The organism is Haloferax sp. Atlit-12N, assembly GCF_003383095.1.
Taxonomy (GTDB): Archaea; Halobacteriota; Halobacteria; order Halobacteriales; family Haloferacaceae; genus Haloferax.
Genome location: NZ_PSYW01000001.1, coordinates 1209458 through 1262092, shown reverse-complemented (window position 1 = coordinate 1262092; position 52635 = coordinate 1209458). Strand labels below are relative to the sequence as shown.

The 52635-nt window shown below is 63.6% G+C and carries 66 protein-coding genes (2 of these 66 only partly in view); 18 read left to right on the top strand and 48 right to left on the bottom strand.

Features of this window, described 5'->3' with window-relative positions; genetic code table 11:
• Nucleotides 1–416 carry the 5' end (the start) of a transcription initiation factor IIB family protein gene (locus C5B90_RS06700; protein ID WP_115880072.1) on the bottom strand. Its footprint begins 451 nt before the window's first position, so only the first 416 of its 867 coding nucleotides appear in the window; it begins with the start codon at nucleotides 414–416; the stop codon falls past the left edge of the window.
• 162 nt (nucleotides 417–578) lie between these two features.
• Between C5B90_RS06700 and C5B90_RS06695 the strand changes: the two genes are divergently transcribed.
• Entirely contained in the window at nucleotides 579–1100 is a 522-nt protein-coding gene (locus C5B90_RS06695) for a hypothetical protein (RefSeq protein ID WP_008091324.1), read from the top strand.
• A 102-nt stretch (nucleotides 1101–1202) separates the two neighbouring features.
• Here the strand turns inward: C5B90_RS06695 and C5B90_RS06690 are convergent, their stop codons facing one another.
• The 9 genes from C5B90_RS06690 to C5B90_RS06650 form a co-directional block, all read right to left on the bottom strand.
• On the bottom strand, nucleotides 1203–1949 hold the full coding sequence (locus C5B90_RS06690; RefSeq protein WP_115880070.1) for a ParA family protein: 747 nt from the start codon (nucleotides 1947–1949) through the stop codon (nucleotides 1203–1205).
• Nucleotides 1950–2057: 108 nt separating this feature from the next.
• Nucleotides 2058–2873: a hypothetical protein gene (locus C5B90_RS06685; RefSeq protein ID WP_115880068.1), complete on the bottom strand. Its 816-nt coding sequence runs from the start codon at nucleotides 2871–2873 to the stop codon at nucleotides 2058–2060.
• An 86-nt stretch (nucleotides 2874–2959) separates the two neighbouring features.
• Entirely contained in the window at nucleotides 2960–3376 is a 417-nt protein-coding gene (locus C5B90_RS06680) for an HIT family protein (RefSeq protein WP_058826809.1), read from the bottom strand.
• Nucleotides 3377–3436: 60 nt separating this feature from the next.
• On the bottom strand, nucleotides 3437–3661 hold the full coding sequence (locus C5B90_RS06675; protein WP_115880066.1) for a hypothetical protein: 225 nt from the start codon (nucleotides 3659–3661) through the stop codon (nucleotides 3437–3439).
• 117 nt (nucleotides 3662–3778) lie between these two features.
• A complete protein-coding gene (locus C5B90_RS06670) occupies nucleotides 3779–4408 on the bottom strand; it encodes a uracil-DNA glycosylase family protein (protein WP_115880064.1) in 630 nt (209 codons plus the stop codon).
• Nucleotides 4409–4639, bottom strand: coding sequence for a hypothetical protein (locus tag C5B90_RS06665; protein WP_004973761.1), 231 nt, complete (start codon nucleotides 4637–4639; stop codon nucleotides 4409–4411).
• 54 nt (nucleotides 4640–4693) lie between these two features.
• Nucleotides 4694–5545: a ribose-phosphate diphosphokinase gene (locus tag C5B90_RS06660; protein ID WP_115880062.1), complete on the bottom strand. Its 852-nt coding sequence runs from the start codon at nucleotides 5543–5545 to the stop codon at nucleotides 4694–4696.
• A gap of 60 nt (nucleotides 5546–5605) precedes the next feature.
• Complete coding sequence (locus C5B90_RS06655; RefSeq protein WP_115880060.1) at nucleotides 5606–6433, bottom strand: hypothetical protein; 828 nt, start codon at nucleotides 6431–6433, stop codon at nucleotides 5606–5608.
• A gap of 96 nt (nucleotides 6434–6529) precedes the next feature.
• Nucleotides 6530–6874, bottom strand: a complete 345-nt coding sequence (locus C5B90_RS06650) for an SWIM zinc finger family protein (RefSeq protein ID WP_004968975.1) — start codon at nucleotides 6872–6874, stop codon at nucleotides 6530–6532.
• 133 nt (nucleotides 6875–7007) lie between these two features.
• Here C5B90_RS06650 and C5B90_RS06645 point away from each other — a divergent pair, with 133 nt between their 5' ends.
• The 3 genes from C5B90_RS06645 to C5B90_RS06635 all read left to right on the top strand — a co-directional run bounded on the left by C5B90_RS06645 (nucleotide 7008) and on the right by C5B90_RS06635 (nucleotide 10545).
• On the top strand, nucleotides 7008–8138 hold the full coding sequence (locus tag C5B90_RS06645) for a tRNA (guanine(26)-N(2))-dimethyltransferase (protein ID WP_115880058.1): 1131 nt from the start codon (nucleotides 7008–7010) through the stop codon (nucleotides 8136–8138).
• A gap of 111 nt (nucleotides 8139–8249) precedes the next feature.
• Nucleotides 8250–9587 (top strand): YihY/virulence factor BrkB family protein, encoded by a 1338-nt coding sequence (locus tag C5B90_RS06640; RefSeq protein WP_115880056.1) that lies wholly within the window; start codon nucleotides 8250–8252, stop codon nucleotides 9585–9587.
• Between the two features lies 1 nt (nucleotide 9588).
• A complete protein-coding gene (locus C5B90_RS06635) occupies nucleotides 9589–10545 on the top strand; it encodes a phosphatase PAP2 family protein (RefSeq protein WP_115880054.1) in 957 nt (318 codons plus the stop codon).
• A gap of 77 nt (nucleotides 10546–10622) precedes the next feature.
• On the opposite strand, the gene C5B90_RS06630 is transcribed toward C5B90_RS06635, so the two are convergent.
• A complete protein-coding gene (locus C5B90_RS06630; protein ID WP_115880052.1) occupies nucleotides 10623–10817 on the bottom strand; it encodes a hypothetical protein in 195 nt (64 codons plus the stop codon).
• A 175-nt stretch (nucleotides 10818–10992) separates the two neighbouring features.
• The gene (glnA, locus tag C5B90_RS06625; protein ID WP_058826799.1) at nucleotides 10993–12363 is read right to left on the bottom strand and encodes a type I glutamate--ammonia ligase; all 1371 of its coding nucleotides are present in this window, start codon (nucleotides 12361–12363) and stop codon (nucleotides 10993–10995) included.
• Nucleotides 12364–12489: 126 nt separating this feature from the next.
• Between glnA and lrp the strand changes: the two genes are divergently transcribed.
• The gene (gene lrp / locus C5B90_RS06620; protein WP_004973746.1) at nucleotides 12490–12948 is read left to right on the top strand and encodes an HTH-type transcriptional regulator Lrp; all 459 of its coding nucleotides are present in this window, start codon (nucleotides 12490–12492) and stop codon (nucleotides 12946–12948) included.
• A gap of 440 nt (nucleotides 12949–13388) precedes the next feature.
• Here lrp and C5B90_RS06615 read toward each other — a convergent pair whose 3' ends face one another.
• The gene (locus tag C5B90_RS06615; protein WP_115880050.1) at nucleotides 13389–14471 is read right to left on the bottom strand and encodes an aminopeptidase; all 1083 of its coding nucleotides are present in this window, start codon (nucleotides 14469–14471) and stop codon (nucleotides 13389–13391) included.
• A gap of 117 nt (nucleotides 14472–14588) precedes the next feature.
• Between C5B90_RS06615 and C5B90_RS06610 the strand changes: the two genes are divergently transcribed.
• Complete coding sequence (locus C5B90_RS06610; protein ID WP_115880048.1) at nucleotides 14589–15614, top strand: low specificity L-threonine aldolase; 1026 nt, start codon at nucleotides 14589–14591, stop codon at nucleotides 15612–15614.
• 6 nt (nucleotides 15615–15620) lie between these two features.
• Here C5B90_RS06610 and C5B90_RS06605 read toward each other — a convergent pair whose 3' ends face one another.
• Nucleotides 15621–15839 (bottom strand): hypothetical protein, encoded by a 219-nt coding sequence (locus tag C5B90_RS06605; RefSeq protein ID WP_115880046.1) that lies wholly within the window; start codon nucleotides 15837–15839, stop codon nucleotides 15621–15623.
• A complete protein-coding gene (locus C5B90_RS06600; RefSeq protein WP_115880609.1) occupies nucleotides 15840–16784 on the bottom strand; it encodes a cation diffusion facilitator family transporter in 945 nt (314 codons plus the stop codon).
• Nucleotides 16785–16916: 132 nt separating this feature from the next.
• Here C5B90_RS06600 and C5B90_RS06595 point away from each other — a divergent pair, with 132 nt between their 5' ends.
• Nucleotides 16917–17435, top strand: a complete 519-nt coding sequence (locus tag C5B90_RS06595) for a metallophosphoesterase (RefSeq protein WP_115880044.1) — start codon at nucleotides 16917–16919, stop codon at nucleotides 17433–17435.
• A 207-nt stretch (nucleotides 17436–17642) separates the two neighbouring features.
• Here the strand turns inward: C5B90_RS06595 and C5B90_RS06590 are convergent, their stop codons facing one another.
• On the bottom strand, nucleotides 17643–18587 hold the full coding sequence (locus C5B90_RS06590) for a winged helix-turn-helix domain-containing protein (protein WP_115880042.1): 945 nt from the start codon (nucleotides 18585–18587) through the stop codon (nucleotides 17643–17645).
• A gap of 96 nt (nucleotides 18588–18683) precedes the next feature.
• On the opposite strand from C5B90_RS06590, the gene C5B90_RS20770 reads away from it, so the two are divergent.
• Genes C5B90_RS20770 through C5B90_RS06575 form a run of 3 tightly spaced genes read left to right on the top strand, consistent with a single transcriptional unit; the run spans nucleotide 18684 to nucleotide 20369 of the window.
• A complete protein-coding gene (locus tag C5B90_RS20770; protein ID WP_167321013.1) occupies nucleotides 18684–18851 on the top strand; it encodes a hypothetical protein in 168 nt (55 codons plus the stop codon).
• A gap of 46 nt (nucleotides 18852–18897) precedes the next feature.
• Entirely contained in the window at nucleotides 18898–20097 is a 1200-nt protein-coding gene (locus C5B90_RS06580) for an inorganic phosphate transporter (RefSeq protein WP_115880040.1), read from the top strand.
• Nucleotides 20094–20369 carry a hypothetical protein gene (locus C5B90_RS06575; RefSeq protein WP_115880038.1) on the top strand — a complete coding sequence of 92 codons (276 nt, stop codon included), beginning with the start codon at nucleotides 20094–20096 and terminating at the stop codon, nucleotides 20367–20369. The genes C5B90_RS06580 and C5B90_RS06575 overlap by 4 nt, the downstream gene beginning before the upstream one ends.
• A 129-nt stretch (nucleotides 20370–20498) precedes the next feature.
• On the opposite strand, the gene C5B90_RS06570 is transcribed toward C5B90_RS06575, so the two are convergent.
• Nucleotides 20499–21905: a hemolysin family protein gene (locus C5B90_RS06570; protein ID WP_115880036.1), complete on the bottom strand. Its 1407-nt coding sequence runs from the start codon at nucleotides 21903–21905 to the stop codon at nucleotides 20499–20501.
• A gap of 235 nt (nucleotides 21906–22140) precedes the next feature.
• On the opposite strand from C5B90_RS06570, the gene C5B90_RS06565 reads away from it, so the two are divergent.
• From C5B90_RS06565 to C5B90_RS06555, 3 genes are all read left to right on the top strand, one after another.
• Nucleotides 22141–22404: a glutathione S-transferase N-terminal domain-containing protein gene (locus tag C5B90_RS06565; protein WP_115880034.1), complete on the top strand. Its 264-nt coding sequence runs from the start codon at nucleotides 22141–22143 to the stop codon at nucleotides 22402–22404.
• Nucleotides 22404–22910, top strand: a complete 507-nt coding sequence (locus C5B90_RS06560) for a redoxin domain-containing protein (RefSeq protein ID WP_115880032.1) — start codon at nucleotides 22404–22406, stop codon at nucleotides 22908–22910. The genes C5B90_RS06565 and C5B90_RS06560 overlap by 1 nt, the downstream gene beginning before the upstream one ends.
• A gap of 106 nt (nucleotides 22911–23016) precedes the next feature.
• Nucleotides 23017–23619 carry an L-threonylcarbamoyladenylate synthase gene (locus tag C5B90_RS06555; RefSeq protein ID WP_115880030.1) on the top strand — a complete coding sequence of 201 codons (603 nt, stop codon included), beginning with the start codon at nucleotides 23017–23019 and terminating at the stop codon, nucleotides 23617–23619.
• Nucleotides 23620–23702: 83 nt separating this feature from the next.
• Here the strand turns inward: C5B90_RS06555 and C5B90_RS06550 are convergent, their stop codons facing one another.
• Entirely contained in the window at nucleotides 23703–24392 is a 690-nt protein-coding gene (locus tag C5B90_RS06550) for a hypothetical protein (protein WP_115880028.1), read from the bottom strand.
• A 138-nt stretch (nucleotides 24393–24530) separates the two neighbouring features.
• Here C5B90_RS06550 and C5B90_RS06545 point away from each other — a divergent pair, with 138 nt between their 5' ends.
• Both C5B90_RS06545 and C5B90_RS06540 read left to right on the top strand, forming a co-directional pair.
• Nucleotides 24531–26150, top strand: a complete 1620-nt coding sequence (locus tag C5B90_RS06545; RefSeq protein ID WP_115880026.1) for a spermidine synthase — start codon at nucleotides 24531–24533, stop codon at nucleotides 26148–26150.
• Between the two features lie 50 nt (nucleotides 26151–26200).
• A complete protein-coding gene (locus C5B90_RS06540; protein WP_115880024.1) occupies nucleotides 26201–27013 on the top strand; it encodes a heme-copper oxidase subunit III in 813 nt (270 codons plus the stop codon).
• Between the two features lie 68 nt (nucleotides 27014–27081).
• Here C5B90_RS06540 and C5B90_RS06535 read toward each other — a convergent pair whose 3' ends face one another.
• Complete coding sequence (locus C5B90_RS06535) at nucleotides 27082–27594, bottom strand: hypothetical protein (RefSeq protein ID WP_115880022.1); 513 nt, start codon at nucleotides 27592–27594, stop codon at nucleotides 27082–27084.
• Nucleotides 27591–29867 carry a DUF6789 family protein gene (locus tag C5B90_RS06530; RefSeq protein WP_115880020.1) on the bottom strand — a complete coding sequence of 759 codons (2277 nt, stop codon included), beginning with the start codon at nucleotides 29865–29867 and terminating at the stop codon, nucleotides 27591–27593. Before C5B90_RS06530 ends, C5B90_RS06535 begins: the two co-directional genes overlap by 4 nt.
• Before the next feature lie 188 nt (nucleotides 29868–30055).
• Here C5B90_RS06530 and coxB point away from each other — a divergent pair, with 188 nt between their 5' ends.
• Nucleotides 30056–30880 carry a cytochrome c oxidase subunit II gene (coxB, locus tag C5B90_RS06525; RefSeq protein WP_115880018.1) on the top strand — a complete coding sequence of 275 codons (825 nt, stop codon included), beginning with the start codon at nucleotides 30056–30058 and terminating at the stop codon, nucleotides 30878–30880.
• 18 nt (nucleotides 30881–30898) lie between these two features.
• Here coxB and C5B90_RS06520 read toward each other — a convergent pair whose 3' ends face one another.
• The 11 genes from C5B90_RS06520 to C5B90_RS06475 form a co-directional block, all read right to left on the bottom strand.
• Nucleotides 30899–31090: a hypothetical protein gene (locus C5B90_RS06520; protein WP_115880016.1), complete on the bottom strand. Its 192-nt coding sequence runs from the start codon at nucleotides 31088–31090 to the stop codon at nucleotides 30899–30901.
• A gap of 476 nt (nucleotides 31091–31566) precedes the next feature.
• Nucleotides 31567–32592, bottom strand: a complete 1026-nt coding sequence (locus tag C5B90_RS06515; RefSeq protein ID WP_115880014.1) for a site-specific integrase — start codon at nucleotides 32590–32592, stop codon at nucleotides 31567–31569.
• Nucleotides 32589–32897, bottom strand: a complete 309-nt coding sequence (locus C5B90_RS06510; protein WP_115880012.1) for a hypothetical protein — start codon at nucleotides 32895–32897, stop codon at nucleotides 32589–32591. Before C5B90_RS06510 ends, C5B90_RS06515 begins: the two co-directional genes overlap by 4 nt.
• A complete protein-coding gene (locus C5B90_RS06505; RefSeq protein WP_115880010.1) occupies nucleotides 32894–33079 on the bottom strand; it encodes a hypothetical protein in 186 nt (61 codons plus the stop codon). Before C5B90_RS06505 ends, C5B90_RS06510 begins: the two co-directional genes overlap by 4 nt.
• A gap of 111 nt (nucleotides 33080–33190) precedes the next feature.
• Complete coding sequence (locus C5B90_RS20280) at nucleotides 33191–33400, bottom strand: hypothetical protein (RefSeq protein WP_148708205.1); 210 nt, start codon at nucleotides 33398–33400, stop codon at nucleotides 33191–33193.
• Nucleotides 33393–33956 (bottom strand): hypothetical protein, encoded by a 564-nt coding sequence (locus C5B90_RS21020; RefSeq protein ID WP_233511912.1) that lies wholly within the window; start codon nucleotides 33954–33956, stop codon nucleotides 33393–33395. The genes C5B90_RS20280 and C5B90_RS21020 overlap by 8 nt, the downstream gene beginning before the upstream one ends.
• Nucleotides 33949–35502, bottom strand: coding sequence for a DNA cytosine methyltransferase (locus C5B90_RS06495; protein ID WP_115880008.1), 1554 nt, complete (start codon nucleotides 35500–35502; stop codon nucleotides 33949–33951). The genes C5B90_RS21020 and C5B90_RS06495 overlap by 8 nt, the downstream gene beginning before the upstream one ends.
• Nucleotides 35499–35687 carry a hypothetical protein gene (locus C5B90_RS06490; RefSeq protein ID WP_115880006.1) on the bottom strand — a complete coding sequence of 63 codons (189 nt, stop codon included), beginning with the start codon at nucleotides 35685–35687 and terminating at the stop codon, nucleotides 35499–35501. The genes C5B90_RS06495 and C5B90_RS06490 overlap by 4 nt, the downstream gene beginning before the upstream one ends.
• Entirely contained in the window at nucleotides 35684–35914 is a 231-nt protein-coding gene (locus C5B90_RS06485) for a hypothetical protein (protein ID WP_115880004.1), read from the bottom strand. The genes C5B90_RS06490 and C5B90_RS06485 overlap by 4 nt, the downstream gene beginning before the upstream one ends.
• The gene (locus C5B90_RS06480; RefSeq protein ID WP_199517444.1) at nucleotides 35911–37107 is read right to left on the bottom strand and encodes a hypothetical protein; all 1197 of its coding nucleotides are present in this window, start codon (nucleotides 37105–37107) and stop codon (nucleotides 35911–35913) included. Before C5B90_RS06480 ends, C5B90_RS06485 begins: the two co-directional genes overlap by 4 nt.
• Complete coding sequence (locus C5B90_RS06475; protein ID WP_115880002.1) at nucleotides 37104–37745, bottom strand: helix-turn-helix transcriptional regulator; 642 nt, start codon at nucleotides 37743–37745, stop codon at nucleotides 37104–37106. Before C5B90_RS06475 ends, C5B90_RS06480 begins: the two co-directional genes overlap by 4 nt.
• A gap of 393 nt (nucleotides 37746–38138) precedes the next feature.
• On the opposite strand from C5B90_RS06475, the gene C5B90_RS06465 reads away from it, so the two are divergent.
• Nucleotides 38139–38417 carry a MarR family transcriptional regulator gene (locus C5B90_RS06465; RefSeq protein ID WP_233511909.1) on the top strand — a complete coding sequence of 93 codons (279 nt, stop codon included), beginning with the start codon at nucleotides 38139–38141 and terminating at the stop codon, nucleotides 38415–38417.
• A 2-nt stretch (nucleotides 38418–38419) separates the two neighbouring features.
• Here C5B90_RS06465 and C5B90_RS06460 read toward each other — a convergent pair whose 3' ends face one another.
• From C5B90_RS06460 to C5B90_RS06450, 3 genes are all read right to left on the bottom strand, one after another.
• The gene (locus C5B90_RS06460) at nucleotides 38420–38692 is read right to left on the bottom strand and encodes a hypothetical protein (protein WP_115880000.1); all 273 of its coding nucleotides are present in this window, start codon (nucleotides 38690–38692) and stop codon (nucleotides 38420–38422) included.
• Between the two features lie 180 nt (nucleotides 38693–38872).
• Nucleotides 38873–39877, bottom strand: a complete 1005-nt coding sequence (locus C5B90_RS06455) for a Cdc6/Cdc18 family protein (protein ID WP_115879998.1) — start codon at nucleotides 39875–39877, stop codon at nucleotides 38873–38875.
• Nucleotides 39878–39939: 62 nt separating this feature from the next.
• Nucleotides 39940–40203, bottom strand: coding sequence for a hypothetical protein (locus tag C5B90_RS06450; RefSeq protein WP_115879996.1), 264 nt, complete (start codon nucleotides 40201–40203; stop codon nucleotides 39940–39942).
• Between the two features lie 170 nt (nucleotides 40204–40373).
• Here C5B90_RS06450 and C5B90_RS06445 point away from each other — a divergent pair, with 170 nt between their 5' ends.
• A complete protein-coding gene (locus C5B90_RS06445) occupies nucleotides 40374–41270 on the top strand; it encodes a sulfatase-like hydrolase/transferase (protein ID WP_115879994.1) in 897 nt (298 codons plus the stop codon).
• A gap of 9 nt (nucleotides 41271–41279) precedes the next feature.
• On the opposite strand, the gene C5B90_RS06440 is transcribed toward C5B90_RS06445, so the two are convergent.
• The 14 genes from C5B90_RS06440 to C5B90_RS06375 form a co-directional block, all read right to left on the bottom strand.
• Nucleotides 41280–43130 (bottom strand): hypothetical protein, encoded by a 1851-nt coding sequence (locus C5B90_RS06440; RefSeq protein WP_115879992.1) that lies wholly within the window; start codon nucleotides 43128–43130, stop codon nucleotides 41280–41282.
• Nucleotides 43130–44113 (bottom strand): hypothetical protein, encoded by a 984-nt coding sequence (locus C5B90_RS06435; protein ID WP_115879989.1) that lies wholly within the window; start codon nucleotides 44111–44113, stop codon nucleotides 43130–43132. Before C5B90_RS06435 ends, C5B90_RS06440 begins: the two co-directional genes overlap by 1 nt.
• Before the next feature lie 114 nt (nucleotides 44114–44227).
• A complete protein-coding gene (locus C5B90_RS06430) occupies nucleotides 44228–44659 on the bottom strand; it encodes a hypothetical protein (RefSeq protein WP_115879987.1) in 432 nt (143 codons plus the stop codon).
• A gap of 4 nt (nucleotides 44660–44663) precedes the next feature.
• Entirely contained in the window at nucleotides 44664–45143 is a 480-nt protein-coding gene (locus C5B90_RS06425) for a hypothetical protein (protein ID WP_115879985.1), read from the bottom strand.
• Complete coding sequence (locus C5B90_RS06420) at nucleotides 45140–45520, bottom strand: hypothetical protein (RefSeq protein WP_115879983.1); 381 nt, start codon at nucleotides 45518–45520, stop codon at nucleotides 45140–45142. Before C5B90_RS06420 ends, C5B90_RS06425 begins: the two co-directional genes overlap by 4 nt.
• Complete coding sequence (locus C5B90_RS20275) at nucleotides 45520–47550, bottom strand: hypothetical protein (RefSeq protein ID WP_148708204.1); 2031 nt, start codon at nucleotides 47548–47550, stop codon at nucleotides 45520–45522. Before C5B90_RS20275 ends, C5B90_RS06420 begins: the two co-directional genes overlap by 1 nt.
• Before the next feature lie 214 nt (nucleotides 47551–47764).
• A complete protein-coding gene (locus C5B90_RS06405; RefSeq protein ID WP_115879977.1) occupies nucleotides 47765–47965 on the bottom strand; it encodes a hypothetical protein in 201 nt (66 codons plus the stop codon).
• A 2-nt stretch (nucleotides 47966–47967) separates the two neighbouring features.
• A complete protein-coding gene (locus C5B90_RS06400) occupies nucleotides 47968–48159 on the bottom strand; it encodes a hypothetical protein (RefSeq protein WP_115879975.1) in 192 nt (63 codons plus the stop codon).
• A complete protein-coding gene (locus C5B90_RS06395; RefSeq protein ID WP_148708203.1) occupies nucleotides 48159–50822 on the bottom strand; it encodes a hypothetical protein in 2664 nt (887 codons plus the stop codon). Before C5B90_RS06395 ends, C5B90_RS06400 begins: the two co-directional genes overlap by 1 nt.
• Entirely contained in the window at nucleotides 50822–51430 is a 609-nt protein-coding gene (locus C5B90_RS20270) for a hypothetical protein (protein WP_148708202.1), read from the bottom strand. The genes C5B90_RS06395 and C5B90_RS20270 overlap by 1 nt, the downstream gene beginning before the upstream one ends.
• A complete protein-coding gene (locus tag C5B90_RS20525) occupies nucleotides 51417–51563 on the bottom strand; it encodes a hypothetical protein (RefSeq protein WP_158547216.1) in 147 nt (48 codons plus the stop codon). Before C5B90_RS20525 ends, C5B90_RS20270 begins: the two co-directional genes overlap by 14 nt.
• A 36-nt stretch (nucleotides 51564–51599) precedes the next feature.
• Nucleotides 51600–52151 (bottom strand): hypothetical protein, encoded by a 552-nt coding sequence (locus C5B90_RS06385; RefSeq protein ID WP_148708201.1) that lies wholly within the window; start codon nucleotides 52149–52151, stop codon nucleotides 51600–51602.
• The gene (locus tag C5B90_RS06380) at nucleotides 52144–52350 is read right to left on the bottom strand and encodes a hypothetical protein (protein ID WP_115879967.1); all 207 of its coding nucleotides are present in this window, start codon (nucleotides 52348–52350) and stop codon (nucleotides 52144–52146) included. The genes C5B90_RS06385 and C5B90_RS06380 overlap by 8 nt, the downstream gene beginning before the upstream one ends.
• Nucleotides 52347–52635: the 3' end of a hypothetical protein gene (locus C5B90_RS06375; protein WP_148708200.1), read on the bottom strand. The gene runs 335 nt beyond the window's last position; the window shows 289 of its 624 coding nt (coding positions 336–624); the start codon falls outside the window, past its right edge — the gene reads right to left on this strand; it ends in the stop codon at nucleotides 52347–52349. The genes C5B90_RS06380 and C5B90_RS06375 overlap by 4 nt, the downstream gene beginning before the upstream one ends.

Below are 52635 nucleotides of genomic sequence, written 5' to 3'. Positions count from 1 at the left end.
GCGGACTCGAACAGCGAACACGCCTGGTCGCGGATGTGGTTCGGAAGCGACAGCGCGCTCGTCACGCGGCGAATCTCGGTGAAGGCGTACACCTGATTGCGCTCGCGCTTGGTCGAGATGCGGGCGCGGTTGTGTTGACGGCGCATGCGGGCGAACTGCCGACGCTTGCGGCCCTTGATACGCGTCGAGCGGCCGATTTCGGTCGACAGCCCGCGGTCGTGGCGCGAGCGGGTGAGCGGCGCGCCGGTGCGGGCGGGGTTCCGGTCGTCGTCGGCGAACGAGCGCCACTCGGGGCCGTGGTCGATGCGGTACTCCGAGACGACGAGGCCGCAGTCGGTACAGACCGTCTCGCCGGCTTCGAAACCGAGGTGTCCGTCGCATTCTGGGCAACCCTGGGGGGAACGTGCTTCGCTCATCACAATTGAAAATCGGTCGCGAACGGGTATTTAAACACGGGTTGAAACGGGGGTAGAACCTCGATTGCTGCCGCTAGAACCTACCGGTAACCGGTAGGTTACAGACTCAATTTTGATACTGATTAGGAACGTTTTTACTCAGTAGGCGCGGACCACCGAGCGATGGGACTGTCGGATATCGCCGCCGCATTAGAGACGACGACGACTGAACAGCGTTCGCGCTGCGTTCCGACTGTCGACGACACCGGTGTTTCCCTCCGCGAGCGCTTCGAGGCGCACGCAGACGCGCTCCCCTGTGCGCCTGCGGCTGCGGAGCGGGTTGTCGAAGCACACGGGTCGGGCACGTCAGTCGGCGAGAGCGCGAGCGACGCAGGCGTCGCTCCGGTCACGGCGGCGAAAGTCTTGCATCGTTGCGGCGAAGCGGGCGTGATTCCCCTCGCACCCGAGGCGCGACGCATCGTCCGCGATTGGATCGACGGACGAATCTCGCGCGCCGACGCGCTCGCGCTCACCGGCGCCGAGCCGTCGGAGTTCGCACTCGCGACGTACGTCGAGACGCACGACCCCATCGACCCCCTCGTCGAAGCCGTCGAGGGCGCGCTGACCGACCGCACCGACGCGGCCGTCGCGAAGCGCGATTCACTGGCCGAGACCATGAGCTCGGTCACTGACATGCAGTTCTGACGCGGGATACGCCTCCCCACCTCCCGTTTTCACGCTCGCGAGCGGCGGCGCTCGCCAGCCGTCTGTCCGTTCTCTCGAAACTCGCTCGTCGCGTCGTGCGATTCAGCGACGGACGTACTCGCCGACCGAGGTGAGCACGCCACCGGCGGCCGTCACCGAATCGAGTTCCACGTCGAGGAGGACCTCCGCGACCGCGGCGACGCCCGCCGCGAGGTCGACGTCGTCGCGGCACGCCGGCGCGTCGGCGATGTCATTCGCGTCGGTTTCGGGAACGACCACGTCCGCGTCGCCGAGCGCGCCGAACGTGGAGACGACCGCGTCGATGTCAGCGCCGATGTCGGCGGCCCGAGCGCTGAGCCGACCGACGGCGTCGGCACCGCGGTCCGTGGCGGGCGCGACGAGCGCGACGCGGTCGCACGCCGCGGCGGCGGCGACGGTCTGATTCGACGCGAGAAGCGGCGCGTCGACGAGCACGTGGTCGAAGCTGTCGGCGGCCTCGGCGATGCGACCCTCGAACGCCCGCGCGGCGTCAGGAGTCATCGCCCGCGCGAGTCGCTCGAACGGGGCCGCGGCGGGGCAGACGGCGACGCGTCCCTCGGTGTCGGTTTCGAAGTCTACCAGCCCCGACTCCAGCGGCACGTCCGCCGCGTCGGTGACGAGCGACGTCGCGTCGGGGTCGAGCGCTCCCGAGACGTAGTCCGAGAGCCCCTGCGTGGCGAACGCCGCGTCGAGGACCGCCACGTCGCGGTCGTCGGTCGCGAGCGCCGCGGCGAGTTCGAGCGTCAGTCGGGTCGTCCCCGCACCGCCGGCGACGCCGACGAGCGCGGTGGTTCTGGGGGGAATCGGCATACCGCGACTGGTCGGCTTCTCGAATTAATAGCTTCGGTCGGCCGGAATTGGTGTCGTCGGATGATACTATTCAGCTCGCGGAGATGATTTTGACGGCCGGCGGTGGGGCTAGACCGACCACTCCTCGTCGGCCGCGTCAGGGTCAGACCCCGGCACGGCGTCCGTACAGGCTCGATAGAAGCAGACCTTGTACGTTCGGCCGACGAGCGTCGAGACCGCCGCGCTGACGGCCACGACGGCGATATCGACCGCCGACATCGGTGTTTGAACCGCCGTCATCGCGCCGGCGATACTGGTCGCCCCGTCGAGGGTGACGAGCCAGACGACCGGCAGGTCGACGACCGAGGCCACGGCGGTCGCCACGACCGCGTAGCCGACGACGCTCCGAAGGTTGCCGAAGACGAAGTCGACGCTACGGCTGAGCGACCCACCGGCGGTCTTGCCGTCGAGGACGACGGCGGTGTCGAAGAAGGTGAAGACGTAGACGACGGCCATCAGGACCACGACCGCCACCCCGGTCGCGGCGAGTTCGGCGAGCGTGAGGCTCGCGGAGCCGGTCAGCACCGCATTGAGCCGGTCGGTGCCGATGTAGCCGAGGAGGCTCCCGCCGACGACCATCGCGACGACGACCACGACGAGCGCGGCGAGGAGTGTCGCGCCGAACAGGCTGACGTAGTAGCGCTGTGCCGCGGTGGACGCGCGCAGGTCGGTGTCGGTACCGGGGCGTGCGCCGTCGGCGGCGGTGTAGAACGCGCCGATGAGCGCCGGCACAGCGAGGAGTTGGAGGAGCGAGCCGACGGCTCCAGTTGGTCCGGAGGCGGTGTTCAACGCGCCGATGAGCCCGAACGCGAGGGCGAACGCGACGAGCACCGGCGTCTCGGTGACGATTCGGAGGGCCGTTCGAAACGATTGGAGGACTGTCACGACAGCCGGTACTCGCGGCGGCCTCATGTGTGTTTATATCGACACGTTCGGCGGGAGAAGCGGAACCCGCCGGAGGGAGACCCGCTTCAGCCCGAGATAGCCGCCTCGATGTCGGCCAGCTCCTCGTCGGAGAGGTCGGGGCGCTCGCCCGCGACGGCGTGGATGGGACTGCCGCCGTCGCCCTCGAACCGCGGGACGATGTGGACGTGGACGTGGTCGACTTCCTGGCCGGCGGCGGGGCCGTTGTTGATGCCGATGTTCGTCGCGTCGGCGTCGACGCCCGCCTCGACGCGCGGGACGAGGTCGTTGACGGCGGCGAAGAGGTCGGCGGCCGCGTCGGCCGGCACCTCGTCGAGTCGGGCGTGGTGCTCCTTCGGGACGACGAGCGTGTGGCCGGGCGCGAGCGGGTTGGCGTCGAGGAACGCAAGCGAGTGGTCGGTCTCGTGGACGATTCGGCCGGGGATGTCGCCGTCGACGATGGCGCAGAAGATGCAGTCGGACATACGTGGCACGTCGATTGGCGAGGAAAAGAAAGTTCGGACCGGTTCGACGACAGGGTCGCGTCAGTACCGCTCCGCGGACCGTTCGCGGTCGCCGGCGTCGCTGTAGATTCGGTCCCTCCCGTCGCCTTCGTCGCCTCGGGTTCCATCGTCAGCGCGCTCACCGCCGAACCGCGCTCGAAGGCGCGTCAGTCGCTTCTTGACGCCGGCGACGAACAGGTCCATCGCCTTCAGGACGGGGCGGAAGACGACTTCGAGAATCAGGTCCGCGATGAGGTCGCCGAGCATCGGTGTGGGCGAACCATGTCAACCCTCAGCCATGAATATGCGGGGTGTCGAGCGGCGCGGTCGGTACGGTCGGTGCAGTCGGCGGGCGTCGCGGTCCGCGTCGGCGACGTGATGGTCTCAGGGGAGTCGCGATTCCAAGTCGGCCAGATACTCGTCCAACTCGTAGCCGAGTCGGGAGAGCCACACGTCGCGGTAGGAGGGGTGTAAAAGCGGGACCACGGTGTAGCCGAACCGCTCGCTCTCGACGGGTTCGAGGACCGTATCGAGGAAGCCGTCGAGCGAGGTGTCGTCGAGCGCGAGGACGCTTTCGGTCGCGTGGCGGCCGGTCGGGACCACCACGTCAGGGTCGACGGCTTCGAGTTCGGCGACGAGGTGGTCGCGGCAGTTTTCCTTCTCGGCGGCCGTGGGCGCGCGGTTCGACCCCTCGCCGTCCGAGGGGAAGCACTTGACCGCGTTCGTGTAGAAGACGCCCGACTCGTAGCCGACGGCGGCCATCGTCTCGCGGATGCGGCGGCCCGAGTGCCGGGCCGTGTAGGACATCCCGGTCCAGTTGCCGCCCCGCCAGCGGTCGGCGTCGGGGTTGCCCGCCCCCGGCGCTTCGCCGACGACCATCACGGTCGCGTCGTCGGGGCCGACGCCCCACGAGATGCGGTTTCGGCACTCGACGAGCGCCGGACAGCGCGCGCAGTCGGGTTCGAGGACGAGCGTCTCGTCGTCGTCGGGAAACCGGGGGTCAGCGTCGACCATCTACTCCGTCAGGGGGAGCACGATGCCGAAGATAATCGGCGAGAACAGGACCAGCGCGATGCCGAGCCACTCGGCGTCGAAAAACAGCGTGCGCTCCCAGCCCGGAAGTGCGCCGCCGTTCATCGCGAGGGCGACTTTCGCGCCGACAGCGCCGAACAGGAACAGCGCGAGCCCCAGTCCGAGGCCGGTCTTCGTCATCCGCGGGTAGTCGATGTCTCCGTAGCGTCCCATGTTACTCCGAGATGCGGGGACTGGCAAAACCGTTTCGAGAGGCTGTGTGACTCGTTACCGTTCGAGCTCGTCGGCGAGGACGGGCGCGACGGACACCTCGCTCACGTCGCGTTCGATGGTGTCGGTCCCGACGACGCGCTCGATACCGGCGCGAGCGAGTTTCGTGCGGGCGTTACGAGCCAGAAGCGGGTGGACGGTCGCACAGAAGACGCGTTTCGCGCCGCCGTCGGCGAGGACGCCGACTGCCTCGCTCATGGTCGACCCGGTGGCGATGATGTCGTCGGTGATGACCACGTCGCGGCCCGCGAAGTCGGCGTCGCTCGGCGTGATTTCCACGTCGGTCCCGGAGTGGCGCACCTTCTCGAAGTAGTCGGTCTCGCCTTCGCCGTAGGCGTCGCGGACGGTCTCTGCGATGCCGATGGCCCCCGAGTCGGGCGACAGAAACAGCGCGTCGTCGAGTTCGGGGAGCGGTTCGGCGAGTCGTCCGGCGGCGTCGACGATGTCGACTGGCACGTCGAAGAAGTCGGCGACGGCGTCCTCGTGGGGGTTGACGAGCACGACGCGGTCAGTCGTCGTGCTGACGGCGCGGGCGACCGCGCGGGCCGAAATCGGGTGGCCGGCCTCGAACGCCTTGTCCTGTCGGGCGTAGCCCATGTACGGGATGACCGTCGTGACCTCGGAGGCGCCGGCCTCGCGGACGGCGTCCTGCAGTTGGAGGAGTTCGACGTAGGCGTCGTTGCTGGCGGTGCTGGCGACGATGGTGGCGGCGTCGGCGTCGAAACCGGGGACCGCGGCCAGCGTCTCGCCGTCGGGGAAGCGGTCGTACTCGACGGCCGCGAGCGACTCGCCGAGTTCGGCGGCGAGCGCGGCCGCGAGTGCCTGGGAGGATGCGCCGGGTACGAGCATACCCGTTCGTCTCTCGTGGGGGGTAAAACCGCTTTTCGTTGTGTTCAGCCCCGTCGCGTGTCAGCGAACCGCGACGCCGACCGTGTCTAACCCGAGCACCTGCGTCCGCCAGTCGCCTCCGGTCAGCCGAACGCAGAAGCTTCCCGCGTCGGTGACGGCGTAGGCGGCCCGAGCGTCGTGGGCGAGCGCGACGACCGTCTCGTCCAGCGGAATCGGTGCGTCGTCCCACGCGCCCGCCTCGTCGTCGCGCGCGACGACGCCGTCAGGCCCGACCGCGTGGGCGCGGCCGTCCGGCATCGACGCGACCGCCGAAAACGCCCCGTCGAGCGCGTCCATCCAGCCGTTGCCGAGCGCGTACAGCCCCGAGTCGGTCGCGGCGAGCGGGGTTCCCGAGTCGCCGCCGAGGCGGCCCGCGGGGTCGGACACGTCGTTCACGTCGTCGAGGCCGACGTGCGAGAGGCCGTCGTCGCCGACGCGGTAGACGCCGTCTTCGGCCGCGACGAGGCTCCCGTCGAGGGCGCGGACCGCTCCGACCTCGCCGAGGTCGGTCCACCCGGACTCGTCGAAGCGGGCGACGCGACCCGACTCGTCGGCGGCGACGACGCGATTGCGGTGGAAGCCGACGGCCGTCGCGGGGCCGAAGTCGAGTTCGTGGTAGTCGTCGCTCTGTACGAGTAGCACGTCCTCGTCGGTAGCGACGGCGACTTCTCCGGGCGACCCGGCGGCGTCCCGCGCGGTACACCGGTGGTCGATGCGGAAGCCGCCGACGAGGTCGTCGGACACGTCGACGGTCACGACCCCGACGCCGGCGGCGACGTACGCCGTCTGCTTGCCGGACTTGTCCGCGTACACCCGCTTTTCGTCGATAGAGAGGTCGAAATCAGCCATCCGTTGGCCCGAGATTCGCGGCGGGGTTCGGAAAGGATTGTGGTCGTTCCCGCGGCGCGGCGACGGGCCGAACGGAGGCGCGGCCGAGACGTGTGATTACAGGAATTCCCGCACGTCGGAGTACCACATGTCGTGGTGGTCCAGTTCGCCGAGCGCCTCGGCCACGTCGACCGCGAGGACGTGCCAACAGCGCTCGCCCTCGTCGGGGTCGAGGTTGTACTGGGAGTCCTTGCAGGTACAGCCGCGGTCTTCGACCACGTACTCGTCGTCGTAGCCGACGACCACGTCGAAGTCGCGGTAGCGCTTCACCCGTCGCTCGGAGACGGCCTCGATGGCCGTGACGCCCCGGTCGCCGTGGGCGTCGACGATGGCCTGCACGATGGTCGGCGAGAGCCGCCCGGTCTCCGCGAGCGCCGCTCGCCAGTCGTCGGCCGGGTCCACGCCCCCGAGTTCGTCGGTGGCGGTGAAAACGCATTCGATGCCGCGGGGTGGACCGACCGCCGCAACCGCATCGCGCAATCGCATCGCACAATCGCATCGCAACCGGTTTCCGCCCGCGCGGGCGACTGCGGGTATGCACGTGAGCGAGGGAGGCGTCGAAATCGAGGTTCCCGACGCCCGCGACGGGGCGTCAGCGGGGACCGGCGACGATGTCTTCTACAACCCCACACAGGAGTTGAACCGGGACATCACCGCGGCCGTCCTCCGCGCCTTCCGCGAGCGCGAACCCCGCGCCGAGAGCTATCTCGACGCGATGGCCGCCTCGGGCATCCGGGGCGTCCGCGCCGCCGCCGAGGGCTACGACGTGACCTGCGCCGACCTCGACACCGACGCCGTCGAACTCGCCCAGTCGAACCTCGACCGCGCCGGCAACGGCGGCGAGGCGGTCCACCGCAACGCCAACGCCCTCATGTACGACTCCGTCTTCGACGTGGTCGACCTCGACCCCTTCGGCACGCCGATGCCCTTCGCGGACCCCGCCTTCGCCAACACCCGCGACCTCGTCTGCGTCACCGCCACCGACACCGCCCCGCTGTGCGGCGCACACCAGAAAAGCGGCATCCGGAAGTACGGCTGTCTCCCGCAGAACACCGACTACCACCCCGAGATGGGGCTTCGGACGCTCCTCGGCGCGATGGTTCGCACCGCCGCCCGCTACGACAAGGCCGCCGTCCCGATTCTCTCGCACGCGACGCGCCACTACGCGCGGGCGTATCTCGAACTCGACGAGCGGGCGACGAAGGCCGACGAACTCCTCGAATCGACCGGCTTCGTCTACCACTGCGAGGACTGCCTCCACCGCGAGGCCGAGCACTCGCTCATCGCCCACCCGCCCGAGGCGTGCGCCAACTGCGACTCGACCCGGATTCTCGAAGCCGGCCCCATCTGGCTCGGTCCCGTCTCCGAACCGGCGTTCGCCGAGGCCGTCCGCGACGAGGTGACAGAGGACTTCGGCACCGCGAAACGCGCTCGCAAACTCCTCGACACGCTCGCGGTCGAACTCGACACGCCGACCCACTTCGACCAGCACCGCCTCTGTAAGCTCTGGGGACGCTCGGCCTCGAAGATGGAGACGTTCCTCGAAACGCTCCGCGACGCCGGCTACGACGCCACCCCCGCGCACTACCACGGCACCGCGTTCAAGACCGACGCGACGGTCGCGGAGATTCGCGAGGCGACCGCCGCGCTCGACCCCGAGGCCTGAGAGCGACCCCGCGGCCCGAGCGGCCCGGGCCTGAGCGGCCGCCCCCGGAACCACTTCAGGCCGCCGCGTCGGCGAGTAGCTTCTTTGTCTCCCGTGTCGTTTTCGTGATACGTGAGCGCCAAGATTCGAACCGTCGTTCCCGTCGCGCGGACCGTCGTCGACACGATTCGGGAGAAAGAAATCTCGTTTCTCGCGGCTAGTATCTCGTACTACGCGCTCGTCTCGCTGATTCCGCTTCTCGTGCTCGGCGTCGTCGTCGCCACCGCGGTCGGCGGCGCGGAGTTGCAGGCGCAACTCCAAACGCTCGTCGAACAGTACCTCGTCCCGACCGGACAGGACCTCGTCGAGGAGGCCCTCACGGACCGAACCGGACAGGGAAGCGTCGGAGCGGTGAGCCTCGCGTTGACGGTCTGGGGCGCGCTGAAGCTCTTTCGCGGCCTCGATATCGCCTTCTCGCGCATCTACGGGTCCGAGGCGGGCGGCCTCCTCGACCAGCTTCGAGACGGCACCATCGCCCTCGCCAGCATCGGCGTCGGCACCATCGGCGTCGCGGTGGTGACCGCGCTCCTCGGCCTCCTCGACGTGCCGTTCCTCCAACTGCTCTCGCCGCTCCTGTTGCTGCTCACGCTCTGTGCGGCGTTCTTCCCGCTGTACTACGTCTTCCCCGACGCCGACCTCTCGCCGCGGGAGGTCGTCCCCGGAACCATCCTCGCGGCCGTCGGCTGGACCGTCCTCGGTGTCGGCTTCGGTATCTACGCGTCTGTGGCCGGCGCGTCGGTCGCGGGCGCGCTCGGGACGCTCCTGTTGCTCGTGACGTGGTTCTACTTCTCGGGGCTCATCCTGCTTTCGGGCGCGGTCGTCAACGCGGTTCTCGCGGGGGTCGGCGGCGACGCCCTGCCCGCGGAACCGCGTGACCCGCCGGGGGGACCGCCCGGAGTGGACCGGCAGGTACAACATACGGGAGGCCGACATGACGCTCGTACGGATATGAGCGACGACCGAGGTGACACCGATGGGCCGCGGACGGAGGACACCGGCGACGCGGAGACCGGCGCGTCCGTCTCCCCGCGCGGCGCTCCCGACATCGAGGAGCTGGAATCGCAGGTCGAGGAACTCCGCGCCGACCTCGACGCGTTCGAGGACGACGTGACGGACCGGACGGTCGAAAAGCCCAAGCTCGAAGCCGAGTTGAAGCGCTACGTCCGCCGGCGGATGCGCCGCGGCAAGGCCCGCGGCTGGGGTCCTTACCTCGTGCTCGGCTACGGCGTCGTCCTCACGCTCGGCGCGTTCTACTACCTCCAGTCGGACCTCATCGCGGTCGTCGCCATGCTCATCATCTTCCTGTCGACGCTCGGGCTCTACGTCCTGTTCGTCATCTTCGGCATCGGCCTGAACGCGCTCGGCCTCCCCGGCCGCGCCGTCGACGCGGTCCGCGAACGCCGCGGCTGAGATGTTCCGGTTCGCACTCTCCCTCCAGACTCGCGGGTTCGGCGAGCTAGCGCTCACGGACGTGCCGGACGCGCTCGTCTTCCTGTTCGGGCTCGTCACCCAACTCGGCGACCAGTGGTTCTTCTTCCTCGCGTTCACGTCGCTGTACTGGCTCTGTCGCCCCCGAATCACGGCACGCCCGCGGCGGACCGCGGCCTCCTTCGTCGGCCTTGCGTTTATCTCCCTGTCGCTGGTGACGGCGCTCAAAGTCGGCTTCGCGCTCCCCCGCCCGCCGACGGCCGACATCGCTTCGGCACCGAACTGGCCTGCCCCGCTCGCGGACCTGTTCGTCTCGTTTACGACTGACGATGGGTTCGGGTTCCCAAGCGGGCACGCACTCGGGACCACGGTCGTCTACGGGGCCGCCGCGCTGCTGCTCGACGTGTGGGACCGACGGCGACGCGTCCTCGCCGCCGCGGCTATCGTCGCAACAGTCGCACTCTCCCGCGTCGTCATCGGGGTTCACTACGGTGTCGACGTCGTCGTCGGCGTGCTCCTCGGTCTCGTCGTGTTGAAGACCGTCTTCACCGTCGCTGCCGCAGACGACGCCCCCGGCCACCTCGACCCGACGCGACTGTTCGCACTCGCAGTCGGGCTCAGTGTCGTGGCCCTCGCAGTGGTCGTCGCGAGTGGGGCGTCGCACCACACGGCAAACGCGTCTGCTGCCCTCGGTGGGTCGCTCGGCGGCCTCGTCGGTTGGTCCCGGCTTTCTGACCACGAGTCGCTGCCGACACTGTCGCTTCCGGCTGCACTCGTGTCGCTCCTCGTTGCGGGCGCGCTCTGGGTCGCTGCCGACGCGCTTCAGGTTGTTCCAATCGCGATTCTCGCGACCGGAACTGCCGTCGCGTTCATCCTCGTCGCGCCGTGGATACTGGGCCGACTCGGGCTCGGCGACGGGACGACTCAGCGCGCCGACTGATTGACTGACTGATTCGTTGGCTGTCGCCGACGGTGCGACTGACACCTCTCTGTTCCGACTGCGACGATTCTGCCCGCTCACAACCCGGCGAGTTTCGCGAGTCCGACGGCGACGAAAATACCGCCGAGAAATTTGAAGGCGACGCCGCCGGTCTCGGACGACCGCGCCCCGTCCGTCACCGGGCCGAACCGCCGGGCGAACCGCATATCCTCAGAGAAAACGAACAGGACGAGCCCGAACGCGACGAACGCGAGGTCAGAGACAAGCGACATTCGCGCGTCGCTATGGGACGAGGGCACGTAGACCCTCGGCCGTGAGTTGGTCGCGGTTCGGCTACTGCCGGAGGCGGATGACTCTCGTTTGGTCTCTGTGTGTCGCTGTCGTCGTCGCCGTTGCTCTCCGGCGAGCGAGCGCGAAAGAAAAATCGGTGTTAGGTGTGCGCGACGGTTAGAACGTCTCGAGGTACCGGTCGAGTTCCCACTGGGAGACGTCGACGAGGTAGTCCTTGAACTCGGAGCGCTTGGCTTCGACGAACTTCTCGTAGACGTGGTCGCCCAGAGCGTCCTGGATGACTTCGTCCTCTTCGAGGGCGTCGACAGCGCCGCCGAGGTCCTTCGGGAGCGTCTCGATGCCGTACTCTTCGCGCTTCTCCTCGTCGAACTCGTAGATGTTCTCGCGGACCGGGTCGGGGCAGTCGAGGTCCTTCTCGACGCCGTCGAGACCGGCGTGGATGAGCGCGGCGAACGCGAGGTACGGGTTACAGGACGGGTCGGGGAAGCGGGCCTCGATGCGCGAGGCGGCCGGCGTGCGGGCGGCCGGCTTGCGGATGAGCGCCGAGCGGTTGCGGTCGGACCACGCGATGTAGACCGGCGCTTCGTAGCCGGGGACGAGGCGCTTGTAGGAGTTGACCGTCGGGTCGGCGACGGCCGTGATGGCGGGCGCGTGTTCGAGGATGCCCGCGACGAAGCTCTTGGCCGTGCCGCTCAGGTCGAACTCGTCGTCACCGTCGTGGAACGCGTTCTCGCCGTCCTGGAACAGCGAGATGTGCGTGTGCATGCCGGAGCCGTTGATGCGCGGGATGGGCTTGGGCATGAACGTCGCGTGGAGGTCGTGTTCGGCCGCGATGGCGCGAACGACGGACCGGAAGGTAGCGACGTTGTCGGCCGTCGAGAGGGCGTCGTCGTACGTGAAGTTAATCTCGTGCTGGCCCTCGGCGACCTCGTGGTGCGAGGCTTCGATGTCGAAGCCCATGCTCTCGAGGCCGTAGATGATGTCGCGGCGCACGTCGGACGCGAGGTCCTTCGGGGCGAGGTCGAAGTAGCCGCCGGCGTCGTTCGTGACGGTCGTCGCGCGGCCGTTCTCGTCTTCTTCGAACAGGAAGAACTCCGGTTCGGGTGCGACGTTCACGTCATAGCCGAGTTCCTCGGCGCGGGCGATGGCGCGCTTGAGGACGCCACGCGGGTCGCCGCTGAAGGGCTCGCCGGTGGACGTGTTGAACACGTCACAGATGAGGCGACCTGCGGCGCTGTTTTCCTTCTTCCGCCACGGGAGGACGGCGAACGTCGACGGGTCGGGCTCGAGGCGCATGTCGGACTCCTGAATGCGCACGAAGCCGTCGATGGAGGAACCGTCGAAGTAGATGCCCTCAGTGAACGCCTTTTCGGCCTGCGAGGCCGGGATGGAGACGTTTTTGACCGTTCCGAGAATGTCGGTGAACTGGAGTCGGAGGAAGTCGACATTCTTCTCTTCGATCTCGTCGATGACTGCCTGTGCCTCGTCGCTCAGGCCGCCGTCGGTGAGTGCGTTGTCTTCCGTCATTTTCCTGAACACGCGATTCGAACACCCGCACTATAAAGACCTTTCCGCTTAATGCAATTCCCCGCACCTCGCCACAGAATTGGATATTCGTAAAATTCTAATGCCCCGGGACGGTGTGTAGATGTAATGACGTACGAAAACCTCGACGCGAAGCTCATCAACGCACTCCTCGGCGACGGCCGAGCGAGCCTGCGAAGCCTCGCCGAAGAACTCGACGTGTCGGTCACGACCGTCTCGAATCACCTGCGAGATCTCGAAGACGAAGGCGTCATCGAGGGATACACGCCCCGCGTCAACTACGACGCGCTCGGCTACGACGTAACCGCCGTCATTCAGCTCAAAGTCGAGGGCTCCGCACTCCCCGATATCACCGAGCGCCTCCGCGCCGAAAAGCAGATGATTTCGGTGTACGAGGTCACCGGCGACTACGACATCATCGCCATCGGCAAGTTCCGCGACACCGACGGCATGAACACGCAAATCAAGAAACTGCTCACCGACGCGGACATCCGCGAGTCCAACACCTCGGTCGTGCTCAACTCCGTCACCGAAAACGAGCAGTTCGAACTCGACCTCGACCAGTAACGCCGTCAGACAATTCGCGTTTTCACGTCTCGCATCTCCGACTTGCAGTAGGGACACCGATACCTCGTGTCGAACCCGTCGGGTGTCGTTTTCGTCGTGGTCTCTATCTCGTGGACCGCCACGTCTCGTCCACACTCCCGGCACTGAACCGCTGGCATCGGTTCGTGTTCATGGACTATTCGAAATAAACCTACTGGGGTGCGCGTACTATTGTCACACAACTGTCTATAGACGGAAGGGCACCGCTTCGACTGGAGAACCCGCGGATTTCGGTCGAGACGGACCGAATTATCCCCGCGTCTTGGTGCCGATTTCGGCGACCGCTCGAAGGCTCTTGTTTCGACTGGAGAATCCGACGACACAAAGCGATTCTCCGGGAGATAAACTGGAGTCGAAATGTTGCGAGTTGTCCGCGAACAGGAAGGGCGCGACCCTCCCGGTCAGAACTCGTCTTCGAAGACGAACGTGCCGTCCCGCTGGACGACCTCGCCGTCGACCTCGATGACCGAGTCCTCGGACATGTCGACGATCATGTCGACGTGCTCGGCGCTCTCGTTGAGTTCGTTCTCTTCACCGACCGTCTCGGGGTACGCCGAGCCGACGGCCATGTGGACGGTGTCGCCCATCTTCTCGTCGAACAGCATGTTGTAGGTGAACTGGTCGATGCTGCGGTTCATGCCGATACCGAGTTCGCCGAGGTAGCGCGCGCCCTCGTCGGTGTCGAACACGCCGTCTAAGACCTCCTCGTTCCCCTCGGCGGAGTAGTCGACGACCTCGCCGTCCTCGAAGCGGACGCGGACGCCGGAGACCTCGCGGCCCTGCCGGTACAGCGGCAGGTCGAAGTAGACCTCGCCGTTCACGGAGTCCTTCACGGGCGCGGTGAACACTTCCCCGCCGGGGAGGTTGTGCTCGGCCGTGTCGTTGATGGCGGTGTTGCCGGCGATGCTCATCGTCACGTCGGTCTCGTCGCCCGACTTGATGCGGACCTCGTCGCCGTCGTTGAGGATGTCGACCAACTGCTGTTGGAGTTCGCCTTGCGCCTCCCAGTCGAGGGTGACGGCGTCGTAGACGAAGTTCTCGTAGGCTTCGGTGCTCATGCCCGCGAGTTGGGCGCTCCCCTTCGCGGGGTACTGGGTGAGACACCAGCGCTTCGACAGCATCTCGCCCTGCACCGGTTTGTACGCGCGCTTGTACGCGGCGTTCGTCTCCGGCGGCACGTCGCTCTGTTCGGTGGCGTTCGTCTCGCCGCGGACGCGGATGATGACGTCCGTCTCCTCGTAGAGCGCCAGCACGTGCTCGGGCGTCTCGTAGTCGTCGTCGCCGGCGCGGAGGAACGCGCGGGTGAACCGCGGGTTCGCGTCCATCGCGACGACGTTCGCGCCGCGGTCGCCGAGCAGTTCGTGGATGGCCGTGACGAGGTCTTCGGCCACCGAGGGCGCGGAGACGACGACGTTGTCGCCGGCCTCGACGCTCGTGGAGTGGTCGACGATGGTCTGTGCGTGCTCGCGGATGCGCGGGTCCATACCGCGTCGTGTGTGTCCCCGGGGCAAACACCTTTCGAAGCGCAAATATTGCGACGGCCGGCGGGGAACGCCACGCGGACCACCGTTTATTTCTCCGTCGGCGCGGTCTCTCCGCGCATGATAGACCTCCGAAGCGACACCGTCACGCTCCCGTCCGACGAGATGCGCGAGGCCGCCCGCGACGCCGACGTCGGCGACGACGTGTACGGCGACGACCCGACCGTGAACGAACTCGAAGCGCGCGCCGCCGAACTGGTCGGTAAGGAGGATGCGCTGTTCGTGCCGTCGGGGACGATGGGCAACCAAATCGCCGCCCGCGTCCACGCCGACCCCGGGCAGGAGGCGCTCGTGGACGCGAAGGCGCACGTCTACAAGTGGGAGGTCGGCGGCTTCGCCCAACTGTCGGGCCTGCAAGTCCGCGCCTACGACGCCGGCGAGCGCGCCGCGCCGACGCCCGAACAGGTCCGCGAACACGCCCGCGAGGAGTCGCTTCACGTCGCCGGTACGGGCGTTCTGTGTCTCGAAAACACTCACAACGCCCGCGGCGGCGTCGCGATTCCGAAAGCCGATATCGACGCCGCGGCCGACGCCGCCAGCGACCTCGGGATTCCGGTCCATCTCGACGGTGCGCGCCTGTTCAACGCCTGCGTCGCCCTCGACGAGGACCCCGCGGCGATGGTCGAGCGCGTCGACACGGTGATGTTCTGTCTCTCGAAGGGGCTCGGCGCGCCTGTCGGCTCGATGCTCGCGGGTCCAGAGGCGTTCATCGAGGAGGCCGTCCGCGTCAGAAAGCAGTTCGGCGGCGGCATGCGACAGGCCGGTCTCATCGCCGCGCCGGGACTCGTCGCACTCGACAACATCGACCGCCTCGCCGACGACCACGAGAACGCCCGCGTCCTCGCCGAGGGTCTCGACGCCGTCTCCGGCCTGTCGGTGCCGACGCCCGACACGAACATCGTCGTCGTCGACTCCGAAGACGCAGGGCTAACGGCTGAGAAGTTCGTGAGTCTGTGCGACGACGCGGGCGTCCTCGGCGGCACGTTCGGCGAGTACCACACTCGCTTTACGACGAATCTGAACGTGTCGCGCGAGGAAGTCAAAGAAGCAGTCGAGCGGGTCGCACAGGCGGTCGAAACGCGGTAGGCGGCCTCAGCCAATCGCGAACGCGACGACGAACCACAGCACGCCACCGAGGATGAGTGCGACACCGAGCCCTTTTGCCAAATCTCGTTGGAGTTCCGCCGCCTGCTCCGGCGACTCCCTCCACTCCCGGGGCGAAACGAGGTTTCTCGCTGACATCGGCCGCCTGTAGATGTAGCCGCCGGCGGCGACGAACATGACCGAGGGGGCGATTTGCGTGAGGTCCATCTACAGTTCGGGTTCGATGTAGACGAAGTGGACCCGGTCGTCGGCCGCCTTGAGTTCGGCCTCGATGTCGGAGATGTGGTCGTCTATCTCTTCGGTGCCGAGTTCGGAGTCGAAGCTCACGTCGAGGGCGACGAGGAGTTTCTCGGGGCCGACGTAGGTCGCGCGGAAGTGGTCGATGTGGACGACTCGCGGGTCGTTTTTGACGATGTTTCGGAGGGCCTGTTCCTCGTCCATGGGGACGCTCTCGCCGATGAGCAGGCGCTTGTTCTCCCACGCGAGCGCGATGGCGAAGCCCATGAGCAGTATCCCGATGAGGAGCGCCGCGCCGGCGTCGAACAGTTCGTTCCCCGTGAGTTCAGTGAGGCCGATGCCGACGAGCGCGAGCATCGCGCCGACGAGGGCGACGGTGTCCTCTGTGAACGCTGTGAGCGTCGTCACGTCGCTCGTCTCCCGGAACGCCTCGACGAGACCGCTCCACTCGTACTCTTCCATCTGCCGGCGGAGTTCGGCGTTCGCCTTCAGAAAGGCGTAGGTCTCGAAGGCAATCGCCCCGAGGAGGATGACGACGTTGACCAACACGGGTTCGATTTGGAAGCCGAACAGGACGAGCGCCTCGCCGCCACCGCCGTGGCCGGGGTGCATCAGGGCGTTGTAGCCGTGTTTGGCCGACTCCCACCCGGCGATGCCGAACAGCATCACGGAGACGAGAAACGAGTAGAAGAACTGCGATTTCCCGTAGCCGAAGGGGTGTGACTGCGTCTCGTCGCGCTTGCTGTCGCGGATGCCGATGAGGAGGAACACCTGGTTGCCGGTGTCGGAGATGGAGTGATACGTTTCGGAGAGCATGGAGGGACTCCCGGTCGCGAGATAGCCGAGGAACTTGAGAATCGCAATCGCCCCGTTCGCGAAGAGCGCGGCGACGACGACGGACGTACTGCCTGCCATGTCGTGGGCCACTCCCCCCGCCGGGATAGAGCTACCGACGAAGAACCGGGACACCGCTCGCCGACTGCGGCGGGCCGACCGACCCACCGCGCAGTCGGTAGGTTTCAATCCTTCCGGCCCATAGCCCCGCGCATGCTCGTCGTCGTCTCCGACACCCACAGCACGGACGGTCATCGTCTGACTAACCGAACCCTCGACGCGGTCCGCGAGGCCGACCTCGTCGTCCACGCGGGCGACTTCATGCGCGAGTCCGTCCTCGACGCGTTCATCGACGAGACCGACAGCTTCCTCGCGGTCTACGGCAACAACGACGGTTCCGAGATTCGCGACCGGATTCCCGCGGCGCGGAACGTCACCTACGGCGGCGTCGAGTTCGCGGTGACCCACACCCGCCGCGGCGGGAACACCGCGCTTTCGATGTTCGGCCGCGAACGCGGGGCCGACGCGGTCATCTTCGGGCATAGCCACCGGCCGGGCTTCGACGGCACTGGGCCGATTCCGCTCCTCAACCCGGGGAGTCACGCCCAACCGCGGGGCAACCGCAAGGCGCACGCGGAACTGGAGGAACTGCCGGACGGCGGGCTCCGCGGGCGACTCGTCACCGTCGACGGCGAGACGTTCGAGACGTTCCGTATCGTCCCTAACGAGTAACGCAGTGGAGTCCGGCGGAGGGCCGGAAGAATCAGCGGGAACAGGCTGGGGAAGCCTGTTGGGGACAGTCCGAGGCCGCGCGAGACGACGGGGTGAGGGGCAGGGGCACGGATGGCAGTCCCGTCGCCGTTGGGGGCCACGCGCGACCTCGTACTCACTCCTACGGGTGACGGTATCAAATACGCACCGTAAGCTCAAACAACCGTTTTAGTCACGTAGCACGCCCACCGCGACCCACGCGAGAAGCACGGTCAGCCCCCCGAGGAAGAACAGCGTCCCCGGCGAGAGCGACCCGATAGTCCCGGCGAGTCCGCCCGACCCGCTCGTGAGTTGCGCCGCGGTCTCGGTGGCCGTCTGTGCGGCCGTCGTGTCCGGAACCGGCGTCGGCGTCGCGGTCGCGGTCTCCGCGGCGGTCCATGTAGTCTCCGTCACCGTCCGCGTCGCCTCCGCAGTCTGCGTCGTCGAGTCCGCCGTCGTAGTCGCTTCGGCGATGCTGAATCCGCCGTCGCCGCCGGTCGTTGTCGCGGTTTCGGTAGCTGTCTGCGTCGCGGTCTGCGTCGTCGAGTCCGCCGCGGTCGTCGTGTTGGCCGACTCGGCCTGATAGGTCGCGTTGAGGTCGCCTCCCGACCCGCCGCTTTGGCCGGCTTCGGAACCGCCAGCGTCGTCCGCGCCGCCGGCCGAGGTGCCGCTGAACGGGAGTATCGACCCGGCTCGGGCGAGTCGGTTCACCACGGCCGCGCCGATACCGAGGACGCCGACGCCGCCGATGAGGCGCGTGAGCGCGCCTTTCAGTCCCTTCGTCTCGTCCTCGCGCCCGGCGACGACGACGAGCGCCTGGTCCGCGGGCGTGTACACCTTCATCTCGCGGCCCTTCTCGGAGTACCTCGTGTCCGCGACTTCGATGAGGCCCGCTTCCGAGAGGTTCCCGAGGTGGTACTGGACGTTCTGGAGAGACGTGTCGACCTCGGTGGCGAGGTCGGAGGGCGTCGCCGGCGACTCGTGGAGCGACGCGAGGACCGACCGGGCGGTCGACGAGGAGATGGCACCGAGCAGGTCGTCGGCCTCGTCGCTGTCGAGGCCGATAACCTTGGGGTCTCGGTCGTCCCGGTCGTCGTCCGGATCACCCGGGCTGGAGGGGATGAGGTCGGCCATCGAATCCGCGTTACTCGTGTTTTCTCATGAGTGTTCGTATTCTTTCACGACCCGTCGCCGAAATTGCTATACCTCGTGCCCGCCGAACCCATCCACATGACCGACCCTTTGGTCGTAGACGGCCTCGTCGACTTTCTCGCGGGGAATCCCGTGTTCGTCGGGCTGCTCGTCGCGTTGTTGCTCTTCGTCTTCTTCGGGTATCTCCTCGTCCGTCGGACGCTCCTCGGCCTGAGCGAGGGGTACGACGAGGCGCGCCGCCGCTGATGGACGGGACAACAGCCGACGCCGACGACCGCCGAGGTGTCGCCCCGTGGTAGCCACCGCGACGCTCGCCACGTTCGTCGTCGCCGCCCTCGCCAGCCTGTTCATGGCGTGGGCCATCGGCGCGGGGTCGTCGGGGTCGACGCCGTTCGCGCCCGCGGTCGGAGCCAACGCCATCTCGGTGATGCGCGCGGGCTTCATCGTCGGCCTGCTCGGCTTCGCCGGGGCGTTCCTGCAGGGCGCGAACGTCACCAACGCTGTCGGCACCGAACTCATCGGCGGCGTCACGCTGACCGCGGGAGCCGCGGTCGTCGCGCTCCTCACCGCGGCGGTGCTCGTCGCGCTCGGCGTCTTCGCGGGCTACCCTATCGCCACCGCCTTCACCGTCACCGGTGCGGTCGTCGGCGTCGGCCTCGCCATGGGCGGCGACCCCGCGTGGGCGAAGTACCAACAGATCGTCTCGCTGTGGGTGCTCACGCCGTTCGTCGGCGGCGGCGCGTCGTACGCGACCGCACGGCTCCTCCGTGCCGACGGCGTCTCCGAGCAGTGGACCGTGCCCGCGCTCGCCGGAATCGTCGGCCTGCTCGTCGCCAACATGGAGTTCGCGGGGCTCGGTGGCGCGTCGGGTTCAGCCTCGGTCGCCCGGGCCGCCGCGGTCGAACTGACCGGCCGCATCGGCCTCGGCGAGACGGTCTGGTTCGTCGCCGCCTCCCTCTTCGTCGCGCTCGTCGCGGCCGCGATCGTCGGTCGCTGGGTGACGACCGACAAGACCCGCGGCCAGCGGCGGTTCCTCCTCGTCCTCGGCGGCCTCGTGGCCTTCTCGGCGGGCGGCAGTCAGGTCGGCCTCGCCATCGGGCCGCTCGTTCCCCTGCTGGACGTGGTCGCGGTCCCGCTTCCGGCGCTTCTCGTCGGCGGCGGGGTGGGCCTCCTCGCTGGGTCGTGGACCGGCGCGCCGCGCATGATTAAGGCGCTCGCGCAGGACTACTCCTCGCTCGGGCCGCGGCGCTCTATTGCGGCGATGATTCCCTCGTTCGCCATCGCCCAGACCGCCGTCGCCCTCGGCGTTCCCGTGTCGTTCAACGAGATTATCGTCAGCGCCATCATCGGCTCCGGCTACGCCGCCGGCGGGTCGGGCGTCTCCCGGCGGAAGATGCTGTACACGGTCCTCGCGTGGATCGGCTCGCTCGCGCTCGCGTTCGGGCTGGGCTACGGCGTCTTTACGCTCGTGTCGAGCGTACTCGGCCTGTGAACGTTCGTGGGCTCCGCGTCGCGCTCGCCACCCTCGTTTCTGCCCTCTGGGCCGTCTTCGGCGTCTACCACGTCGCGATGGCGGTCGTGACCGGCATCTCGCTCCGCGGGTTCGCCTTCGGGAGCGTCGGCCTCGGCGCGTTCGCGCTGGCGATTCGCTTCCGCGGGCGGGCGCGACGCCTCGGCGACGGCACCGCCGACGCGAGCGGACTGGTGTTTCTGGCGCTGGCGTCGCTGGTGCTCGTGGTTCTCTCCTTTACGCTCCTCGGGTGAGTCACGGCGGACGACGGTTCGAAAACGAGTTCAGTCGGGTGTCGAGACGAAACGGGCTCGGATGTCGGGGCGAAACGGGATCGGTCGTCGAGACGACGGGTTCGGTCAGGTCGGACCGGTCAGGACTGATCAGGTGTCGGGCTCGACTTCCGCTTCCTCGTCGCCACCGTCCTCGTCGTCGCCGTTGCCGTCGGCGGCTTCGATGCCCGAGTTGGTCCGGATGCGCGCTTTCATGATGCGCGTGTTGTCGACCTGCTCGATGCGGATGACGATGTCGTTGTAGCTAATCTCCTCGCCTTCCTCGACGAGGCGGCCGGCGCGGTTGAAGATGAAGCCGGCGAGCGTCTCGAACTCCTCGCCCTCGGGGAGTTCGATGTCGAGCATCTCGTTGACCTCGTCGATGTTGACCTCGCCGCGGACGAGGTAGGTGTTCTCGTCGACCGCCTCGAACGGTTCTTCCTCGTCGCCTTCGAGGATGTCGCCGACGATTTCCTCGACCATGTCTTCGAGGGTGATGAGCCCCTCGGTGGTCCCGAACTCGTCGATGACGACGACCATCTGCATCCGAGTGTCCTGCATCTCGGCCATGAGTTCGTCGACGTTCTTCGACTCGGGGACGTGGAGCGTCGGCGAGACGATGTCGGCGATGCCGACGCCGCGTTCGCCGTAGTACTTCTCGCGGACGAGGTTTCGGATGTTGACGATGCCGATGATGTTGTCCAGGTTACCGTCGTACACGGGGACCCGCTCGTGGTCGGCCTGCACGCACGTCTCGATGGCCTCGTCGATGGTCGCGTCCTTCGGGACGGCGGTCATGTCGAGGCGAGGGGTCATGACCTCCTTGGCGATGGTCGAGTTAAACCGGAAGATGCGGTCGAGCATCTCGCGTTCTTCCTCCTCGATGACGCCCTCGCGCTCGCCCGTCTCGATGAGGTTCTGAATCTCGTCGCGGGTGACGTAGGTCGTTTCGATGGCGGTCTGACCGCCGGTGACCTTGTTGATGACGCGGGTCAGGTAGTCGAAGAAGACGACGAGCGGGAGCAACAGCAGCTCGGCGTACTTGAGAGGCCGCGCGATGCGGAGCGCCCAGGACTCGGTGTTTTCGACCGCGTAGGATTTCGGCGCGCTCTCGCCGAACAGCAGGACGACTGCCGTAATCCCGAACGTCGCGATTGCGACCGCCTCTCCCTGTTGGAAGCCGACGAAGACGAGCAGTCCGGTCGATATCGAGGACATCGCGATGTTCGCGATGTTGTTTCCAACCAGAATGGTCACGAGAAGCCGGTGCGGGTCGTCCTTGAGCGCTTTCACCCGTTCCGCGCCCGGCACACCGTCTTCGACCATCGAGTCGACGCGGTGTTTTGCGAGCGAGAACATCGCAATCTCGGACGAGGAGAAGAACGCCGAGAGGCCGATCAGGACGATGATTCCGATCACGCCGAGGACCGTTATCGTCGTATCGTCCAGCGGAATATTCGAGACCTGTGCGGCCGCGAGTGTCGTGGCTGGTGGTAACTGTAGCGGCGGCAAACCCATGTAACTACACTGTCTTGCGCGGGACCGGAATTAAGAGTTGCCCTCGAACGCCTCTCGGTCGGCGTCTCGTCCGCCCTCGTCGGCCCCGTTGGCGAACCGCGAGAACGCCGATTCGATGCCCCCGGCTCGGCGCGAAACCGTCTAGCTGGCCGAGGCGGTACATCGCCGAACCGATATTGCGGCGCGGATGCCCGCGAGCGAAGGGCTTAGGCGACGCTCTTCCTAACAGCCGCCCATGTCCGACGAGCAACCGGCGATTACGCTGTACCGACTGCAGGCGTGCCCGTACTGCGAGCGGGTCGTCCGCACGCTCGACGACCAGGGCCTCGCCTACCAGTCGCGGTTCGTCGAGCCGATGCACTCCGACCGGAACGTCGTCAAGCGCGTCTCGGGCAAGCGCTCGGTCCCGGCCATCGTGGACGACAACACCGGCGTCACGATGTCCGAGTCGGCGAACATCGTCGAGTACCTCGAAAACACCTACGGGGAGGGAGCCTGATGGTCGACTTCGACGTCGTCGACCTCCCCGAGCACGACGCGCCGGAACCGGGCGACACCGCCCCGGACTTCACCCGTCCGCTCGTCAACGACGAGTTCTGGGAGGACGCGTCCCTCTCCGACGTCGCCGCCGACGGCCCCGTCCTCCTCGTGTTCCACACGATGGCGGGCGCGTTCCCGGCGACGTACGTCTGGAACGAACTCCGCGACCGCGGCGTCCCGGAGGACGTGCAGGCGGTCGGCGTCTCCATCTCGTCGCCCTACGAGCACAAGTCGTTCCTCGAAGAACGCGACGTGGACGCCCGCCTGTTCTCGGACCCCGCGGCCGACGTCGCGGCCGACTACGACCTCGAACACGACCTCGACGGGATGGCCGGCGTCACCGAACACCGCCCCGCCGTGTTCCTCCTCGACGAGGAGCGAACGGTCCAGTACCGTTGGGTCGCCGACGAGTGGCCGGACTTCCCGGACTATGAGGGCATCGCGGACGCGCTCGCCGGCCTGTAGGCCGCGCGCTCGATTCCCGTCGCGCCGTCTTGAGCCGCCCCGCTCTCCGGTCGCGCGGAATCGCCGTTTCGTCACGCTTTTTCGCCCGTTGCGCGTCAGTTCGCCCATGAGCGACGACGACGTACAGCGTGCCGCCGACGCCATCCGCCGCGGCGAGGCGGTCGTCTACCCGACCGAGACGGTCTATGGCATGGGCGCGGACGCGACGAACGCCGACGCGGTCGAACGCGTCTTCGACATCAAGGGCCGCGACCGAGACAAACCGCTCTCCGCCGGCTTCCCCGACGTGGACGCCGCGCTGGAGCACGTCGTCGCCGACGAGCGCGAGGAGGCGTTCATGCGCCGGTTCCTCCCCGGCCCGGTGACGGTCGTCGTGGAGCGACGCGACAGTCTGCCGGACGCGCTCGTCGCCGGGAAAGAGCGCGTCGGCGTCCGCGTTCCCGACCACGAACTCGCCCTCGACTTCTTCCGCGCGGCCGGGACGCCCGTCACCGCCACCAGCGCCAACCGCTCCGGAACCGGGAGCATCACTCACCCCTCGCAGCTCTCCGACGAGATTCGGGACGCCGTCGCCGTCGTCCTCGACGGCGGGACGACCCCCGGGACCGAGAGCACCGTCGTGGACCCCGGTCGCGGCGTCGTCCACCGCCGCGGTGCGATGGCCGACGACATCGAGACGTGGTTAGACGAACACGCTGACGAGGCGTAACCCGCGGGCGCGCTGACCGGGTAACGTGGAATCACCGCGGACTTACTGCGGAGCCACCGCGGAGTCGCGTAGCCGACAACGGCTCACCGACCGAGTAGCGACGCCAACGACCACGTTTTCACGCCGCAGCGCTCCCGGTAGGCGCACGACTCGCACTTCGCGGAGTCGCGGAGCCGCGACGGGACGAAATCGAGGTCGCGGGCGACGCGGAGCGCCCGCCGGTACGCAGCCTTGTTCCCGGTCGTGAGCCTGACCGTCCGGACGACGCCGACCGCCGGGTACTCGACCAGCGCCCGCGGTATCGGCGTTTCGCGCTCCCACGCGAGCGCCTTCGCCAGCGCAACGGCCCGGACGCGCTGCGGTTCCCAGACGCCGCGTTCGGGCGGTTCGCCCGGCGAGACGAGCGACGGAACCGGCGGTCGGTCGTCCTCGTCGCCGTCGGCGGGCGACCGCACGAGTTTGTGCGCGATGCCGCGGCAGTCTTTCCCCGCGAGGAGCACGTCGCGGGCGACGGGGTCGGTGAGCGCGTCCCAGTCGTCGCGCTCGCGGAGGCGAGCGAGATTCTCGCGGTACGCCGTCGGTGACACCGAAATCGGTCGCGTCGCGAGTTCGTCGGCGGGGCCGTCGAGCAGGGCGGGATACTCGAAGGCGAGCGCGCGAACGTCGTGGACCGCAGGCGGCGGCGCTCGGTCGTCGTCGCGGCGGGCGTAGTAGAGCTGTCGCGGACAGTACGCGGCGCGTGCGAGGTCGGACGCGGCGACGAGGGAGGACACGGGACGTGCTGGCTCCGTTATCAGGTAAGAAGGTTCGCGCGAGCGCGTCGCGGAGGCGGCGGGTTCCGCACCGCGTTCGCGTCGTCTGGCTCGCCGCCGTGCGTGAATTAATACGGCCGCGCCCCTTGGCATACTGACATGGCATCGACCGCCGCCGGCTCGTGGCTCCGGATGACGCGTCCCGAACTTGCGGTGTTCGTCTCCGGGGTCACGAGCATGGGCTTGGAGATTCTCGCCGGTCGGATGGTCGCCCCCGAGTTCGGCAGCAGCATCTACACGTGGGGGAGCATTATCGGCGTCTTCCTCGCGGCGCTGAGCCTCGGTTACCACCGCGGCGGGCAGCGGGCCGCAGCGGCGTCGAACGGCGCGCTCGTCCGTGTCTTCATCGGCACCGCGGCCTACATCGCGGGCGTCATCCTCCTCGGCGACCTGTTCATCCAGTCGACGGCGAGCCTCCCGCTCCCGAGCCGATTCGCGTCGCTCCCGGCGATTACGCTCCTGTTCGGGCCGCCGACCTACTTCCTCGGCTTCATCAGCCCCTACGCGGCCGAACTCTCCGGGCGGTCCGACGTGGGCGCGGCGTCGGGCCACGTCTACGCCGTCGGCACCGTCGGCAGCATCATCGGGGCGTTCGCCACCACGTACTTCCTCATCCCCTCGCTGAGCGTCACCAACATCGGGTTGATCTTCGGACTCATCTCGGTCGTGACGGCGCTCGCGCTCGCCCGGCCAAACATCGGCCGCGACGAGGCGGTCTGGAGCGTCGGTATCGCCGCCGTCCTCGTCCTCGCGTCGCTGACCGGCGGCGTCGGTCTCGACTCCCGCGGCACCACGGTCTACCACACCCAGACCGCCTATCAGGAGCTCCGCGTCGCCGACGCGGGCGGAACGCGGACGCTCTATCTCGACGGCCAGCCCCACAGTGCGATGGACCTCGACAACCCGACGCGGCACGTCTTCGACTACACGTCGTACTTCCACGTCCCCTTCCTGTTGTCCGACGACATCGACCGGGTGTTGTTCGTCGGCGGCGGCGGGTTCACCGGCCCGCGCGTGTTCTTGGAGCAGTACCCGAACGTGACCGTCGACGTGGTCGAACTCGACCCCGAGGTCGTCTCCGTCGCGGAGGAGTACTTCGGCGTCGAGGAGTCGCCGCGGCTCAACGTCCACACGATGGACGGCCGGCAGTACCTCAGAGAGACGAACCAGACGTACGACCTCATCGTCCTCGACGCCTACCGGAAGGACAAGGTCCCGTTCCAGTTGACGACCCAGGAGTTCATGCAGCTCACGTCGGACCGCCTCGACGAGGACGGCCTCCTGTTCGCCAACATCATCTCCGCGCCGAGCGGCCCGGCCTCGCAGTTCTACCGCGCGGAGTACAAGACGATTCAGTCGGTCTACCCGCAGGTGTACAGCTTCCCCACCGCGGGGGGCGCCGTCGTCCAGAACATCGAGGTCGTGGCGACGAAAGACGAGACGCTCGTGACGGCCGAGGAGCTACAGGCGCGTAATCAGCGCCGCGACATCGGCATCGACCTCGCGGCCGAACTCACGTCCTACCGGAGCGACGAACCCACCGACGACGTGCCGCTTCTCACTGACGACCGCGCGCCCGTCGACAGCCTCTTGGACCCGATGGTCGGCCAGCGCTACGTCGTCCAGCGGACGAACGAGACGAACGAGAGCGAAGCAGACGCCGCCTCCGCCGTCGATGCGCCTCCGGCCACCCCGTTTGTCACGGTGGCCCGCGCCTGACGACCCCGTCGTCCGGGTGTTTATTGTGACCCGAGACCCACCGGTTTCGCATGGGACTGAGCGACACCGCGGTCGGGTCGGCGACCGGCGAACACGAACACACGAGTCGGTGGCCGCTTGTCACCGCCGGCGGTGCCGCTGGACTGTACGCCGGCGCCGGCCTCTTTCTCGTGGGCTCGTCCCTCGTGCCGACCGCAATTCCGCTCGTTCTCGTCGGCCTCGGCGTCATCGGGTTCCTCGGCGGCATCGCCGGGTGGACGTACGAGGCGTTTCTGGCCGACTACTGGGACGCCTCGACGACCGACCGCGAGCCGATGTACGTCAGCGGGATGGTGCTGTTTCTCGTCTCCGACGTGGCGACGTTCCTCGCGGGGTTCGTCTACTACGGGTTCATCCGCGTCGGGACGTGGCCCCCGACCGAACTCCCGCACCTCCTCGGTTCGCTCGTCCTCGTGAACACGCTCTTGTTGGTCGTGAGCAGCGTCACGCTCCACTACGGCCACCACGCCCTCGAAGCCGGGAACCGCCGCGGCTTCCTCGGCGGCATGGCCGCGACAGTCGTCCTCGGCGTCGTGTTCCTCGGCGGGCAGGTGCTCGAGTACTACGAGTTCATCGCGGAAGAGGGGTTCACGCTCACGAGCGGCGCGTTCGCCAGTGCCTTCTACGGTCTCACGGGGCTTCACGGCCTGCACGTCTCGCTCGGTGTCCTGCTCCTGATACTCGTCTTCGGGCGCGCGCTCCGCGGGCAGTACACGGCGGAGCGGGACACGTCGGTTCGGACGGTCGCCCTCTATTGGCACTTCGTGGACGTGGTCTGGATATTCCTCGTCGCCGTCGTCTACGTCGGCGCGGAACTCGGCTGAGGCGACTGGGGAGATGGCTGGAGAAGATTGAGGTGTCCGCGGCGACGGCGGCCCCGTGCCGCCTCCTCTCACTCCGCGCCTTCTTCGAGCGCGACCAGTTTTCGATACGCGGGCGGCGTCAGGATGCCGATGCCCCCGAGGGCGATTGCGAACACGCCCAGCGGCAGTTGGAGCGGCGCGGCCACGAAACAGGGGTTCTCGGCGACGACGGTCGTGTAGTGGCGCTCGCCCTCGTAGGTGACGAGGCTCCCGTTCAGGAACGCGCCGTAATGTGGGAACTCGCCGTCGACGCGGGACTCCCCGACTGCGTCGTCGAGGGCGTCCCTGAACGCCTCCTGTTCGGCCTCCGAGAGGTCCTCGTAGGCGAACCGCGTCAGGTTCGGTCGCGGGTCCTCACCGAAGCGGGCCGTGGTTTCCTCGGGCGAATCGACCGCGATAGTGGGCGTCCCGCAGGTCGTGATGTCGTCCTGAATCACGTCGTACGTGGCGGGGACGGCCGCGGCGATGCCGACGGCGACGAGCAACACGCCGAGGAAGGGTGCGATGTAGGTGAACAGCACCGAATCGTCGCTCCGACTCATTCTCCCCCTCCCAGCGCGGCCCGCTGTCTCGACCGCAGGTACTGGAAGGTGACGGTCAACCCGAGCCCGTACGACCAGTGGGCGACGAGGCCGAACGCGAGGTAGCCGACGAGGCCGAGTCCCTGCTGGCCGGTGTAGAACGCCACCACGAACCCGGTCCAGATGAGCGTCGAGAACACCAGTCCGCGTTCGAAGAGCAACCGCCCGGGCAGGAACTCGCGGAAGGCGAGGAAGAGAAGCGGCCACGTGACCGTTCCGCCGACGAGAAAGAGGAGGGAGCCGAGGACGGGACTCGCCGGGAGCCCGACGAGTTCCGCGATCTCACCGAACGAGGCCGGGTCGAGCACGTCGATGAACACCGCCGTCCCGAGGCCGCCGGTCATGAGGAGCGTGCCGACGATGCCGCCGATGGCGGCCGCCGAAGCCTTCCGAGACACGTCCTGAATGACCGAGCCGACACCCCCCGCCAGCCCCTCCGGTTCCGCGGACGGGTCGAACGACCGTCGAACCGACGACGGCGTGGCCGGCGACAGTCCGTACTGCGCGACCATCCGGGATTCGAACCACTGCCACTCCTTCGTGAACTGCCTCGTCGCCTTGAGGTTCCACGGGTCAGTCGTTTCGACCGGCGCGCCTCGCCAGTACGAGACCACGACGTTGTAGAGCCACAGCAGGACGCTCAGCCCGATGACGTACGCGCCGACGGTCGCAATCTGGTTTGCGAACTGGTACTCCGGTGGGTAGATTGCCTGCCGCCGTGGCAGGCCGACCCCGCCGATGATGAGGAGCGTCATGAAGGTCACGAGTGACCCGACAATCATGAGCACGGCCTGGAACTTCGCCAGCCGCGTGTCGTACCAGCGGCCGGTCATGAGCGGATACCAGTAGTAGCTCGCGGCGACCATCATGAACGGGATGATGCCGACGACGATGAGGTGGAAGTGGCCGACCACGTAGTACGTGCCGTGGTAGAGGATGTCGACGGGGATGACCGCCAGAAACACGCCGGTGACGCCGCCGATGATGAACGTCGAGATACTGCCGGCACAGAGCATGAACGGGGCGCTCATCCGGATGTCGCCTTCCCACATCGTCGCCAGCCAGTTGAAGACCTTGATGGCGCTGGGGACGGCGATTGCGATGGAGACGGCCATGAACGACGCCTTGATTCGGGGGTCGACGCCCGTGACGAACATGTGGTGCGCCCAGACCCCGAACGAGAGGACGCCGAGGCCGAGCGTCGAGTAGACGATAAAGCGGTAGCCGAAGAGCTTCCGCCCGACGAACTTCGGGAGAATCGTACTCATGAGCCCCGTTGCGGGGAGGAACAGGATGTAGACCTCCGGGTGGCCCCAGAACCAAAACAGGTGTTGCCACAGAATCGCACCGCCGCCTTCGACGGCGAAGAACGTCGTCCCGAAGTTGCGGTCGAGGAGGAGCATGACGAGCGCGCTCCCGAGAAGCGGGAACGCGAACAGCGCCAGCCCGCTCGTCACGAGGATGTTCCACGAGAAGATGTCGAGGTTCGCCCACGTCACGTTCTCGCCGCGCTCGTGGACGATGGTCACGATGAAGTTGAGAGCCCCGACGGTCGTCGAGATACCGCTGAGATGGAGGCCGAGAAGCAACAGGTCGAGCTGTGGGTTCTGACTCTGTACCGAAAGCGGCGCGTAGAGCGTCCAGCCGACGCCGACCTCGCGGAGGCTGAGGAAGAACCGAATCGTCTCCTCCGGGGAGAACAGGCCGAGAAACTGGCCGCCGACCTGGACGAAGAGCCCCATCCGGACAAGCAACAGCGCGGGCGGGAGGAGCCAAAACCCGATGGCGTTGACGCGGGGAAACGCCATGTCGTCCGCGCCGATGAGAAGCGGGATGAAGTAGTTCGCGATGCCGAAGAACACGGGAAGCACGAAGAAGATGAGCATCGTCAACCCGTGCGTCGTAAAGAGCGCGTTGTAGGTCTCCGGCGTCCAGATATCCGCGGGCGGGGTGAGAAGTTCCGTTCGGAGCATCATCGCGTCGATACCGCCCCAGACGCCCGCGAGCGTCCCGAAGAGGATGTAGAGGATGCCGATTTCGCGGTGGTCAGTCGTCGTCAGGATGCGGAGCAGTTGTCTCTGGAACCGCCCAAGTTCGGCGCTGATGCTCTCTTGGATGGTCGCGCCACCGTCGCTCTCGATGGTCTTCTCGCGTCGGAGTCGCACCCACAACGCTCCGACCGAGAACACGACGAGCGCGAGCGCGGCCATCTCGACGAGTGCTCTGCTCGTCATCGGGTCGACTCACCGCCCTTCGTACCGTTGGAGAGACCCGCAGTGAGTGCCATTACGTGACGTTCACTGTGGCCGGAAATAAAACTAGGTTGCACGGGCTGAACCGGTGCGACAAACCGAACTGTCTCGAAAAACCAACAGACAGCGGTGACCAACCTATTTGGCCCTTCGCGTGGTAGCCCGACGCAATGAGTCGCCTTCGGTCGCTCGTCAAATTCGCTCTCGTTGCGATGGCTCTCGCGCTCGTGGCGGCACCGGTCGCCGCGCAATCTATCAATCGCGCGGCGATTGACGAACTCAACACGCAACTACTCTACGTCGCCCTCCCGCTCACGCTGTTCGTGGAGTTGGTCCTCTTCTACGCCATCTATCGCTTCCGCAACAACGACGACCCGAAGCCCACCACCGACGACCCTGCACTGGAGATTACGTGGACTGTGGCGACGGCGGTCATCCTCGTCTTCGTCGGTATCTCCGGCTACTACGTCCTCACGAACCCCTACCTCACGCCCGCTGTCGCCGCCGCTTCGGGCGATGACACCGCCGACATGGAGGTCGAAGTCGTCGCGTACCAGTGGGGCTGGGAGTTCCGCTATCCAGAGGAGAACATCACCACGCAGAACCGCCTCGTCATCCCGCAGGACAGAGACGTACGTCTCGTGATGGAGTCCGAGGACGTCATCCACTCGATATACGTCCCCGACCTCGGCGTCAAACAGGACATCTTCCCCAGTCAGGAGCAGGTCGCACGCACTCGCGCGACCCAGACCGGCGAGTACGACCTCTACTGCGCCGAACTCTGTGGAACGGGACACAGCAGGATGCACGGGCAGGTCGTCGTGATGACCCAATCGGAGTACGACTCGTGGGTCGACGCGAAGACCGCTTCGAGTGGCACTGCGACAGTCGAATCGGCGACGAACAACTCGACGGCATCGGCGGTGGCGAGGAATCCCTCCTCGACGCCGGCGTCGACGACGACCGACGCCGCGGTCCGTCCACCCACCGCGTAACGCTCGCGGGGGGCCCGGCTATCCCGTTCTGTCGAGCGCCTTGCGGTACGCTCGCGGTCCCGCCACGGCGGCAGTTCCTAACACCATGAGCATCGCGCCGGTTTCGAGTCGCTGGCTGCTGGTGCTACCGGGCGCAATGAGACCCGTGATGAGCAGGATTCCTGCGAGGAACATGAGGCCGCCGAGAACGTCGAGTGGTTGAATTGACACCGTAATCGAGAGGATTCCCGGTCACCGCAAAAATCTTCTCGCCGCCGTCCCGTGGGACCGGGCCGCCGACTGTTTGCGACGAAGTTTGCGTGTCTCTCGGACACGTTGGATGCTCGAGTGTCGCGTTCGCGTCGAAACGACGTCGCCAGGGTAAAACCGAGTTGAGACTCCTCTCTGTTGGGGTGGGTAGTAGCAGCAAAACGGGCCGCTTTATTCATAAAATCAAGAGACCACCCGGCTGCTGAACCAAGCCAAGACCCCACTTCGTTCGGTCTCGTCGGGTTCAACTCCGTTTTCGTCCATCCTCCGCGAATTCGGTGTGCTCGCACACGCTATGCGGTGCTCGGAGGTAAGTTCGCGTAGAAGTGGGACCGCCCGGTTTCGAACCGTTGACGATAACGGACTCCTGAAACCGACGAACCCACTAACGATTCCTGACACTCTCTATGGGGTGCAAACGTTGACATTGTTTCACTTCAGTCGAGGCTCAATTTATCCATGTGCGGGCCTCTCCGCAGCTCCATCTCTTCGAGTTTAGTGGCGACGTCGTAGTGGCGGTCGATGACTCGCTGCGAGGCGTTGACGCGCTCCGCGGTCACCTCCTTCGGGATACCCCGATCCTGATGCCACGTGATCGCCCCCGTCCGGATGTGGTGCGGAGCCCTCGACGACGGGCACTTGCTCGCGTGCGTGTGCGACCGAAACTCGCAGTCGTCGGGGTCGTGACCATGCGGACACGGACCATGGACGCACGGCATCGTCGCCCGGTAGGACCACACGCGAACAGTGTTCCGACCGGGGCGACCCCGAGTCGACGTGAAAAGCGGTTGGCGACCATGCTCGTCGTGATTCGACCGCCGATCACCCGCGATATAGGCGTCGAGAACATCGACGACCTCGGGAAGCAACTTCACCATGCGCTCGCCCTTCTGCTTGTTCTTCAGCGGCGTCCCAGTCTCAGGACGGTGGACGAACTCGACATAGCCGACATCGCGATCAAAGTCGCGGAGATCGAGGCCACGAAGCGCACCAAGACGAGCCCCGGTGTGCCACGCGACTTCGAGGAAAGCATGAAAAAGAGACCCGTAGGTCTCGTCATTCGACCGATGGAATCTGAGAATCTCGAGTGCGTCGTCCGTCGCGAGCTTCGTCTCCCGTGATCTCTCGTCCTCGGGGACGCGCGGAACATCAACCTTCTCGGCGAGACCTCCATCGACGGCACCGATATTTTCGAGGTACTCGACGAGCCCGCGAAGCGTCTCCATCTCGTTATGGAGCGTCGTCGACGCGATGCCCTCCCCGGCGCGATGGGCTCGGTACTCGTCGAGAAGCCATCCGTTCAGCTCGGAGACGGTCTCGATGCCGCGGTCCTCGCACCAGTGACCAAAGAGCTTGAGTCGGTAGTGGTAGGAGTCAGCAGAGCCGTCGGTGAGCTCCGTCCGGCGGCGGTCGACGTATCGCTTCCAGGCGTCACGCGGCGAGAGGTCTCGTGGACCAGTCACGGCGACCACCTCGCGCGGTGGACGATGTGACCATCGGCGATCTCCGACTCGACCTCGAAGTCGTCCGTCTCAACGTCGAAGTTCGAAGCGACCTGCGCGCGGAACTCGTCTTCGGACGCACGAACCGACCGGATCACCCCCATGACGTGGTCGAGTTCGCCGAGTCTCTGAAGACGTGCCTCGAGCTTCACGCGGCACGCACCGCAGGTTGTCGTGTGGACGTCGTCGGGGTCCAGGACGATGAACGCCGAGCCGCACTCTCGGCACGTCGGGACTCGACGACTCCGGTTGCCTCTTCCCGTCATTGCTCTTCCTCGCTATCGGTGTAGAACTCGGCGCACGTGTCACAGTACGGCGTCGGGTAGCCGTCCTCGACGACGATCTGTGTGGCGACGTGGCCGTGTGGGTCATGGACGACGCCAGTGGCGACTGCACGGCGAAGGTCGTCCGAAATCTCCGTGCGTGCCTCGGACTTAGCGTCGGTCATCGTTCACCCCGGCACTTGCCTCTAATTCCGTCCATACCAGTCCTCCCGCACTTTTGACAACGGTACTCGGTTACGCCACCGTTGTACGTCACAAGCGGGATGAGGACGTGTTCAGACATGGTGTTGCTCCGTTTCTGTCGTGTTGACTCGCGTGAATTCTTCCGCGACGAGAACCGCGTATGGTCCTTTGTCTTGATGGTCGTAGGCGTGCCAGTAAGCGTCCACTTCGGACGTTGCGGGTTCGCCGTCGAGAGTGATGACGCCCTTGCACCACGGACACCAAAACGGCAGGCTCTCAGTTGCGGATGCAGATTCAGACATCTGAGATCACCTCCTCGTGGCTCTCTCGGATACTGTTCGCGTGGAACCTCAGCCCCTCCTCGACATGATAGAGATGCTCGTCGGGATGCGGTCGACGGCACGCGAGTTCGTCAGCCTCACCGGACATGAGGTTCTCCGCGTCCGTAAGCAAGCAAGCGAGCCTGTACGCTTGCTTGATTTCGCGTTCGGGTTCGCCTCTCTGCCGCGACTCGTGGAGCTGAAGAAGCAGCGCTCCGAGGTCGTCCAACTCTTCGTCGACGCGACTGTCACGACCGTCTTCGTGCTTCGCTTCGAGATGCGCCTGCGTCAGCTCTCCGAGTTCCTCCTGAATCGCGAGCAGGAGCGTCGCTTCGTCTTGGACACCCCATTCCTCAATGTTCTCAGCGGCCTTGCACAGCCAGCGATCGAACAGGACTGAAGACGCCTCGTCGGTTGCTTGTTTGGTCAGCTCGTCATCGCGAAGAGACGCTCCGCAGCTTGAGCAGTACGGCGCGATCGACACGACGCGGCCACAGTCTTCGCAGCGCTGTCGGTACGACCGAACGTGTTCAGTCATCGGCTTCGACCCCCTGTTCTTGGGCGAACGTGTGGAGCGACGGCGCGTCTCCCGTGAGGAGTTGGTTCACGAGGTTCTTCGCGAGGTTGACCGGGACGGCGTTTCCGATTTGCTTGGTCGTCTCGGTCTTGTTGCCGACCAGCTCGTACTCCTCGGGGAAGCCCATCGCCGCGGCGAGTTCGCGCGGCTGGAGCATCCGGAAGCGGATGTCGAGGCCGAGCGGGTAGAGTTCGGGGACGACCAAGGCGAAGCGGCCTTTCGTCGTCACGGTCGGAAGCGGGTCGTCGAGCGACTGCGCCCGGCCGTTGCCGTAGTATTCGATGAGGTACGGCGTCACCACGTGACCGTCGTGGTTGTTGGCCGTGACCGTGTGCAGCGGGCGCTCCTCGGGCGTGTAGGTGCCGTTGGAGTGGAGGCCACCGTGAACCATGTTCCGCGGCAGGACGAACGCTTCGGGCTGGTAGAGGCCGATAGCGCCGCGCGTCGCGATGGTCGGAAGCGGGCGCTCGTCAACGTCGCGGGCGACCGACCCGCCGTGCTGACCGAGGACGTAGGGCGTGCAAAGCGCGTACTTGCCGCCGTTCGCCGTGATGGTGTCCATCGGCTCACTCACCGGCTTCGCCGTTGACGTGCCGTAGTATTTGACAAGGAACGGCTCACACCGCTGTTCGACAACTGCCGGCACGTCGCCGGCGTCGACGATGTCCGCTTGCATCGCGCTGACCTCGGACTTTTCGAGGTCGTCGATAACGTCCGCGAAGGGTGCGAGGTCGTCATGGCAGTGCCGGCGGATGCCTTCGGCGATGCGTTGCATCGTGTTGTTCACGAGCGGTCGCGACCGCTCCCAGATGGACTCGCCGCGGTCGGACCAGTCGATGACCTCCGATGCCGGCCGCCACTCGTCGGTCCCGTCGACGCCGTTCTCCGAGTGGGTCGGCGCGGGGAACTCCGCGCGCTTGCCCTTCCGGCCGACGACGAACAGCCGCCGTCGCGAGGTCGCGTCGCCGTAGTCCGCGGCGTTCAGCACTCGCCAGTCGACCGAGTAGCCGAGCGCGTGGAGCGTGTTGACCCACGCTTCGAAGATGTCGCCGTTGCGACTCGGCGACCCGTTGTCGTCGACCGGGCCCCACGACTTGAGTTCGGGGACGTTCTCGACGAGGAAGTTCTGTACGTCGAGCTTTTCCAGCCAGTCCACGACGTGCCACGGACTCGCCCGCGACTGTTCGTTGACGGGCTTGCCGCCCCGAGCGATGCTGAAGTGCGTACACTCGGGCGCGGCGATGAGCAGGTCGACCGGGCCGTCGCCGGGTGCGACATCCGGCGGGTGGAGTTCTTCGACCTTCGCGTTCAGGTGGGTCGCCCACGGGTGGTTCTGCTTGTGCGATTCGATGGCCTTTGACCAGTGGTTCACCGCCGTCAGTTCGACCTCGCGGTCGAGTTCTTCGCAGGCGAGTGCGAGGCCGGTCGATAGACCGCCCGCGCCACAGAACAGATCAACAGCCGTGACTGGACCCGATGAGCGATCCTCGTGCGTTGAATCGCTCATCGCAGATCACCCCCAGTGAGTTGCGAGACCTCGGCGCGGATGTCTTCCAGGAGGTCGGCGACCTCGCGGTCAGTCGCATCGGGACCGATGAAGACCGCCGCGCAGACGTCGTCGCCCTCGACGAGCGCGAGCGACTGCTTGCGGTCGTCGTCGAACGAGCCGGACACCGTGTTTCCGGTGCTCATCTGAACATCACCCCGACGCCGTTGAAGCGGAAGTCGTGCGGGTTGCCGCACTCGGGACAGTCGAGCGGCCGACCAGGAAGGTAGACCATCCCTTCGGCGTCGATGTACGCCGGCTCGTCGAGCTCGATGACCTCGGGCTCGTGGTTGCACTCGTCGGTCAGCGCAGCGACGCCACACTGGAACTGGACTTCCGTCTCGCCAGCGAGGGACTTAATCGCGGGTGTCATCTTTCGGCCTCCTCTTTGATGGCCTTCAGAACCTCCTCGGTCGGTTGGATGTTGAGGTCGCGGTTGTACGATGTGAGGGCGCGCGCCATCCGGTTGACGCCGAGCCCAGTCCGCTCGACTTCATCGAACGCGTCGAAGACGGCGCGGATGTCTCCTTTGTTCAACCCCGAGTGTTTGCCGTAGAGGTAATCGACGAGGTCCTCTCGGTTCAGGTCGCGGGAGAAGTCGAGAAGTGCTGTCCGAACCTGTTCGACAGCCTCGACGTGCTCCTCCCACGATTCAGAGAAGTGCCGCGCGAAGAGGTCCTTCTCATCGTCATCGAATTTCAGTTCCTTCTTGGAGAGCGCTTCTGAAATCGCTCCTCGGGCATCTCCGTACTTCCCGTCAGAGATGAGTCCGTAGATCTCCTCTGCATCGTCCTCGCTGAGTGTCCCGTCGTCGCGGAGCTGCTGGACGAACAGCTTCAGTTTCTCCCGAACCGACTGCAACCGTTCTCGGGCTTCGTTGAACTGTTCTTTCTGCTCTTGCGCGTCGACGAGGAGATCGTCGAGTGGGTTCTCATCCCCACTCCCGTCAGTCTCGATACCCTCGCCACGGTCGATGCCCGCGAGGTTGTACTTCCGGACGATGACGCCGGAGTTCGCGTCAGCGGCTCGTTTCGAGCCCGCGATCAGCGCGCAGCCGATCGCTTTGGCTTGGTCGGGCGTGAACGTCGTCGAGAACGAAACGCTCTGGAACTCTTCGGCGACCTCGAAGATGACGTTCTCAGTCGTCGCCTCGACGTAGAGCTGGTTGACTCGGTCGGAAAGTTCTGCACTCACTCCTCCTTGCGCGGTGGTCGGCTCGATGTTGAGGTTGACGTGCATCTCCTCGGCACCGGCGTGCTCTTGGGCTTCGGGGAGTGGCGGTTCCCACTCGCGCGGGTTCGACGGCGTCTCGTGCGCGAGCCGCCGGTAAAGCGTGTCCAGCGAGATGCCGAGCGCTTCGGCGACGGTCTCGAACGCGCCGAGCGAGGCTTCAGCGTTTCCGCCGTCGGTCGCGACGCCGTCGCCGCGGTCGACGTCGTCCTCATCATCGAGTTCGTCTTCGAGGTCCTCGACGAGCCAGTCGTGCTCGTCCTCGAAGCGTTGGATCAGCTCGCACTCGTTGCAGAGCCGCCCCTGACACGGCGAGCCACAGATTCCGCAACTCATTGGGTCTCACCACCGTCGGCGACGGCTTCGGCGAGTTCGAGCCCCGCCAGCGAGGCCATGTGCTCGGCTTCGCCGGCGACCATCGAGCGTGCGAGGGGCGTCGAGTGATACGCGTTCGTCCGGCGATCGATCTCGCCTTTCTCGATAACGCCCATCTCGACGAGGTCGTCGAGGTTCGGGTAGACGGTTGCGTTGCTGATCTCGCGACCGTAGCGCTCTTCGAGAATGTGTTTTATCGCGACGCCGTACGGATCGTCTCCGACTTCGTTCTCGATCTCGATGACCGCTTTCACGATCTGCTGCTCGACTTCCGAGAGATCGAGCCAGCGGACGCCTCCGTCGGCGATGATCTTGGAGTCGGACGTCGCGTCGGTACTATCCGGGACGCGCTCGACTTTCCAGCGGACGGGCGTCGATGCGCCGGTTTTCCACTTCGAAATTTCCAGCCCGTCGATGCTGAGCGGTTCGTAGTCGTCGCGCGACCCGTTGATCCGCGAAAGCCAGTAGCCGACTTCGTTCGAAGTGCAGCCGGTGGCGTTCGAAATTCGACGGGCGGTGTAGACGCTCCAGTCGCCAACGTCGAGTTCGTCTCGCAGGACGTTGACGATGCGGTCGAGGTTGTCGGAGTCGTAACTCATGATCTTAGTTCTCCTGCGCGATGTCGGTCGCGCGGACGTTCGGTAGGACGCAACCGCACGGTTCGACCGTGCGGCTAAGGGGGCCCCTCGCGGCGAAGCCCTCGATGGGCGTTCCGCACGCGGGGCAGTTAGTTGACGCTTCGTCGGGCGTGTCGCGGGATTTATTCCGTGCCCGCGAGAGTGCTGATTTGGTCGTCATTGTAGCTGACGCCCCGTGCTCGGGTCCTGATGGAACAGGAGCCCGGGCGTTTTCCGCGACATGTCTGCCACGGAGAGAGTCGTCACTACCGACAATGATAGCCATCCAATATAAAACTTTGTAGCTATAGCTACATTCTCATTGTAGCCATGACTACAAAACTTATTTCGCAACGCTGTTATTTTAGAATAGTAATGAGTTTGCGTCTCAAGGAAATGGTTGAGCGTATCTCGTGGTTCAAAGACGGAGTTGACTACGAGATCTTGTTGTTCTACGAATCCTATGATATTGGAGCGACAGCAAAGGTAGTGGCATACAACATCGACTACGGTCAGAACTACGTCAACGCTCGAATGAAGATGATGGAGCGTGCTGGCCTGTTTTCTAACGAGGAAGGTGTCTATGAGTTGACTGACCTCGGCAGAGAGTTCCTCGCGGGCGACGTCGGCGAAGACGAGCTGCCGGAACCGTAGTGTCATTCCCAGTCGACCTCCAACTCCAGAAAGACCTCGCGCATCCACTCTGGCTCGTCGGGATCGTCGACGCGACCGTCGGTGTCGAACGCGTCGATGAACGTCGCCTTCTCGTTGCTATCGATTCCGTAGACCCATCGCCGGCCGTCGTGATGGACATCGAGGCGCGCGGCGTAGTCTGCGTCAGATGTAATCTCGATGCGGACCACGAACCCGCTCAGCAACCGTAGTTCTCGACTCGTTCCGTTCGGGCTACTGCCAATCGTCGTTGACATACGTGAGCCGATGAGGATGTGGTATAAACGATTTGGAGGGAGGTGAGCGAATAATCGGCTTCACACATCCTATTCGGGTGTTTTCACGAGATACAAGCGGTGTAGCTCAAGAGTTCGCAAAATGAGCGAATGAACGAATAACCGCGCTGTCTGCTGATTAGCGATATGAACGAATCCGCGTCAGGGTTCGACCAGTCGGTACCGAGTTCCGCGCGTGGCTCCGTGTTTCTGGACGAGTCGGTAGCGTTCGAGCGCCCCGAGATAGCGGCGTCGGGTCGGCTTCGATTTCGGCTCGCTGATCCTCTTTTCGTACGCGGCGTGCAGTTGCTTCGAGGTGACCTCACCACCCTCGCGAATGATGTCGTACAGAAGTCGCTTGTGTGTGGAGAGGCGTTCGACGTTTCGTTCGTGAACTTCGACTTCGGCCTCGTCGGCGACCTCGTCGACAAGCCCCGGACTGAGTGCGCTGAGGTCTTCGGCGTCGGCGTATTGAGCTGCGCGTCGGAGGTTTGTGATCGCCAGACGTGCGTCACCGGCGGCGATCGAGGCCATGTGGTCGATGGTCGTTTCGTCGACGGTGCCGGGGTCGAGGCCGAACTCAACTCGAGCACCGATGATGTCCGCAATCTCGTGGTCACGATACTTTTCGAGTTTCACGCCAGCAGCAGCCCGGGCCCGCGACTCGACGCGCATATCGAGGCCAGCAAGAAACGCATCTTCAGACACGCAGACCATCATCGTGGTGACGTTGTTGATGTCGTAGAGCATCGCGATGAGGGACGGGTCTTCGAGGACGTCGACTTCGTCGAGGATGATGACGAACTGATCATCGAGGTCGCGGATCTTGTCGAGATAGCTGCCGATAGGTGTGCTCCCACGGTCGAATTCGAAAGCGAGTCCGGCGTCTCGGAGAAGCGTGTGGAGGACCGCAGCATTCGTCGAATTGGAAATGCAGTTCGAGTAGGCGGTCCGAACGCCGAGTGATGCTCGCTCCAACTCGCCGGCAACGAACCGAGCGAGCGTCGTTTTCCCGGCACCAGACGGTCCGGTAATCAGAATATCCGACCCAGCTTCGCCGTCTTCGATCGGTTTTAGGAGTGACGAGAGGTGACCGATTTCGGCGTTCCGATGTTCGAGGTCAGCGGGCACAAAGTTGTCCCGCAGCGCTCGCGCGTCACGAATCATGTCTCACCGATTCGAGGTTCGATTATTTGAACAGTCGCAAACCGAAGTGGAAGTGAAGCGGGCTATATGAACCACGCGACTGCGGCTCCAACAGCCATGAGTAAGATATCTGCGAAGGGCATGAAGCCTCCTTGTGCGAAGATGACTCCCTCAATAAGTGATCGGTAGAACGGAAACAGCAGCGTGCCGGTGATTTCGGACAGCATCATGTTGTGTGCGCCGATGATCAATGCTGCAATCCCGAGCAGTCGTATCCCGAGCTTCAGATTCCCTCGACTGCGGATGTAAGTTGTTTCCGCGCTGATCTTCATTGACTCCCGGTCCATACGATGTGGTAACTCTCCGACAAAATATAATTTTAGACCGGAACGTCTGGATCATGTTCTTTCTTTCAAGTTCTCAGTCGTGAATCAGGCGCTAAGTGGATTCATTGAGACTACAGAATAATCCCTTATTGTGGCAACTCTTTTATCAATTCTCTATAATACATTTGCTAATGAACCCACTTCAAGCTGCCAAAACTTTACTGAAGAGTCCTTCAATGGGGCTAATTGCGCTAAACAAACGTTATAATAGCTGGTCTATTGGTGACGAGAATCCAACTGGGATAAACATATTTGAAGAAGATTGGGATAACCTTGTGATCCTAGATGCCTGCCGTTTCGATGCCCTTCAGAAAATGATTGACTTAGAAGGTTCACTCGAATCTAAAACTTCAAAAGGAACATCGACACCTCAATTTTTGCGGACCAACTTCACGCGGGAAAGACTTCACGATACAGTCTACGTGACTGCAAATGGATGGATCATTAGACTATGGGATGAACTCAACACGGAATTGCACCAAATCAATTGTTTGGTTGACAACGATGATTTGGGTGAAAAAGGAGGCGGAATATCCCCCAAAAGAGTCACAGATGAAGCATTAGAAACCGCTGAAAGATATCCAAATAAGCGGCTTGTGATACACTATGTCCAGCCACACAAACCATACCTCGGGGATTTCGGGCGCAGAAAATTTGGACATGCTCAGAAGAACCTTCAGGCAATTATGTCGAATAGGGGGATCTCCGACGATGACCTTTGGAGAGCATATAACGAGAATTTAGAACTAGTTCTTGAGTATGTCTCCGAATTAGTCTCAGAATTGAATGGTAGAACGGTTATAACTTCCGATCACGGAGAGCTACTCGGCGAACGGACTTCTCCAATCCCTGTGAAAAGTTACGGACACCCAACAAAACTGTACCATGACTCGCTCACGCGTGTACCATGGTTTGTCTGCGAGTCCAACTCAAGGAAGGATATAACAGGAAGTCCGCCAGAGGAAATGGCTGAAGTCGACGAGGAGGAGTTAAATGAGCGATTGAAGGATTTAGGCTACGCTGTCTAGATAGCAATATCACAGAGTGGTTTGCGTAGCGTCAATCCAATCGGTCCCGTCGGAATGAGCAGGCCCCTCGGTCCCTGTTGTCCCGTCGTGGTATGCTTGTGATCCTCGCACGGTTGGAAGTGTGGTCACATCAATCGGCGGGAGGCCTCCATCAACTTTTAGGCCAGATGGCGAAGTGAATACCACTTGACCCCTAATATCCCCGCCAACATCCGATAAGGTGATATTCGCAGTTCCGGGAAGTTCGACAACAGTTCCGTCTATCTCTGCTTCTATATCACGGACGGTCCCGTTGTTGATTATCCCCGTCCCACTTCCGTCAAACAACACACGGTTGGTACTGCCGGTCTGGCGTGATGTGAGGCCACTTAGATGCAGATTGATTATCTCATCTTGAAGATTGAACATATTTCCGGTCCCATTGACGGACTCGAAGGTCGCGCCGTCAACTTTGAGCGTGTCGCAGGTGTAGCCCTGCCATTGCCGAACCAGCTCGAACGCATCGCCCGTGTAAGACAGGTCGCTGAGACTAAGGACCCCAATATTATTTTCAATCCGGACGAGGTCAGACTGGTCCCCGTCTGCTCGCGTGAGATGCGATGCGGAGATGCCTGTGAACTCATCCGTCGTTGGCAGAACTCCATCGCGAGACTCAATGAACGGCCCGCCTGCGATTTGAAGCACTGAGCCGCCCGTCCCCGGACGTGCATGGATATGGTCGATAGAGATGCCATTCATGTCGTTTCCGTCTCCGCATGCGAGGTTAACAACGCCTTTGGCACCAACACCGGTGCATCTCACGTCCGCGATGTTGATGTCTGTGATGCTGCCGCCGCCAGTAATCTCTTTCATGCCATCGTCTTGGTCGTGTGCGATGAGAGAGATGCTATCGTCATGGGTGACTCCACGGATGTGGTAAATGTCGCCGTTCGAGCACGCACCAACCAGATGTACGCCGTCTTGGTTTGCGGTACTCCCGTCTTGTGCGAATTTAATATCACTGATACTGAAATCGTCAACAATCGCCCCCGTTAAAGCCCATGCGTGCGTTGGTCCGATGGCCACATTATGCACCGAGATATTGGACATACGAACGAATTGAATCCCAAGACGGTCGGGGGAATTGGTGGGATTTTGGTTAGCCGCGTTTCCGTCGATGTGTGCACTCCCGTCCCCGATAATGTGGATATTCTCCGTTTGATTGGTGTGGTCGGCATTTGTTATCGAGCGACTGTCAGACCCATCTGCCAAGAAGAGATATGCCCCACCAACAAGCCGCAGGACGGTGTTCTCCGAGATTGTTAGCCCGCTATGCCGCCATCCGCTTGAATAGAGTGCTCCAGAACTTGACAGGCTATCTGGTCCCCGACCACTCACAACCACCTCTGTCGTCCCCGAAAGCGTTGATGCTTCATCGAGGGCGCTCTGTATTTTCTCCCCCCCTGTCTCCCCATCAAATGCCGCAACTCTGACGGTGTTATCTACCTTCTCTGCACTTAGCTTTCCGACCTTCCGATCTTGGAGTGTCCACGAGCTGCCGTCGTCGTAGTAAACTGCCCCGTGTTCGGCGTGGCCTGGATCGTCGACGATGTAGACCCGGTCGGCCACGCCTGCGTCTGGTCGTTCTGCGAACGTTCCTTGGAACTGCTGGATTCGTAGTTCTCCTATTTCTGATGCCATCGAACCGCCTCCTATCTCGGTGATTCCGTCACCCTCGTTCGAACTCGCTCCGCTCGCGATCGAGCCGAACACACCAGCGCTTGCAAGCGCGCCGATGACTTGGCGTCGAGTCACGGGGACCGACGAGCTACTCTCCTCGCTGTCTGACTGTTGATTTCTCTCGTTCTGATTCTCGTCCATCACATGGCCTCCATGATTTTGTTGCCGAACGCGACAACCAGCAGCAGGGCCATCAGCAGACCCAGAATGTCCATGATGTCGAGTGGGAGGCCAGATCCCCACGACACCCAGACTACTGGTGCTCCTTCGAGGTAGCTCCCCGAGAGGACCTTCACGGTGAATGGGTCACCGAACAGCTGGTAATCGACTCCACGCTTGAGATTCGGTCCTTCGACGCCGCCCGTCCAGCTCGTGCGATAGAGGTTCGCGTCACCGTCGTCGTAGTAGACGGTCGAGGTCGAGCCGCTCCCCTCGTCGAACATCATTCGACCGAGGTGGTTGACCGACAACGGTTGGACCGGGTCGTTCGCGTACGCCGTGAGGGTCGAGTTGTTGACGTCCTCGCCGATGATCCGGACCTCGTCGAGCGTCCCAACCCACGCGAACGTCGCGTTCCGCGTGTTGGGACTGGCGTCGAGTACATCCGGTGACGAGACTTGACCGTCGCGAGAGACGACGAGTTCTTCAGATGATTCGTCGTAGCGCGCGCAGACTGGCGTCAGCCCGTCTTTCGGCGACGGTGCATCGATAGTCGCACGGGCGTCTGCGGAGCCGTTGTCGTAGTACGCGGCCCACTTGCCGTGGTCGTAGTCGATGAGAACTGACGCGTTGTCATGAGCGAACGCGGAGTACGTCGCGTTGGCGTCCGCGCTCTCATCGAGCTGCGCCAGCGTGCAGACTGTCCACGACCCGTTGGTCATGTTTGAGCCCGCGTTCGAAGAGACCGAGGCGCTGCCGTCGAAGTAGAGCGCGTTGCCAGTCGTCGCCTCGACGTTGACGCTTCCGGGTATCTCGCGGGTCGTTTTATCGACGGTGTGATTTCCGAGCGTTGGTTCGAAGCTGACCTCGCCACTCGGACCACTAATTCCCATGAACGCTGGAATCAGCGCTGCGACGATGAGCGCAGACACGAGAAGTTTGACAATCTGTTCCGGGTCGCTCATGGCCTTATCGCCTCTGTGAATTCTGATGGCTTCGCATACCGATGGAATGCTTTCTAAAACGTGTATAACTTCTGAGGAATTGGACAGGGATTGGAAGGGGACTGTACAGATTTTCTACTCGCTAATCTCAGATGACCTCCGTTCGTCGAGGCGCTCAATCACGATGGCTCCGAGCTTCGTCAGTCCGAAACCTCCGACGCCAGCCACGAGTACCGTCGCGAAGTAGCCACCAGGGGCGATTCCGGTCCCGCGAAGAGTCGTCGCAAGCGCGAGGACGAGAAGCCACGCCGCGCCGTTCTCTGCGCTCTCTCGGATTACCTGCTTGTCGACGCCGTGTCGGTAGTATCCGAGCGCTGTCAACACGACGACTGCGACGATGAGCAACTTGAGTGCGAGCCCGAGCCATTCTGGTGGTGCGTACATGAGCCTGACAAGCCACTCTGGGCCTTGCTTCGTACACACGGGGATTCCATCGACAACAACCGTCGGGTCGCTGCACGCGGTCGTTGGCGCGTCGAGCGGGGTGGACGTTGGGAGGGGATCCATGGTGTCACCTGAACGCGCGGATAGAGACGGTCGCCATCACGATCCCGACTCCGAGCACGACGATGGCCCACATCCATTGCGGTGCGAGACCGACTTGGACGATAGCCGCGGCGATCGCGACCGCGATCGTCGCGCCTCCAGCCGATCCGACGCCAGACCCCATGACTGCTCCGAGGAAGACGGCAAGGACCATTAGACCGGTGACGAGCGCCCCAGCCTGTGCACTTCCGATACTCGTGCTCCCTCCGCCGATGACGAACGGTCCGATCCGCGTCGCGATGTTCGTGATGTTGTCGAGGGTTGGATCTGAACGGCCTTCGAGCCACGTGTCGACGGAGACGTTTGATGAGTTGTTCGCGTAGTACGGTGCGGTTTCGTTGATGTCCGTCGAGTTGTTCGATTCCTGTGCGACGACGATGCCTGGGATGACAATCGTCGCGACCAGGAGACACACGACGAGCATGCTTTGGGTGTGTCGAATCATGAGGTGCTCCCGATGAGTGTGATGATGCCGCCGAAGAACGCGACGGTCGGTATCCCACCGAAGATAAGGACAATCTCAAGTGGAGCGTTCAGACTCAGCAATGTCGTTATCGGCCAGAATAGGTAGCCGATGATGTTCGACAGGATGCTCCAGAGCGCAATGAGCGCCCCGCCACCGATGGACTCAGCTGCCTCTTGGATCGGACCGCCGAGACGTTCGAGGTCGTTCGCAGTGTCTTGATTCACGTCGACCTGCTCGCCGGGCGAGTATTCGACGAAGATGCCAACGACGCCTGACTGATTCCACTCGATGACGCCGCCTCCGAACATCATCGCGCCCATCACGAAGTAGACCAGCAGGATGTGACTGAATCGCATTACAGACCCCTCCTGAGCGCTGCGAACGCGATTAGTGACATTCCTGAGACGAACACGATCGGGACGCCGATCCAGTTGATGATGCTGAAGAATGCCAGCGTGCCAACGACGGTGACTCCGACGAGTTCGGTGCTCGCGCGGAACGCCGATGCGACACCAGTCGCTGCAAGGACTGAGACGATAATTGCGATGAACGTCGTGAATATCGAGAGATTCGGAGATGGAATCATCGTCCCGATGTTCCCGAGCACAGAGAGGAGCGAATACTGATTCGCGAACGTCTCGCGGACGATGAACGTCTCAGAGCGCTGCCCCGTTTGTCCGTCTTCAGTCGTGTAGTTGACAAGGACTGTGACGTTCCCCCCTGCGCGCTCTGAGAGGTCGAGAGCAGGTGAAATCGTTCCACCCTCCGGTGAGGTCTCATTAGTCAGGAACAGCGTTTCCTGCGCCGTCTGGTTACGATAGATGACCTCGACACTCCATGATCTGAGTTCGCTACTCTGGTTGTCGACTGTGACGACGAGTTGGGTGTTGCTGACGGCTGAAACCGACCCAACCGACGGATCAAAGAGGACCCGAGGCGCGTCGAGAACAAGCTCGATGTCTCCTTCACGAGTGACCTTGATGTTCTTCGTGCCATCTGAAATGGGTGTGTACGGTCCAACGACCTTCTGATCACCCGTTCGCGTATTTCTGAGGATCATTCTGTGTCGGACGTTGTAGGCCAGCTGAGCGCTGTATTCACCCGTGGCACCGAAGTAGTCCCCCTGAACCGTCTCCCACGACCCATTGATTGATCGTTGGATGATAAGCACAGTCTCGTCTGGCGCGTAATCGCCAGAGTAGTCCTGCAAGGTGAGAAGATTCTCGACGTGTTGTGCTGAGCTGGGCAGGAGGTAGATTGACTGCTGTTCGAGGAGCGAGCTGACGAAGATGCGACGCGGGAGATACCCGGGTGCATCAGCAACGACCACGAACGAACGGTCAACAGGGAGTCCAGAAAGAGACGCAATGCCGTTTGATGTCTGTCGTTCAACAACCTCTGCGGTGCTGCCGTTCTCGTAGTAAAATCGTAGCGTGACTGGCTCAGAGAGGTTGTCGAGCAACTGGGTGTCGCTCTCGTTCTTAATGGTGAGGTTCTGCGGATATTCGAAGCTGAACGGGCCGAATGATGTGTTTCCGGAAGCGGGTTCGTTGACCACGACACTCCAGTTGTTCGAGCCGGCATTTGCTCCCGACCAGTTGGCAGTGACAGTTCGATTTTCAGTGACGGTCGTCGACGAGATCGTCGCTCCGGTACCATCTAGGAAGTAGACGGTATCTGTTGCACCGATATCGAAGTCTTCGTCCGCAACATCAGCAGACAACTCAACCGAACTCTCTGTTTGCAGGGAACCGGCTGATGGAGTGGCGTTCGAAATAGTGGCATCGCGGTTCCGAGTCTCGGTTGTGATGTCGTCAAAACGAACGGTTCCAGAGAGGTCGATGAGTGTTATTTGACCAGTTCCAACGTTTTCGCGTGGCTCGGTTAGTGTCGTTATCGTATTCCCAGCTTGGTCCTTGAGAATGAATTGGACGTCGTCAGAGCGCCATCTTATTTCTCCGAGCAGCCATTCGTCCGCGGGGACTGTGGCGGTGGTTGTGTTGTCGGTAACCCCTCCATCTGAGACTCCCCCAAATTCGACAGTCCCTGCTTGGTCGACGGTCGCTCGATAATAGTCAGTGCCATCGTCTCCAAGACGGAATCGGGACGTTGCATCAGGTTCGAGGTAGACACGGAATGTCGCATTAACATCGGTGTAATTTGCAGTTCCATTCGACCTCAGGTAGCCGAAAGATGTGGATTCGACTGCTTGAGTGCCCTCGTAGGATGTCGAAGTAATCGACCAACTGCCGCTGCTCTCTGTCCATCCATCGAGGCCGTCTTCAAAGTCTTCGAACTGATATGTGGCTCCCAAAACCGGAGCGCTCACCAGCAACAGGACGAGAATGACAAGAGCGAATCGTGCACCTTCGGAACGAAGGTTCATGACACACCTCTCGTCGCTTTGAACCAGATAACTGACATCAATACTAACGCGAGAAGGGGGCCAATCAACTGGAAAAGGAAGGCCTCTCCAGTACCCAACTGTCCCGCGTTCGCGTCAAGACCGTCGTAAAAGACCGGAGCAAGTGCTCCGACGAACGCGAGCGTCGCAGTGGTGTACACGACATCTGGCACGGTGATCCGGCCTCTCGAACCCATCATCTGGCACTCACCCCGATTGAGACGACGAGCCCGATGAGGAGTAGCGGAGGGATCAACTGCATGAGGAGTGCAGTCAACGGGTCTGACTCTGCCGACACCATGCCGATAAACTGGTAGGTGAACGGAGCGAGCGCGAGGATCGCGACCAGGACGAAGAATCCCATGACGGCATCGACGAGCTGCAACTCGGCTCGCATCGTCAGGCACCTCCGGGCTGCATCCATGATCCAATGAAGACAAGCAGCGCGGCGGGAAGAACGAGTCCCGCAATGAACTGGAACTCCAGAGGCAGGCCTGGAAGACGGTCGTTGAGGAACCACAACCAGACCGGGATGATAGCGACAAACCCGAAGAACGAGAACATCGCGAGTGGAAACGAATACGGGCTCATCAGAACCTCCCCCAGCCGGTAAACCAGCTGTCGGTCTCTTTTTCGTCGTCAACTCCGTCGCCCGAGTTCGCGAAACCGAGCAGCGATTCGACGTCGTCGATACGTTCTCTCGTTTCAGGATCGCCTCGGACCATCTCGGCTGTCGGGAGTTCACCGTACGAGAGACCTTCACCGGCGAGGGCCGCGAGTTCGGCTTGCGTGAGTGGATCTTCGTCACTCTGTCCGGTGGTCGCGATGTCCGTGACAGTCTCAGCGTACCATCCAGATGCGAATCGGTCCCCTGCAGAACCACGAGAATCGACGCCAAGACCGAGGCCGAAGTCTCGAGAATTGGTTCCCTCGCCAGCGCTTCGACGCTGCCTTTGATTTCTCCCGGTGAACTCGTAGCTGTAGCCATAACCGTCGGCTGGGGGTGTCTCGTCGGCGAAGGCCGTTGGATAAGGTGCACCGTAGCCGTTGGGGGTCGCGGTCTCTGTCGAAGTCGCGGTGTCCGTGGCTGTGGTCGTGCCGATCTCACCGACGGTCACCGAGCCGACTCCGACATCTGCTCCTGGAGTCTGGCCGAACACCTCGTCAGGCCGTTGAGACTCTCGTTGATCGGCACCAACGTCTGTGACGACTTCTTCTGCGAGGTCTTGTTCTGCGTCTTGAGCATCGTCGAGGAGCGGCAGGGTTTCCGGCTGCGACGAACTCCCGCCAAAGCTCCCGACGTCGACGTTGACCGAGGGCTGTTGGGTCGACTGTGCCGCGTCCATGACGTCAGACTGCTGCGCAGCAGTCTCCTCTTCCCGGCGGATGATTTCGACAGGCTCCCAGTCTTGATACTGGTAGCCGCCCTCATCGACATCGACGTAGCTCTCAGGTGGCTTGTTCGAGAAGCCCTGCCGCTGCGAGCGTTCCATCTCACGCATGGATTCCGCGAGTGGGTCGATCTGCTCTTCCTCTTCGTCTCGCTCTTTTTGCCGACCACGAGACACAAGCTCAGCGGCCGAGATGGTCAGAACGTCGGGCTCATTCTGGTCGGGCACGCCAACCTCGGGTCGCTGCATCGTGCCATCCGCAGGAACGTCCACTTCTGACATCGACGCTGAACCGTCCTCGGGTACGTTGACCTCGGAATTGCTGGATGCGGGATCTGCCGGGACATCGACCTCGGACTGCTGTTGCTCCTCGGGAACTCCGAGTTCCCCCTCGTTCTGATTGAGGACGGCGTCAGCAGCGAGTCCGGCGACAGCGATTCCTCCGAGAGTGATCGCACCTCCGACACTCGTCGCAGGCTCTGGAGCGACGACACCCGCAGCCGCGGCGGTCGCGATGCCTTCTTTGTTATCGCTCAACCCGCCAACGATGTCGTTTGCAAGGTCTCGATCGGTGTAGACATCATCACCAGGAGTGAGTCGGCGATTGATGTCGTCAATCGATTCTCTCGCACCGTCTCCGAACTTCGAGATCGGGCGAAGCAGGGCTTCCTCGCGCTCACGACCAGCACCCCTGAGGAATCCGACGGGATCTTGCACCGCCTGTTCCCAATCAATTGCGTCGCTCGCTCTGTCGGCGCTCTCGACGGCTTCTGAGACGGCTTTTCGCTGGGTTTCTTCAAAGTCGACTGCAAGCCCGCGATAGCCACCGTCTTCAGTTCGGCCAGTTATTTTCACATCTCTCGCGCCGACTCCGGCTTTGTCTGCGAGAGCGTCTCGGGCACGCTCTCGTTCTCGGGTCGAAATCTGGCCTGTCGGACTCTTGGTGAGCTGAGTGTCTTGTTCTGGGACTGGGTCTTGCTCAGTCGTGGACTTCACCTTCTGCTGATCCTTCTTGCGCCGCTTGGACGCCTCGAGCAGCTCCTCTTCGGTCTGAGAACCGAATGAGAAGAAGCGCGTGTAGGTCGAGTTGCCGTACTCCGCTTCCGCGACGTAGACGTCGTCACTCTGGTCGGACTGGGTGACAGAGATCCGGTTAGGCTCTCCAAAGTCGTCGCGGAGTGTCTCTTCGACGATAGACATCTGTCGTTCGTCCCTGTAGGAATCGGTATCATCGTTGTATCGAACGGCGTCGAGAATTTCGATTCCCGAGTCGGTCTTCCGCGCACGAGCGTTGTCTCTGAGGTTCTGGAGACGTTCTCGATCCTCAAAGCGGAACTCTTGACGATACTCGCGGCCGTCAGCCGTGTACTCGGCAACGACTCCTGAACTGGAACCTCCCTCGGTGATCGAAATTCTCGACGGGTCGGTGGTTTGGTTCAGGCGCTCTTCGACAGTCTCGAATCTGTTGGGAGAGTCGGCGAGAATTGTCGTTCCTTTGTCGACCGTCTCAGACTGTCTCTCTTTTGAGTCTTGAACGGCCTCTTTGTACTGTTCGACTGCCTGCCGGTCTGTCGTGTCTTGAGAGCTTGTGGATGACCCGGACGACGTGGTGGTGTTACTGTCCGAACCCGAGGGTGATTCATTGCCGGTTTGGTACCGGTCGCCCCGCCGCTGACTTTTTCGCTGTTCGACGATTTCTCGGTCTCGGTCGCGCGAAGATGACGATGAGTCTGGCGAGCTTGACGACGAGGTTGATGTTGCATCGTCTCGCGAATCGCGGACATTCTCGTCATACTCTTCTGCGGCCTGTTGGTCTTCGTCACTGCCGCCACCGCTGGAGTTGAGGACATCTCGAAGACCCATCAGAACCCACCTCCAACGCCGAACGGGTCGTCGAACTCGAACATGCCTCGATCCTCATCGTCGGCGTCGTCCTGGTCGTCGTCGGCGGCAGGTCTGAAACCAACCCCGACACCGACATCGAGCCCCATGCTCCCCATGTCATTTTGTCCGGGCACGCCGGCACCGTAGACGAGGTCGTCGACTCTGGGCTGGTTGTCTTCAACGGCTGTGCCATCAGACTGGACACTTGCTCCATCACTTCGACGTCCCATCGCGAAGAAGCCGGTCTGTTCAGGGGCGGTTACTCCGTCGAAAGTGGCATCGACGACCGCTCCGGCCGTTGCGGCTTCTTCGGCACGCTGGGCCATCTCACGTTCTTCTGCAGTCCCGCGAGACGGGCGGGGGGAACCCGACCCGGCTTGTCTGAGGGCTTCGACGATCCGTCGTCTGTCGACGTTCTCGAGTCGTTCTTTCGCTGCTGCCGCTCCGCGTTTGGCGGCCCGTCGCGCAGCTCCGTCATCGTCCCATCCGCTCCCTGAGAATCGCTTTTTGATCCGATCAGTGCGACTCTCCTCGTACTGGTCCCAGTACGAATCGTCCTGCGAGCGGAGGCGGTCACGGATTCCCATCGTTATCCCTCCTCCGAACGCCGGTTTTGGCTTCGATGGTTGACGAGAGGTCTTCGAGTCGCTGCGCCTGTGCGATGAGCCGTGTTCCCGGTGGGAGACTCTTCGATTTACGCTCATCGACGGCGATGAGCATGAACCGAGAATCTCGTGAGATGCGTTGTGACGACATTCAGATCATCCCCTGAATAAGCGCGAAGGCGACGATAGCCATCATCCCGTACATGACGAGGTCTTTCGGGTTGATGTCGAGTCGCGACAGGAGGCCGGGCGGACTGGTGGTCACGCGTTTTTCGAGGTACTGCGTGAGCGTGTCGGCCTCGATCGAGTGTCGAACCGGTTCGCGGAGGTTTATCGGATCGGCTTGGCCTTTCTTGTGGAAGACTGTCCACATCCCGGTCTGTGCCGAGGGGATCATCGCGTTTCGCGGGAAGAGATAGGTCTCCCCGTCATGCTCGTATTCGAGCATCCCGCCGCCCTTTGCCTTCGGCTTGATGAACTTCGGCCGGGGGAACTGCGAGTCGATAAGTCGCCACTCGACGTATCCTTTGTTCGCGAGTTTCTTCCTCTTCTGCTCGTACCGCCGTTGCTTGATTGCAGTCCCGAGGAAGCCGAATCGGGACTGGCGAACGTCCGGTGGCATCACAACCCCGTCGTCTTTTGTGGGTCCGTTTGCGGTTGGTCCGTCGGGGAGAGCGACTGCTTCTTCGTCTGGATTACTCATCTCGATCACCTCGGTCAGCCATCTGCCGAAGGTCGTCGAGGACTAACTCGAGTTGGGGGGACATCATGTACAGAAAACCGACGAACATGATGAGCACGATCGCGTTAGCGTATTCGGCTGGACCAGAACCGAACTCTTCGGTGAAGAGGGCAAACAGAATCCCTGTATTCATGACTGAGACGCCACCTGCGACGTTCATCGCGACTCACCCCGATTGCGGCTGAGGATTCCTCCTTTCTTCTTGCCGTCGTCGTTCTCAGAGATGACGTGCCGGATGCGGCCGAAGATGTTGTCGATGAGTCGGGCGTCGCGAGAGCGCGATGTCTCGTGACGAGCCATCATCATCCGGTAGAAGGGGTTCGTCCATTCTCCCGTGAGACCGACGAGGTCTTCGAGCGCTGCGGCTTTTTCAGCGTCTGGCAGCTCGTGCCAGATGGTTTCTCCTCGCTCGCGGATGTCGTCCGGAGATTCCTCATCGTGTCCC

Excerpts from the sequence above, each read along its gene's own strand:
- coxB (WP_115880018.1), top strand. The coding sequence starts at position 30,056 with ATGAGTCGCCTTCGGTCGCTCGTCAAATTCGCTCTCGTTGCGATGGCT.
- C5B90_RS06665 (WP_004973761.1), bottom strand. The coding sequence starts at position 4,639 with ATGGGACGCTACGGAGACATCGACTACCCGCGGATGACGAAGACCGGC.
- C5B90_RS21020 (WP_233511912.1), bottom strand. The coding sequence starts at position 33,956 with ATGACTGAACACGTTCGGTCGTACCGACAGCGCTGCGAAGACTGTGGC.
- C5B90_RS06570 (WP_115880036.1), bottom strand. The coding sequence starts at position 21,905 with ATGGGTTTGCCGCCGCTACAGTTACCACCAGCCACGACACTCGCGGCC.
- C5B90_RS06460 (WP_115880000.1), bottom strand. The coding sequence starts at position 38,692 with ATGTCAACGACGATTGGCAGTAGCCCGAACGGAACGAGTCGAGAACTA.
- C5B90_RS06535 (WP_115880022.1), bottom strand. The coding sequence starts at position 27,594 with ATGAGTCGGAGCGACGATTCGGTGCTGTTCACCTACATCGCACCCTTC.
- C5B90_RS06605 (WP_115880046.1), bottom strand. The coding sequence starts at position 15,839 with ATGGACCTCACGCAAATCGCCCCCTCGGTCATGTTCGTCGCCGCCGGC.
- C5B90_RS06675 (WP_115880066.1), bottom strand. The coding sequence starts at position 3,661 with ATGCTCGGCGACCTCATCGCGGACCTGATTCTCGAAGTCGTCTTCCGC.
- C5B90_RS06655 (WP_115880060.1), bottom strand. The coding sequence starts at position 6,433 with ATGGCTGATTTCGACCTCTCTATCGACGAAAAGCGGGTGTACGCGGAC.
- C5B90_RS06530 (WP_115880020.1), bottom strand. The coding sequence starts at position 29,867 with ATGACGAGCAGAGCACTCGTCGAGATGGCCGCGCTCGCGCTCGTCGTG.
- C5B90_RS06635 (WP_115880054.1), top strand. The coding sequence starts at position 9,589 with ATGTTCCGGTTCGCACTCTCCCTCCAGACTCGCGGGTTCGGCGAGCTA.
- C5B90_RS06395 (WP_148708203.1), bottom strand. The coding sequence starts at position 50,822 with ATGGGTCTTCGAGATGTCCTCAACTCCAGCGGTGGCGGCAGTGACGAA.
- C5B90_RS06475 (WP_115880002.1), bottom strand. The coding sequence starts at position 37,745 with ATGAGTTACGACTCCGACAACCTCGACCGCATCGTCAACGTCCTGCGA.
- C5B90_RS06595 (WP_115880044.1), top strand. The coding sequence starts at position 16,917 with ATGCTCGTCGTCGTCTCCGACACCCACAGCACGGACGGTCATCGTCTG.
- C5B90_RS06430 (WP_115879987.1), bottom strand. The coding sequence starts at position 44,659 with ATGGATCCCCTCCCAACGTCCACCCCGCTCGACGCGCCAACGACCGCG.
- C5B90_RS06400 (WP_115879975.1), bottom strand. The coding sequence starts at position 48,159 with ATGAGCCCGTATTCGTTTCCACTCGCGATGTTCTCGTTCTTCGGGTTT.
- C5B90_RS06565 (WP_115880034.1), top strand. The coding sequence starts at position 22,141 with ATGTCCGACGAGCAACCGGCGATTACGCTGTACCGACTGCAGGCGTGC.
- C5B90_RS06450 (WP_115879996.1), bottom strand. The coding sequence starts at position 40,203 with ATGGACCGGGAGTCAATGAAGATCAGCGCGGAAACAACTTACATCCGC.
- C5B90_RS06495 (WP_115880008.1), bottom strand. The coding sequence starts at position 35,502 with ATGAGCGATTCAACGCACGAGGATCGCTCATCGGGTCCAGTCACGGCT.
- C5B90_RS06440 (WP_115879992.1), bottom strand. The coding sequence starts at position 43,130 with ATGGACGAGAATCAGAACGAGAGAAATCAACAGTCAGACAGCGAGGAG.
- lrp (WP_004973746.1), top strand. The coding sequence starts at position 12,490 with ATGACGTACGAAAACCTCGACGCGAAGCTCATCAACGCACTCCTCGGC.
- C5B90_RS06560 (WP_115880032.1), top strand. The coding sequence starts at position 22,404 with ATGGTCGACTTCGACGTCGTCGACCTCCCCGAGCACGACGCGCCGGAA.
- C5B90_RS06540 (WP_115880024.1), top strand. The coding sequence starts at position 26,201 with ATGGGACTGAGCGACACCGCGGTCGGGTCGGCGACCGGCGAACACGAA.
- C5B90_RS06690 (WP_115880070.1), bottom strand. The coding sequence starts at position 1,949 with ATGCCGATTCCCCCCAGAACCACCGCGCTCGTCGGCGTCGCCGGCGGT.
- C5B90_RS20525 (WP_158547216.1), bottom strand. The coding sequence starts at position 51,563 with ATGCTCATCGCCGTCGATGAGCGTAAATCGAAGAGTCTCCCACCGGGA.
- C5B90_RS06380 (WP_115879967.1), bottom strand. The coding sequence starts at position 52,350 with ATGAACGTCGCAGGTGGCGTCTCAGTCATGAATACAGGGATTCTGTTT.
- C5B90_RS06480 (WP_199517444.1), bottom strand. The coding sequence starts at position 37,107 with ATGAGTTGCGGAATCTGTGGCTCGCCGTGTCAGGGGCGGCTCTGCAAC.
- C5B90_RS06645 (WP_115880058.1), top strand. The coding sequence starts at position 7,008 with ATGCACGTGAGCGAGGGAGGCGTCGAAATCGAGGTTCCCGACGCCCGC.
- C5B90_RS20770 (WP_167321013.1), top strand. The coding sequence starts at position 18,684 with ATGACCGACCCTTTGGTCGTAGACGGCCTCGTCGACTTTCTCGCGGGG.
- C5B90_RS06680 (WP_058826809.1), bottom strand. The coding sequence starts at position 3,376 with ATGTCCGACTGCATCTTCTGCGCCATCGTCGACGGCGACATCCCCGGC.
- C5B90_RS06425 (WP_115879985.1), bottom strand. The coding sequence starts at position 45,143 with ATGATTCGACACACCCAAAGCATGCTCGTCGTGTGTCTCCTGGTCGCG.
- C5B90_RS06505 (WP_115880010.1), bottom strand. The coding sequence starts at position 33,079 with ATGACCGACGCTAAGTCCGAGGCACGCACGGAGATTTCGGACGACCTT.
- C5B90_RS06420 (WP_115879983.1), bottom strand. The coding sequence starts at position 45,520 with ATGCGATTCAGTCACATCCTGCTGGTCTACTTCGTGATGGGCGCGATG.
- C5B90_RS06465 (WP_233511909.1), top strand. The coding sequence starts at position 38,139 with ATGAGTTTGCGTCTCAAGGAAATGGTTGAGCGTATCTCGTGGTTCAAA.
- C5B90_RS06695 (WP_008091324.1), top strand. The coding sequence starts at position 579 with ATGGGACTGTCGGATATCGCCGCCGCATTAGAGACGACGACGACTGAA.
- C5B90_RS06600 (WP_115880609.1), bottom strand. The coding sequence starts at position 16,784 with ATGGCAGGCAGTACGTCCGTCGTCGTCGCCGCGCTCTTCGCGAACGGG.
- C5B90_RS06490 (WP_115880006.1), bottom strand. The coding sequence starts at position 35,687 with ATGAGCACCGGAAACACGGTGTCCGGCTCGTTCGACGACGACCGCAAG.
- C5B90_RS06385 (WP_148708201.1), bottom strand. The coding sequence starts at position 52,151 with ATGAGTAATCCAGACGAAGAAGCAGTCGCTCTCCCCGACGGACCAACC.
- C5B90_RS06455 (WP_115879998.1), bottom strand. The coding sequence starts at position 39,877 with ATGATTCGTGACGCGCGAGCGCTGCGGGACAACTTTGTGCCCGCTGAC.
- C5B90_RS06555 (WP_115880030.1), top strand. The coding sequence starts at position 23,017 with ATGAGCGACGACGACGTACAGCGTGCCGCCGACGCCATCCGCCGCGGC.
- C5B90_RS06630 (WP_115880052.1), bottom strand. The coding sequence starts at position 10,817 with ATGTCGCTTGTCTCTGACCTCGCGTTCGTCGCGTTCGGGCTCGTCCTG.
- C5B90_RS06610 (WP_115880048.1), top strand. The coding sequence starts at position 14,589 with ATGATAGACCTCCGAAGCGACACCGTCACGCTCCCGTCCGACGAGATG.
- C5B90_RS06545 (WP_115880026.1), top strand. The coding sequence starts at position 24,531 with ATGGCATCGACCGCCGCCGGCTCGTGGCTCCGGATGACGCGTCCCGAA.
- C5B90_RS06590 (WP_115880042.1), bottom strand. The coding sequence starts at position 18,587 with ATGGCCGACCTCATCCCCTCCAGCCCGGGTGATCCGGACGACGACCGG.
- C5B90_RS06660 (WP_115880062.1), bottom strand. The coding sequence starts at position 5,545 with ATGCTCGTACCCGGCGCATCCTCCCAGGCACTCGCGGCCGCGCTCGCC.
- C5B90_RS20275 (WP_148708204.1), bottom strand. The coding sequence starts at position 47,550 with ATGAACCTTCGTTCCGAAGGTGCACGATTCGCTCTTGTCATTCTCGTC.
- C5B90_RS06445 (WP_115879994.1), top strand. The coding sequence starts at position 40,374 with ATGAACCCACTTCAAGCTGCCAAAACTTTACTGAAGAGTCCTTCAATG.
- C5B90_RS20270 (WP_148708202.1), bottom strand. The coding sequence starts at position 51,430 with ATGGGAATCCGTGACCGCCTCCGCTCGCAGGACGATTCGTACTGGGAC.
- C5B90_RS06615 (WP_115880050.1), bottom strand. The coding sequence starts at position 14,471 with ATGGACCCGCGCATCCGCGAGCACGCACAGACCATCGTCGACCACTCC.
- C5B90_RS06510 (WP_115880012.1), bottom strand. The coding sequence starts at position 32,897 with ATGACGGGAAGAGGCAACCGGAGTCGTCGAGTCCCGACGTGCCGAGAG.
- C5B90_RS06435 (WP_115879989.1), bottom strand. The coding sequence starts at position 44,113 with ATGAGCGACCCGGAACAGATTGTCAAACTTCTCGTGTCTGCGCTCATC.
- C5B90_RS06405 (WP_115879977.1), bottom strand. The coding sequence starts at position 47,965 with ATGCGAGCCGAGTTGCAGCTCGTCGATGCCGTCATGGGATTCTTCGTC.
- C5B90_RS06670 (WP_115880064.1), bottom strand. The coding sequence starts at position 4,408 with ATGGTCGACGCTGACCCCCGGTTTCCCGACGACGACGAGACGCTCGTC.
- C5B90_RS06485 (WP_115880004.1), bottom strand. The coding sequence starts at position 35,914 with ATGACACCCGCGATTAAGTCCCTCGCTGGCGAGACGGAAGTCCAGTTC.
- C5B90_RS20280 (WP_148708205.1), bottom strand. The coding sequence starts at position 33,400 with ATGTCTGAATCTGCATCCGCAACTGAGAGCCTGCCGTTTTGGTGTCCG.
- glnA (WP_058826799.1), bottom strand. The coding sequence starts at position 12,363 with ATGACGGAAGACAACGCACTCACCGACGGCGGCCTGAGCGACGAGGCA.